59 protein-coding genes (1 of these 59 cut by a window edge) are annotated in these 54244 nt (G+C 65.4%); 26 read left to right on the top strand and 33 right to left on the bottom strand.

Features of this window, described 5'->3' with window-relative positions; genetic code table 11:
* From AC1DOX_RS13215 to AC1DOX_RS13185, 7 genes are all read left to right on the top strand, one after another.
* Nucleotides 1–953 carry the 3' portion of a methionine ABC transporter ATP-binding protein gene (locus AC1DOX_RS13215; RefSeq protein ID WP_441619860.1) on the top strand. Its footprint begins 82 nt before the window's first position, so 953 of the gene's 1035 nt are visible here — the last part of the coding sequence; its start codon lies beyond the left edge, outside the window; it ends in the stop codon at nt 951–953.
* Complete coding sequence (locus AC1DOX_RS13210; RefSeq protein ID WP_092136478.1) at nt 943–1596, top strand: methionine ABC transporter permease; 654 nt, start codon at nt 943–945, stop codon at nt 1594–1596. The genes AC1DOX_RS13215 and AC1DOX_RS13210 overlap by 11 nt, the downstream gene beginning before the upstream one ends.
* Before the next feature lie 45 nt (nt 1597–1641).
* Nucleotides 1642–2436: a MetQ/NlpA family ABC transporter substrate-binding protein gene (locus tag AC1DOX_RS13205; protein ID WP_441619741.1), complete on the top strand. Its 795-nt coding sequence runs from the start codon at nt 1642–1644 to the stop codon at nt 2434–2436.
* Between the two features lie 222 nt (nt 2437–2658).
* Nucleotides 2659–3408 (top strand): electron transfer flavoprotein subunit beta/FixA family protein, encoded by a 750-nt coding sequence (locus AC1DOX_RS13200; protein WP_092136482.1) that lies wholly within the window; start codon nt 2659–2661, stop codon nt 3406–3408.
* 17 nt (nt 3409–3425) lie between these two features.
* Entirely contained in the window at nt 3426–4361 is a 936-nt protein-coding gene (locus AC1DOX_RS13195) for an electron transfer flavoprotein subunit alpha/FixB family protein (protein WP_441619739.1), read from the top strand.
* A 102-nt stretch (nt 4362–4463) separates the two neighbouring features.
* Nucleotides 4464–6248, top strand: a complete 1785-nt coding sequence (locus tag AC1DOX_RS13190) for an acyl-CoA dehydrogenase (RefSeq protein ID WP_441619737.1) — start codon at nt 4464–4466, stop codon at nt 6246–6248.
* Nucleotides 6249–6590: 342 nt separating this feature from the next.
* A complete protein-coding gene (locus AC1DOX_RS13185) occupies nt 6591–7091 on the top strand; it encodes an Ohr family peroxiredoxin (protein WP_092136488.1) in 501 nt (166 codons plus the stop codon).
* Nucleotides 7092–7155: 64 nt separating this feature from the next.
* Here AC1DOX_RS13185 and AC1DOX_RS13180 read toward each other — a convergent pair whose 3' ends face one another.
* Both AC1DOX_RS13180 and AC1DOX_RS13175 read right to left on the bottom strand, forming a co-directional pair.
* Nucleotides 7156–7752 carry a J domain-containing protein gene (locus AC1DOX_RS13180; RefSeq protein ID WP_441619735.1) on the bottom strand — a complete coding sequence of 199 codons (597 nt, stop codon included), beginning with the start codon at nt 7750–7752 and terminating at the stop codon, nt 7156–7158.
* Nucleotides 7753–7938: 186 nt separating this feature from the next.
* Nucleotides 7939–8517, bottom strand: coding sequence for a TetR/AcrR family transcriptional regulator (locus tag AC1DOX_RS13175; RefSeq protein WP_441619733.1), 579 nt, complete (start codon nt 8515–8517; stop codon nt 7939–7941).
* Nucleotides 8518–8698: 181 nt separating this feature from the next.
* On the opposite strand from AC1DOX_RS13175, the gene AC1DOX_RS13170 reads away from it, so the two are divergent.
* Entirely contained in the window at nt 8699–9649 is a 951-nt protein-coding gene (locus tag AC1DOX_RS13170) for a sterol desaturase family protein (protein WP_441619731.1), read from the top strand.
* Between the two features lie 81 nt (nt 9650–9730).
* Here the strand turns inward: AC1DOX_RS13170 and AC1DOX_RS13165 are convergent, their stop codons facing one another.
* Nucleotides 9731–11035 carry a D-amino acid dehydrogenase gene (locus AC1DOX_RS13165; RefSeq protein ID WP_092136496.1) on the bottom strand — a complete coding sequence of 435 codons (1305 nt, stop codon included), beginning with the start codon at nt 11033–11035 and terminating at the stop codon, nt 9731–9733.
* 109 nt (nt 11036–11144) lie between these two features.
* Between AC1DOX_RS13165 and AC1DOX_RS13160 the strand changes: the two genes are divergently transcribed.
* Nucleotides 11145–11660 (top strand): Lrp/AsnC ligand binding domain-containing protein, encoded by a 516-nt coding sequence (locus AC1DOX_RS13160; protein ID WP_092136498.1) that lies wholly within the window; start codon nt 11145–11147, stop codon nt 11658–11660.
* A complete protein-coding gene (locus AC1DOX_RS13155) occupies nt 11657–12877 on the top strand; it encodes a PA0069 family radical SAM protein (RefSeq protein WP_441619728.1) in 1221 nt (406 codons plus the stop codon). The genes AC1DOX_RS13160 and AC1DOX_RS13155 overlap by 4 nt, the downstream gene beginning before the upstream one ends.
* Before the next feature lie 209 nt (nt 12878–13086).
* On the opposite strand, the gene AC1DOX_RS13150 is transcribed toward AC1DOX_RS13155, so the two are convergent.
* The 5 genes from AC1DOX_RS13150 to AC1DOX_RS13130 form a co-directional block, all read right to left on the bottom strand.
* The gene (locus tag AC1DOX_RS13150) at nt 13087–14025 is read right to left on the bottom strand and encodes a LysR family transcriptional regulator (protein ID WP_441619726.1); all 939 of its coding nucleotides are present in this window, start codon (nt 14023–14025) and stop codon (nt 13087–13089) included.
* A gap of 45 nt (nt 14026–14070) precedes the next feature.
* Nucleotides 14071–14562 (bottom strand): NINE protein, encoded by a 492-nt coding sequence (locus AC1DOX_RS13145; protein WP_441619858.1) that lies wholly within the window; start codon nt 14560–14562, stop codon nt 14071–14073.
* A 98-nt stretch (nt 14563–14660) separates the two neighbouring features.
* A complete protein-coding gene (locus AC1DOX_RS13140) occupies nt 14661–14810 on the bottom strand; it encodes a hypothetical protein (RefSeq protein WP_441619724.1) in 150 nt (49 codons plus the stop codon).
* Nucleotides 14811–15076: 266 nt separating this feature from the next.
* Nucleotides 15077–15484, bottom strand: a complete 408-nt coding sequence (locus tag AC1DOX_RS13135; protein ID WP_441619722.1) for a hypothetical protein — start codon at nt 15482–15484, stop codon at nt 15077–15079.
* Nucleotides 15485–15669: 185 nt separating this feature from the next.
* Nucleotides 15670–16800 carry a PQQ-dependent sugar dehydrogenase gene (locus tag AC1DOX_RS13130; protein WP_441619720.1) on the bottom strand — a complete coding sequence of 377 codons (1131 nt, stop codon included), beginning with the start codon at nt 16798–16800 and terminating at the stop codon, nt 15670–15672.
* 179 nt (nt 16801–16979) lie between these two features.
* Here AC1DOX_RS13130 and rpsP point away from each other — a divergent pair, with 179 nt between their 5' ends.
* The 5 genes from rpsP to AC1DOX_RS13105 all read left to right on the top strand — a co-directional run bounded on the left by rpsP (nt 16980) and on the right by AC1DOX_RS13105 (nt 20130).
* A complete protein-coding gene (rpsP, locus tag AC1DOX_RS13125) occupies nt 16980–17231 on the top strand; it encodes a 30S ribosomal protein S16 (RefSeq protein ID WP_092139088.1) in 252 nt (83 codons plus the stop codon).
* Between the two features lie 52 nt (nt 17232–17283).
* Nucleotides 17284–17952 (top strand): ribosome maturation factor RimM, encoded by a 669-nt coding sequence (gene rimM, locus AC1DOX_RS13120; protein ID WP_441619718.1) that lies wholly within the window; start codon nt 17284–17286, stop codon nt 17950–17952.
* A gap of 48 nt (nt 17953–18000) precedes the next feature.
* Nucleotides 18001–18783 carry a tRNA (guanosine(37)-N1)-methyltransferase TrmD gene (gene trmD / locus AC1DOX_RS13115; RefSeq protein WP_441619716.1) on the top strand — a complete coding sequence of 261 codons (783 nt, stop codon included), beginning with the start codon at nt 18001–18003 and terminating at the stop codon, nt 18781–18783.
* Between the two features lie 76 nt (nt 18784–18859).
* Entirely contained in the window at nt 18860–19249 is a 390-nt protein-coding gene (gene rplS / locus AC1DOX_RS13110) for a 50S ribosomal protein L19 (protein WP_092139082.1), read from the top strand.
* 200 nt (nt 19250–19449) lie between these two features.
* Nucleotides 19450–20130: a CoA pyrophosphatase gene (locus tag AC1DOX_RS13105; protein ID WP_441619714.1), complete on the top strand. Its 681-nt coding sequence runs from the start codon at nt 19450–19452 to the stop codon at nt 20128–20130.
* A gap of 86 nt (nt 20131–20216) precedes the next feature.
* On the opposite strand, the gene AC1DOX_RS13100 is transcribed toward AC1DOX_RS13105, so the two are convergent.
* Nucleotides 20217–21080 carry a sulfurtransferase gene (locus tag AC1DOX_RS13100; protein ID WP_441619712.1) on the bottom strand — a complete coding sequence of 288 codons (864 nt, stop codon included), beginning with the start codon at nt 21078–21080 and terminating at the stop codon, nt 20217–20219.
* A gap of 196 nt (nt 21081–21276) precedes the next feature.
* Between AC1DOX_RS13100 and dnaE the strand changes: the two genes are divergently transcribed.
* Both dnaE and AC1DOX_RS13090 read left to right on the top strand, forming a co-directional pair.
* Nucleotides 21277–24786, top strand: coding sequence for a DNA polymerase III subunit alpha (gene dnaE / locus AC1DOX_RS13095; RefSeq protein WP_441619710.1), 3510 nt, complete (start codon nt 21277–21279; stop codon nt 24784–24786).
* A gap of 4 nt (nt 24787–24790) precedes the next feature.
* On the top strand, nt 24791–26026 hold the full coding sequence (locus AC1DOX_RS13090) for a glycosyltransferase (protein ID WP_441619708.1): 1236 nt from the start codon (nt 24791–24793) through the stop codon (nt 26024–26026).
* On the opposite strand, the gene AC1DOX_RS13085 is transcribed toward AC1DOX_RS13090, so the two are convergent.
* Complete coding sequence (locus AC1DOX_RS13085; RefSeq protein ID WP_441619706.1) at nt 25959–26741, bottom strand: glycosyltransferase family 2 protein; 783 nt, start codon at nt 26739–26741, stop codon at nt 25959–25961. The genes AC1DOX_RS13090 and AC1DOX_RS13085 overlap by 68 nt on opposite strands.
* Before the next feature lie 13 nt (nt 26742–26754).
* Here AC1DOX_RS13085 and AC1DOX_RS13080 point away from each other — a divergent pair, with 13 nt between their 5' ends.
* The 3 genes from AC1DOX_RS13080 (at nt 26755) to AC1DOX_RS13070 (ending at nt 29654) form a co-directional block, all read left to right on the top strand.
* Nucleotides 26755–27096: a hypothetical protein gene (locus AC1DOX_RS13080; RefSeq protein ID WP_441619704.1), complete on the top strand. Its 342-nt coding sequence runs from the start codon at nt 26755–26757 to the stop codon at nt 27094–27096.
* On the top strand, nt 27093–28859 hold the full coding sequence (gene msbA / locus AC1DOX_RS13075; RefSeq protein ID WP_441619702.1) for a lipid A export permease/ATP-binding protein MsbA: 1767 nt from the start codon (nt 27093–27095) through the stop codon (nt 28857–28859). The genes AC1DOX_RS13080 and msbA overlap by 4 nt, the downstream gene beginning before the upstream one ends.
* Nucleotides 28860–29060: 201 nt before the next feature.
* On the top strand, nt 29061–29654 hold the full coding sequence (locus tag AC1DOX_RS13070) for a peroxidase-related enzyme (protein WP_441619700.1): 594 nt from the start codon (nt 29061–29063) through the stop codon (nt 29652–29654).
* 65 nt (nt 29655–29719) lie between these two features.
* Here the strand turns inward: AC1DOX_RS13070 and AC1DOX_RS13065 are convergent, their stop codons facing one another.
* The 9 genes from AC1DOX_RS13065 to phnG form a co-directional block, all read right to left on the bottom strand.
* Nucleotides 29720–30238, bottom strand: coding sequence for a hypothetical protein (locus AC1DOX_RS13065; protein WP_441619698.1), 519 nt, complete (start codon nt 30236–30238; stop codon nt 29720–29722).
* A gap of 152 nt (nt 30239–30390) precedes the next feature.
* Nucleotides 30391–30963: an MOSC domain-containing protein gene (locus AC1DOX_RS13060; RefSeq protein WP_441619696.1), complete on the bottom strand. Its 573-nt coding sequence runs from the start codon at nt 30961–30963 to the stop codon at nt 30391–30393.
* A 1-nt stretch (nt 30964) separates the two neighbouring features.
* A complete protein-coding gene (locus AC1DOX_RS13055; protein ID WP_441619694.1) occupies nt 30965–32179 on the bottom strand; it encodes an alpha-D-ribose 1-methylphosphonate 5-triphosphate diphosphatase in 1215 nt (404 codons plus the stop codon).
* A 33-nt stretch (nt 32180–32212) separates the two neighbouring features.
* Nucleotides 32213–32938, bottom strand: coding sequence for a phosphonate C-P lyase system protein PhnL (gene phnL / locus AC1DOX_RS13050; protein ID WP_441619692.1), 726 nt, complete (start codon nt 32936–32938; stop codon nt 32213–32215).
* A 5-nt stretch (nt 32939–32943) separates the two neighbouring features.
* Nucleotides 32944–33720 (bottom strand): phosphonate C-P lyase system protein PhnK, encoded by a 777-nt coding sequence (gene phnK / locus AC1DOX_RS13045; protein WP_441619690.1) that lies wholly within the window; start codon nt 33718–33720, stop codon nt 32944–32946.
* Entirely contained in the window at nt 33717–34616 is a 900-nt protein-coding gene (locus tag AC1DOX_RS13040) for an alpha-D-ribose 1-methylphosphonate 5-phosphate C-P-lyase PhnJ (RefSeq protein WP_441619688.1), read from the bottom strand. Before AC1DOX_RS13040 ends, phnK begins: the two co-directional genes overlap by 4 nt.
* On the bottom strand, nt 34613–35779 hold the full coding sequence (locus AC1DOX_RS13035; protein ID WP_441619686.1) for a carbon-phosphorus lyase complex subunit: 1167 nt from the start codon (nt 35777–35779) through the stop codon (nt 34613–34615). The genes AC1DOX_RS13040 and AC1DOX_RS13035 overlap by 4 nt, the downstream gene beginning before the upstream one ends.
* A gap of 1 nt (nt 35780) precedes the next feature.
* Nucleotides 35781–36425 carry a phosphonate C-P lyase system protein PhnH gene (phnH, locus tag AC1DOX_RS13030; protein ID WP_441619684.1) on the bottom strand — a complete coding sequence of 215 codons (645 nt, stop codon included), beginning with the start codon at nt 36423–36425 and terminating at the stop codon, nt 35781–35783.
* Between the two features lies 1 nt (nt 36426).
* A complete protein-coding gene (gene phnG, locus AC1DOX_RS13025) occupies nt 36427–36924 on the bottom strand; it encodes a phosphonate C-P lyase system protein PhnG (protein ID WP_441619682.1) in 498 nt (165 codons plus the stop codon).
* Nucleotides 36925–37115: 191 nt separating this feature from the next.
* On the opposite strand from phnG, the gene phnF reads away from it, so the two are divergent.
* The 4 genes from phnF to phnN all read left to right on the top strand — a co-directional run bounded on the left by phnF (nt 37116) and on the right by phnN (nt 40485).
* A complete protein-coding gene (gene phnF, locus AC1DOX_RS13020; protein WP_441619680.1) occupies nt 37116–37850 on the top strand; it encodes a phosphonate metabolism transcriptional regulator PhnF in 735 nt (244 codons plus the stop codon).
* 93 nt (nt 37851–37943) lie between these two features.
* Nucleotides 37944–39161, top strand: a complete 1218-nt coding sequence (locus AC1DOX_RS13015) for an alpha-D-ribose 1-methylphosphonate 5-triphosphate diphosphatase (protein WP_441619678.1) — start codon at nt 37944–37946, stop codon at nt 39159–39161.
* Nucleotides 39158–39889 carry a DUF1045 domain-containing protein gene (locus AC1DOX_RS13010; protein WP_477101399.1) on the top strand — a complete coding sequence of 244 codons (732 nt, stop codon included), beginning with the start codon at nt 39158–39160 and terminating at the stop codon, nt 39887–39889. The genes AC1DOX_RS13015 and AC1DOX_RS13010 overlap by 4 nt, the downstream gene beginning before the upstream one ends.
* Nucleotides 39886–40485, top strand: a complete 600-nt coding sequence (gene phnN, locus AC1DOX_RS13005) for a phosphonate metabolism protein/1,5-bisphosphokinase (PRPP-forming) PhnN (protein ID WP_441619674.1) — start codon at nt 39886–39888, stop codon at nt 40483–40485. Before AC1DOX_RS13010 ends, phnN begins: the two co-directional genes overlap by 4 nt.
* Before the next feature lie 146 nt (nt 40486–40631).
* Here the strand turns inward: phnN and AC1DOX_RS13000 are convergent, their stop codons facing one another.
* From AC1DOX_RS13000 to AC1DOX_RS12935, 14 genes are all read right to left on the bottom strand, one after another.
* Nucleotides 40632–41087, bottom strand: a complete 456-nt coding sequence (locus tag AC1DOX_RS13000) for a GNAT family N-acetyltransferase (RefSeq protein ID WP_441619672.1) — start codon at nt 41085–41087, stop codon at nt 40632–40634.
* Entirely contained in the window at nt 41087–41629 is a 543-nt protein-coding gene (locus AC1DOX_RS12995; protein ID WP_441619670.1) for a phosphonate degradation HD-domain oxygenase, read from the bottom strand. Before AC1DOX_RS12995 ends, AC1DOX_RS13000 begins: the two co-directional genes overlap by 1 nt.
* 27 nt (nt 41630–41656) lie before the next feature.
* On the bottom strand, nt 41657–42469 hold the full coding sequence (gene phnE / locus AC1DOX_RS12990) for a phosphonate ABC transporter, permease protein PhnE (protein WP_092139040.1): 813 nt from the start codon (nt 42467–42469) through the stop codon (nt 41657–41659).
* Nucleotides 42470–42547: 78 nt separating this feature from the next.
* The gene (gene phnD / locus AC1DOX_RS12985) at nt 42548–43528 is read right to left on the bottom strand and encodes a phosphonate ABC transporter substrate-binding protein (RefSeq protein ID WP_441619668.1); all 981 of its coding nucleotides are present in this window, start codon (nt 43526–43528) and stop codon (nt 42548–42550) included.
* 57 nt (nt 43529–43585) lie between these two features.
* Complete coding sequence (phnC, locus tag AC1DOX_RS12980) at nt 43586–44440, bottom strand: phosphonate ABC transporter ATP-binding protein (protein ID WP_477101398.1); 855 nt, start codon at nt 44438–44440, stop codon at nt 43586–43588.
* 210 nt (nt 44441–44650) lie between these two features.
* Nucleotides 44651–46114, bottom strand: a complete 1464-nt coding sequence (gene rng / locus AC1DOX_RS12975; RefSeq protein WP_477101397.1) for a ribonuclease G — start codon at nt 46112–46114, stop codon at nt 44651–44653.
* A 111-nt stretch (nt 46115–46225) separates the two neighbouring features.
* Nucleotides 46226–46867 carry a Maf family protein gene (locus AC1DOX_RS12970; RefSeq protein WP_441619662.1) on the bottom strand — a complete coding sequence of 214 codons (642 nt, stop codon included), beginning with the start codon at nt 46865–46867 and terminating at the stop codon, nt 46226–46228.
* A gap of 88 nt (nt 46868–46955) precedes the next feature.
* On the bottom strand, nt 46956–47435 hold the full coding sequence (gene rlmH, locus AC1DOX_RS12965) for a 23S rRNA (pseudouridine(1915)-N(3))-methyltransferase RlmH (RefSeq protein WP_441619660.1): 480 nt from the start codon (nt 47433–47435) through the stop codon (nt 46956–46958).
* 58 nt (nt 47436–47493) lie between these two features.
* On the bottom strand, nt 47494–48249 hold the full coding sequence (rsfS, locus tag AC1DOX_RS12960) for a ribosome silencing factor (protein ID WP_441619658.1): 756 nt from the start codon (nt 48247–48249) through the stop codon (nt 47494–47496).
* Nucleotides 48250–48295: 46 nt separating this feature from the next.
* Nucleotides 48296–49003: a nicotinate-nucleotide adenylyltransferase gene (locus AC1DOX_RS12955; RefSeq protein ID WP_441619656.1), complete on the bottom strand. Its 708-nt coding sequence runs from the start codon at nt 49001–49003 to the stop codon at nt 48296–48298.
* Between the two features lie 11 nt (nt 49004–49014).
* Nucleotides 49015–49926, bottom strand: coding sequence for an oxygen-dependent coproporphyrinogen oxidase (gene hemF / locus AC1DOX_RS12950; RefSeq protein WP_441619654.1), 912 nt, complete (start codon nt 49924–49926; stop codon nt 49015–49017).
* A gap of 123 nt (nt 49927–50049) precedes the next feature.
* Entirely contained in the window at nt 50050–51318 is a 1269-nt protein-coding gene (gene purD, locus AC1DOX_RS12945) for a phosphoribosylamine--glycine ligase (protein WP_092139021.1), read from the bottom strand.
* 81 nt (nt 51319–51399) lie between these two features.
* Nucleotides 51400–52125, bottom strand: coding sequence for a YebC/PmpR family DNA-binding transcriptional regulator (locus tag AC1DOX_RS12940; RefSeq protein ID WP_441619652.1), 726 nt, complete (start codon nt 52123–52125; stop codon nt 51400–51402).
* A gap of 214 nt (nt 52126–52339) precedes the next feature.
* Nucleotides 52340–52489 carry a hypothetical protein gene (locus AC1DOX_RS12935; RefSeq protein WP_441619650.1) on the bottom strand — a complete coding sequence of 50 codons (150 nt, stop codon included), beginning with the start codon at nt 52487–52489 and terminating at the stop codon, nt 52340–52342.
* On the opposite strand from AC1DOX_RS12935, the gene AC1DOX_RS12930 reads away from it, so the two are divergent.
* Nucleotides 52488–54050 carry a helicase HerA-like C-terminal domain-containing protein gene (locus AC1DOX_RS12930; protein WP_441619648.1) on the top strand — a complete coding sequence of 521 codons (1563 nt, stop codon included), beginning with the start codon at nt 52488–52490 and terminating at the stop codon, nt 54048–54050. The two genes, AC1DOX_RS12935 and AC1DOX_RS12930, sit on opposite strands and share 2 nt — an antisense overlap.
* Before the next feature lie 92 nt (nt 54051–54142).
* Nucleotides 54143–54244 (top strand): transposase (locus AC1DOX_RS12925; RefSeq protein ID WP_441619856.1); only part of this gene is annotated, 102 nt, incomplete at its 3' end.

Below are 54244 nucleotides of genomic sequence, written 5' to 3'. Positions count from 1 at the left end.
TCGCGCCTGGCGAGGTCTTCGGCATCATCGGCCGTAGCGGCGCCGGCAAGAGCACGCTGGTGCGTGCCATCAACCTGCTGAACAGGCCGACCAGCGGTCGTGTGATCGTCGACGGGCAGGACCTCACCACGCTCGACAACGGCGCGCTGCGCGAGGCTCGCCGCGAAATCGGCATGATCTTCCAGCACTTCAACCTGCTGTCGTCGCGTACCGTCTATGACAACGTGGCGCTGCCGCTGGAGCTTGCAGGCAAGTCGCGCGACGAGATCGCCGCGACGGTGCTGCCGCTGCTGGAACTGGTTGGCCTGTCGGCGCTGCGCGACCGCTATCCCGCGCAGATCAGCGGCGGCCAGAAGCAGCGCGTAGGCATCGCCCGCGCGCTGGCCAGCAAGCCGAAGGTGCTGCTTTCCGACGAAGCGACCTCGGCGCTGGATCCGGAAACCACGCGCGCGATCCTGGATCTGCTCAAGCAGATCAATCGCGAGCTGGGCCTGACCATCGTCATGATCACGCACCAGATGGAAGTGATCAAACAGGTCTGCGATCGCGTGGCCGTGCTGGAAGCCGGGCAGGTGGTGGAGAGCGGCCGAGTGATCGACGTTTTCCTGCGCCCGCAGCACGAGGTCACGCGCGCGATGATCGGCGACGTGATCGCGCAGGAACTGCCGGCGAGCGTGCTCAGGCGCGTGGAAAGCCGCCTCGGCAACGGTCGCGACCATGTCTATCGCCTGGCCTTCACGGGCGATAACGTGGACCAGCCGGTGCTGGCCCAGGCAATCCGCCAGCACGGGCTGGACTTCAACATCCTCCACGGCCACATCGACGAGATCCAGGGGCAGGCCTTTGGCTCGCTGGCGATCATGGCGACGGGCGAACCGGCCGCCGTGCGCGCGGCCATGGACTATCTGCAGGCGCAAGGCGTACTGGTGGAGGAGATCGAACATGTGGTCTGAAATGTTTGACCTGTTCCTGGCCTCGTTCGGCGAGACCCTGCTGATGGTGAGCATCTCCGGTGTGGTGGGCGCGCTGTTTGGCGTGCCGCTGGGCGTGCTGCTGCATTTGACCAACCGTGGCGGCGTGGTGTCGCATCCGCTGTTCAACCGCACGATCGGTGTGGTTGTGAATGCGGTGCGCTCGATTCCGTTCATCATCTTGCTGGTGGTGGTGATCCCGTTCACGCGCTTTATCGTCGGCTCGTCGATCGGCACGACCGCGGCCGTGGTGCCGCTGACGATCGCCGCGATTCCGTTCATCGCGCGCCTGGTGGAAGCCGCGCTGCGCGAAGTGGACAAGGGTCTGGTGGAAGCCGCGCAGTCGATGGGCGCCACCACCGGGCAGATTGTCTGGAAGGTGCTGCTGCCCGAGGCCATGCCCGGCATCGTGGCGGGCCTCACCATCACGTTCGTGAGCCTGGTTGGCTATTCGGCCATGGCCGGCGCCATCGGCGGCGGCGGGCTGGGCGACCTGGGCATCCGCTACGGCTACCAACGCTACATCACCGAGGTCATGGTCGCCGTGGTGGTGATCCTGATCGTCTTCGTGCAGGCCGTGCAGAGCTTTGGCGACTGGCTGGTCCGCCGCATCAGCCACCGCTGACTACGTCATTCCACATACATAACAGGGAACAAGGGGTACATCGAAATGCAACGTCGCAATTTGCTCAAGACCGCCATCGTGGCGCTGGGTGTGGTGGTGTCCGCTGGCGCCTTCGCGCAAGACAAGCCGATCAAGGTTGGCGTGACTGGCGGCCCGCACGCCCAGATCATGGAGCAGGTGAAGAAGGTGGCGGCCAAGGATGGCCTGAACATCCAGGTGGTGGAATTCAGCGACTACATCCAGCCGAACGCGGCGCTGGCCGCTGGTGACCTGGACGCCAACAGCTACCAGCACCTGCCGTACCTGGAAGCCCAGATCAAGGATCGCGGCTACAAGTTCACGCACATCGGCTTCACGGTGACGTTCCCGATGGGTGTCTACTCGAAGAAGGTGAAGTCGCTCGACCAACTGAAGCAGGGTGCGCGCGTGGGCGTGCCGAATGACCCGACCAACGGCGGCCGCGGCCTGCTGCTGCTGCAGGCGAAGGGCGTGATCAAGCTTCGCCCGGATGCCGGCCTGAAGGCCACGCCGCTCGACATCGTCGAGAACCCGAAGAAGATCAAGATCGTCGAACTGGATGCCGCGCAACTGCCGCGTTCGCTGGACGATCTGGACGCCGCCGCGATCAACGGCAACTACGCGGAATCGGCCGGCCTGTCGCCGACGCGTGACGCAATCGCCACGGAAGGTCCGAAGGGTCCCTATGCCAACCTGATCGCCATCCGCGAAGCCGACAAGAACAAGCCGTGGGTCGCGAAGCTCGTGAAGGCCTACCATTCGCCGGAAGTGAAGCAGTACATCGCGAACACCTACAAGGAATCCGTGATCACCGCATGGTGATTGCCGCCGGGCAGGTTTTCGAGGTTTTCATCCAAACTCTGTGCGCGCAGGGCATCCTGCGGCACAATGGGTGAACTTTTTATGGATTGCCGGGCTATGCCCGGCAATTCTTTGCCTATAAAATAGTACGATCGTTCGAAAAACAAAAGCGCCGCCACCCCGGTGGTTATAATGGCGAGCGATTCAAATCTTTGGACTATCAGCTATCAGTGGAGTGAGCGCATGAAAGTACTCGTCGCAGTCAAGCGGGTGGTGGACTACAACGTCAAGGTCCGCGTGAAGTCGGATGGCACGGGCGTCGACCTGGCCAATGTCAAGATGAGCATGAACCCGTTCGACGAAATCGCCGTGGAAGAGGCCGTGCGCCTGAAGGAAGCTGGCGTCGTCACCGAGGTTATCGCCGTGTCGTGCGGCGTGACGCAATGCCAGGAAACCCTGCGCACCGCGATGGCCATTGGCGCCGATCGCGGCATCCTGGTGGAGTCGAATGAAGACCTTCAGCCACTGGCCGTGGCCAAGCTGCTCAAGGCCCTGATCGACAAGGAGCAGCCGCAACTGGTGATCCTGGGCAAGCAGGCTATCGACGATGACTCGAACCAGACGGGCCAGATGGTGGCTGCGCTGGCAGGCCTGCCGCAAGCGACGTTCGCCTCGAAGGTGGTCGTGGCCGATGGCAAGGCATCGGTGACCCGTGAAGTCGATGGCGGTCTGGAGACGCTGTCGGTCAAGCTGCCGGCCGTGGTGACCACCGACCTGCGCCTGAACGAGCCCCGCTACGTGACGCTGCCGAACATCATGAAGGCCAAGAAGAAGCCGCTGGACATCGTGAAGCCGGAAGACCTTGGCGTTGACGTCAAGCCGCGCCTGGCCACCGTCAAGGTGGTGGAGCCTGCCAAGCGCAGCGCTGGCGTGATGGTGCCGGACGTAGCCACGCTGGTGCAAAAGCTGAAGTCTGAAGCCAAGGTTATCTGAGCGCGGGGAGAGAAAACATGACTGCACTCGTCATTGCTGAACACGACAATCAATCGATCAAGGCCGCCACGCTCAACACCGTGACGGCGGCTGCCCAATGCGGTGGCGATGTCCACGTGCTGGTGGCCGGCTCGAACGCCAAGGCTGCCGCCGATGCCGCCGCGAAGATCGCCGGCGTATCCAAGGTGCTGCTGGCCGACGCCGCCTACTTCGGCGACGGCCTCGCCGAGAACGTGGGCGAGCAGATCCTGGCCATCGCCAACGACTACTCGCACATCCTGGCCCCGGCGACCGCCTCGGGCAAGAACATCCTGCCGCGCGTGGCCGCCAAGCTGGACGTGGCCCAGCTGTCGGACATCACCAAGATCGATTCGCCCGACACGTTCGAGCGCCCGATCTACGCGGGCAACGCGATTGCCACCGTGAAGTCGTCGGACAAGATCAAGATCATCACCGTGCGTGGCACGGCGTTCGACCCGGCTGCCGCCGAAGGTGGCTCGGCTGCCGTCGAAGCGCTGCCGGCCGTGGCCGATGCAGGCCTCTCGCAATTCGTGTCGCGCGAAGTGACCAAGAGCGACCGTCCGGAACTGACCGCTGCCAAGATCATCGTGTCCGGTGGCCGTGGCGTGGGTTCGGGCGAGAACTACACCAAGGTACTGACCCCGCTGGCCGACAAGCTGGGCGCCGCCCTGGGCGCGTCGCGCGCGGCCGTGGACGCTGGATTCGTGCCGAACGACTACCAGGTCGGCCAGACCGGCAAGATCGTGGCCCCGCAGCTGTACATCGCCGTGGGTATCTCGGGCGCGATCCAGCATCTGGCCGGCATGAAGGACTCCAAGGTGATCGTCGCGATCAACAAGGACGCGGAAGCCCCGATCTTCTCGGTGGCAGACTACGGCCTGGTGGGTGACCTGAACACCGTGGTGCCGGAGCTGGTGGCCGCACTGGGCTGATGCCCGACCGGCCGGGGCAGACCCGGCCGGCAAGAACAAGAGAAATTGAGCCGTTCCGGGCGCGTCCCGCGAGCGGCTTTTTTACAAACTCTGGAGACATCGATGACCTACCGTGCACCGCTCAAGGACATGCTGTTCGTCATGAACGAACTGGCGAGCCTGGAAACCATCAGTCAGTTGCCTGGCTATGAGGACGCCACGCCGGACACGGCGCAGGCTGTGCTGGAAGAAGCCGCCAAGTTCAACGAACAAGTGTTGGCGCCGCTGAACCGCATCGGCGACACCGACCCGAGCAGCTGGAAAGCCGGCGTCGTGACCACCACGCCGGGCTTCCGCGACGCATTCCGCCAGTTTGGTGAAGGCGGCTGGCAGGGCGTGCTGCACCCGGTCGAGTTTGGTGGCCAGGGTCTGCCCAAGCTGGTGGCCACGCCGTGCAACGAGATGCTGAACACCGCGAACCTGTCTTTCGCACTGTGCCCGTTGCTGACCGATGGCGCGATCGAAGCGCTGCTGACCGCCGGCACCGAAGCGCAACGGACAACGTTCCTGCCGAAGCTGATCTCGGGCGAGTGGACGGGTACGATGAATCTGACCGAGCCCCAGGCCGGCTCGGACCTTGCCGCGGTGCGCACCCGCGCCGAACCGCAAGGCGATGGCACGTACAAGGTCTTCGGCACCAAGATTTTCATCACCTATGGCGAGCACGACATGGCGGACAACATCGTCCACCTCGTACTGGCGCGCACGCCGAACGCGCCGGAAGGCGTGAAGGGTATTTCGCTGTTTATCGTGCCGAAGTTCCTCGTCAATGCGGACGGCAGCGTTGGCGAGCGTAACGACGTGCATTGCGTGTCGATCGAACACAAGCTCGGCATCAAGGCCAGTCCGACGGCCGTGCTGCAATTCGGCGATCACGGCGGCGCCATCGGCACGCTGGTGGGCGAGGAGAATCGCGGGCTGGAGTACATGTTCATCATGATGAACTCCGCGCGCTTCTCGGTAGGTATGCAGGGGATCGCGGTGTCCGAGCGTGCCTATCAGCAAGCGGTGGCCTTCGCGCGCGAGCGCGTGCAGAGCCGCCCGGTCGATGGGTCGGCGCGTGAAGCCGTGACGATCATTCACCATCCGGACGTCAAGCGCATGCTGATGACGATGCGGGCACTGATCGAGGGCGCGCGCTCGGTCGCCTACGTGGCGGCCGCCGCGTGCGACACCGCGCACCAGCATCCGGACGAGGCCGTGCGCAAGCAGAACCAGGCGTTCTACGAGTTCATGGTGCCAGTGGTGAAGGGCTGGAGCACGGAGCTGTCGATCGACGTGACCAGCCTGGGCGTGCAGGTGCATGGCGGCATGGGCTTTATCGAGGAAACCGGCGCTGCGCAGCACTATCGCGATGCCCGCATCCTGCCGATCTACGAAGGCACGACGGCGATCCAGGCCAACGACCTCGTCGGGCGCAAGACCGTGCGCGACGGTGGCGCCGTGGCGCGCGCGATCTGCGCGCAGATCGCCGAAACCGAAGCTGCGCTGGGCAAGCACGGCGGCGCGGCATTCACTGCGGTGCAGGGGCAACTGAAGAAGGGCCGCGAGGCGCTGGAAGCCGTCGTGCGGTTTGTTGTCGACAACGCCAAGGGGGACCCCAACGCCGTGTTCGCGGGCAGCGTGCCGTACCTGAAGCTGTGCGGCATCGTCTTCTCCGGCTGGCAGTTCGGCCGCGCGATGCTGGCAGCGGATGCCCGGCGCGGTGAAGATCCGGCGTTCTACGATGCCAAGATCGCCACGGCGCATTTCTTCGGCCAGCACATCCTGTCGCAGGCATCGGCATTGCGTGACGCCATCGTCGACGGCGCCACGCCGGTCAATGCGCTGACGGCGGATCAGTTCTGACGTAAAGCCGTTCTCGCTTCAAAAGAAAACGAGGCAGTCATCGCGACTGCCTCGTTTTGCATCTGGCGTTTGATCTCGGAGCGTGTGCCAGCGGAATTGGTGCCAAACCGGAAACACCGTGCATCCCTGGAAGGCCCTACCGTCACAACCGGAGGTAATCTAGGATTGACACGGGTTGTACCGTAGTCTTGCCAACATCGACGTGCGTCACGAAGATCGTCGTGACTTGGGGTACCGGCCCGATCGGCAGCAAAGGTCCAGGCGCAGCGCGCCTTGGCAAGTGAGGCTTCGACGAATGGATATCAGCGTCGGAGCGCTCGTCACTGAGCTCGAGAACGCAACATGGACAACGAGAAGCTGCAGCCTCCCCCGCTTTCCCTCCTCGACAGGTATCGGGGCCGGGATTTTGAGCCACTGTACACAACGACCGTCACCGTTTCCGGCGGCGAGACCGGACACGGTCGGGCATCTGGCGTGGCCCGTTCCGATGACGGGAATCTTGTCGTGGATCTGCGGTTGCCCGAGGAGCTCGGAGGGCCTGGCAATGGGACCAATCCCGAGCAGTTGTTTGCCGCGGGCTTTGCCGCTTGCTTTCACGGCGCGCTGAACTTGCTTTGCAAGCGTGTCAACATGGAGAGCAACGATACCTCTGTGGAGGTGCAGGTGTCGTTCGGCCGTGACCCCATGGATGGAGGCTACGCATTGCTCATCGATGTCCGAGTCCGGGTGCCGGGCGTTGAGCGCCACGTGGCGGAAGAGCTGGTTCGAAATGCCGAGCGCTTGTGCCCCTACGCAAAGATGGCCCGGCAAGGGACCGTCAATGTCGTGGCCGTTGTGGACTAAGAGGTGGCTTCAAACTGAAGCGAAGCGGTTCTGGTTCGGATATTCGGCATCGACATGCTCCCTGCTAGGAGCGGATGCCGAACAGGCCGTGCCAGAACGAATCGAAGGCGCCGGGGTGGCGCCTGGGTCGCGTCCCGTCGTCAGCGTTTGACGCCGCCGCGCCAGCGGGCGCCTTGGCCTCAGCCGCATCCGCAGCCAGCTCACTGGCCCGCCGCGACTCCTGCAAGGCCCATACGCTGTCCGCGATGCGTCCCGCCAGTTCCGCCTCGCAATCCCGGCCGAGCAGGACGCCGAAGAGGACGTCGCGATGGTGGCCCTCGCCGGCAAATCGCATCGCGATCGCCACCATCTTCTCGTAGTGTTCCTGTTCGATGCGCTGGGCTTCGCGTTGCGCCTCGCGTTCCTGTTCTTCCTGCGCCGCGTGTTCAGCCTCCCAGCGTCGCATCTCCTGCTCGAATACCTCGTCGTAGACGCGGCGCTGCTCGGCATCGGAAAGAATGGAGTAGGCATCGCGGATTTCCTGGAACGCAGCATGCGCTTCCGCCTCGCGGCCAAGGTTGCGGTCGGGGTGCCACTTCATGGCCGCGCGGCGGTAGGCGCGCTTGATCTCGTCCAGAGTGGCGTCCGCTTGCACGCCGAGGGTCGTGTATAGGGTAATCATGAGCCGATGAGGCGACTGCGGGGAGGGCGTTCATCCTAGCACGGGGTGACTTGGCGGCATGACCGCCGCAGCGTCGAGATGGTTCTGCACTGCAAAAAACGCACTGATGCGCACATCGAAGTTCGCCGCAAGTCTCTTCGCATTTGGCGCGTGCGCTTGGCGCCATGCAGATCGACGAAGCCGCTTTTATCTGGCCGGCCGGCTGCCTGCGAGATAGCCGACCACGAGCCGGACCAGTGCATCTTCAAACGCCGGCTGGTTCAGCATGGCGACATCCTGCCGTAGTGCCGCACGCAGAACGCCCATCACGGCGCGTCCAAGCACGAAGGCCTGCATGGCGTCGAGCGGTTCGGCGTGCGCGTCCAGCGGCGCACGCCAGCCCAGGAGCAGGCCCTGCGTCATGGCGTCGATCTGGGCATCGATCGCGCCTGCCTGCCCGCTGCGCGCCATGATCTCAAGCATCTGCTCACGGGCCCGCATGCGGCCGCCGAAGGCGCCGAGGATGGCGCGCACGGCCATCCGGGCGCCTTGATGAGGTGCCGCATCCGTTGCCCGCGCAGCATCCGCGCGAGCTTGCATTTCGGCGCGCAGCCGCTCGAAGGTCTGCTTCATTTCGCGTTTTGCCAACGCCAGGAGCAAGGCTTCCTTGTTTGGAAAGTACTGATACAGCGTGCCAATGCTGATGCCGGCCAGCTCGGCGACGCGGTTCGTCGTGAAGCCCTGCAAACCGTCCTGCTCCAGGATGCGGATCGCCGCCTCGAACATGAGTCCAATCTTGTCCAGGGCGCGCTGCTGACTGGGTTGGCGCCGCGCAGGACCTTGTTTAGCAACGTTTTTCTCTGGCATGAGGGTGGGCGGAGAAGGCGAGTACAAGAAACTGAGCTTTGTTCATATTATCGCCATACCGCTGCAATGCGCGACTCTTGTCGATCCGTCCCGAGACTTCATGGTTCCCTCGAAAATCTTGTTGTGGGCGCTGCCCGTCGTTTTCCTGCTCTCGCTGGCCGAGGCGATCGCGCTGACGCTCCGCGCGCGGTTCTCCGGCGTCGAGCCGTTTGACTGGCGGGCCATGGGCGTCAGCCTGTTCGATCAACTCGTGCGGCATTTCATCCTGGCCGTGCCCATCTCGCTGGCCGCGCCGGTATTCGCCCTTGCCTGGCAACATCGCGTCGCGACGATCACGCTGGGGCCGTGGTGGACCTTTGCGGTGCTCTTCGTCGGGCAGGAGTTCTGTTATTACTGGTTCCACCGCGCCGCGCACCGCGTGCGCTGGTTCTGGGCCACGCATGCGGTCCACCATTCGCCGAACCAGCTGAATCTGTCGGCCGCCTATCGGCTGGGCTGGACCGGTCGACTCACCGGCTCCACGGTGTTCTACACGCCGCTGGTCTGGCTGGGATTCGAGCCCCGGCTGGTGCTGACCATGCTGGCGCTGAATCTGCTGTACCAGTTCTGGATCCATGCCACCTGGATCCCGCGTCTGGGCTGGCTCGAGAAAATCCTCAATACGCCGTCCGCGCATCGCGTGCACCACGCGTCCAACCTGCATTACCTGGATGCCAACTATGGCGGTGTGCTGATTCTGTTCGACCGGCTATTCGGGACGTACATCCCGGAAGACAAGAACGAGCCGTGCATCTACGGCCTGGTCAAGCCGGTCACCAGCTATAATCCGCTGGTGGTGGAGCTGTCGCAATGGGTTGCGCTGGGCCGCGATTTGCTCGCGGCGCGATCGTTGCGGGAAGTCATCGGCCTGCTCTGCATGCCTCCGGGATGGCGTGCCAATGGCGAACACGAAACCACCGAAGCGTTGCGCGCCCGCGCCGGCCTCGCGGTCTCGACCCTGCCGGCGCCATCGCAGGCCGCGCTGGCGGAGGTGCAGCGGCTTCCGGGATAGCTCCTCCGCGATTGTTCGACGGGGGTGGAGAAAACAAAGGGCGACCCGCGGGTCGCCCTTTCTCGTTCCTGCTGTCGGCGCTCAGGCCGGCATCGGACGCGGCACGCCTTGCATGCGCGCCGGCTTGCGATAGCGGTCGACCGAAAGGTCGTCGGCGCGAATTGCCGGCCGCGTGCCGGAAACCAGGTCGGACAGCAGCTGGCCGGAGCCGCATGCCATCGTCCAGCCCAGCGTGCCGTGCCCCGTGTTCAACCACAGGCCGCGAATGCCGGCAGGGCCGACCACCGGCGTGCCATCGGGCGTCATCGGACGCAGGCCAGTCCAGAACGTGGCGCGGCTCACATCGCCCGCGCCCGGGAACAGGTCGGTCACCACATGTTCCAGGGTGCGGCGCTTGGCCGGATCCAGCGACCGGTCATAGCCGACGATCTGCGCCATGCCGCCCACGCGGATGCGGTCGTCGAAGCGCGTAATGGCGACCTTGTACGTTTCGTCGAGCACCGTCGACACCGGGCTGCGCGACGCATCGGTCATCGGCACGGTGATGGAAAAACCCTTGAGCGGATACACCGGCAGGTTCGACAGGCCCGGCAGCACATGCTTCACGAACGGCGTGGACCAGCTGCCCAGCGCCACCACGACGGCATCGGCGAACATCGGCTGGCCGGCCACCAGGGCGCCGGTCACGGCGTCGCCTTCGGTCAGCAGGCCGTCAATCGAACGGCCATAGAGGAACTGCACGCCGATGGATTCGGCCATGGCTGCCAGCCGCTGGGTAAACAGCTGGCAATCCCCGGTTTCATCATTCGGCAGGCGCAAACCACCGGCCAGCTTATGGCCGACGGCGGCAAGCGCCGGTTCGCTCGCGGCGAGTTCCTCGCGCGAGAGCAACTCGTAGGGCACGCCTGCGTCCTTCAGCACGGCGATATCCTTAGCCGCGCCTTCCATCTGCTCGGCGGTGCGGAACACCTGGAGCGTGCCTTGCTGGCGGCCTTCGTAGGAAATACCGGTCTCGGCACGCAGCGCGCGAATGCAGTCGCGGCTGTATTCGGCCAGGCGAACCATGCGTTCCTTGTTGACCGCGTAGCGGTCGGCCGTGCAGTTCTGCAGCATTTGCCACATCCACTGCAACTGGAACAGCGTGCCGTCAGGTTTGATGGAGAGAGGAGCGTGCTCCTGGAACATCCACTTGATGGCCTTGAGCGGGACCCCAGGGGCCGCCCACGGCGACGCGTAGCCCGGCGAGATCTGGCCGGCATTGGCAAAGCTGGTGCCGAGCGCGGGCGCTGCCTCGCGATCGACCACGATCACTTCGTGACCGGCTCGGGCCAGATACCACGCACTGGTGACGCCGATGACGCCACTGCCAAGAACGAGAACGCGCATTTTCGGGGGCTCCCAACTGCAATGTCAGGGTAATAAAGGATTCGTATCTATACTATTGACTTCCAAGCAGTCATAGTTATCGAATTTATCTCGAAAACAGGAAAAAATCATGAGAACGAGTCGTCAGCCAGTACGGACCCTGGATCGGCTGGATCGGAAGATCCTGACGGTGCTGCAGGCGGACGGACGGGTGTCGATGAAAGATCTGGCGGAGACCGTGGGACTGACCATTACGCCGTGTATCGAGCGCGTGAAGCGGCTGGAGCGCGACGGTGTCATCATGGGCTACTACGCACGACTGAATCCGGCGTTGCTGGGCAGCGCGTTACTGGTGTTCGTCGAGATTTCGCTGGGCAACAAATCAGGCAACATGTTCGAGCAGTTCCGGCGCGAGGTACTGCGCATTCCGGAGGTGCTCGAGTGTCATCTGGTATCGGGTGATTTCGACTACCTGATCAAGGCGCGCATCCGCGAGATCGGCGAGTACCGCCGGCTGCTCGGCGATATCCTGCTGCAGCTGCCGGGCGCCGCGCAGTCGAAAAGCTATGTGGTGATGGAAGAGATCAAGGAGACACTGGCCATCTCGGTCGAAGAGAAAGAGCGGGGCCAGCAAGGCTTGGCATGAGCGAACAGCGGCGCGACCAGACACGCGAAGAGAGGGATCGGAACGACCGCGACGACGACGGCCAGGGCCAGCGTCGACCAACGGCGGCCCGCAAGGGGCGAGGCGCGGTCAGCAACCTGCAGGGGCGCTTCGAACGCGATCAGCGCGAGGCGTTTGACGATGGCTGGGCGTCGGCCGACGAAGATGTCGTGCACACGGATGAGGATGCTGCGGCAGCGGATGCGATCGAGTCGCCGCCGGCCCGCCTGATCACGCAGGTGACCACGGAGCAGGCGCGCTCGATTCTTACGCACAATGCATCGCCGGACATTCCGTTCGATGTTTCACTGAATCCCTACCGAGGGTGCGAGCACGGCTGTATCTACTGCTTCGCGCGGCCGACGCACGCGTATCTCGACCTGTCGCCAGGTCTGGATTTCGAGACGAAGCTGTATGCCAAGACCAATGCAGCCGAGCGACTGCGCGAGACCCTGGCGCGGCCCTCCTATCGGTGCGAGACCATCGCGCTGGGCGTCAACACCGACGCCTACCAGCCCATCGAACGTGAGCAGCGCATCACGCGCGGCATTCTCGAAGTCCTGCACGAGACCAACCACCCGGTTGCCCTGATCACCAAGTCATCACTGATCGAGCGCGATATCGATTTGCTGGCGCCGATGGCGGCCCAGCGCCTGGCCGTGGCCGCAGTCACGATCACCACGCTCGATGCCAGCATCGCCCGCACGCTGGAACCGCGCGCCGCCACGCCCGCACGCCGGCTGCGCACGATCCGTACGCTGACGGACGCTGGCATCCCGGTTGGGGTCAGCGTGGCGCCGGTCATTCCTTTCATTACGGAACCCGACATTGAGCGGGTGCTGGAAGCCGCACGCGAAGCCGGTGCGGTGTATGCGAACTACATCGTGCTGCGCCTGCCGTGGGAAGTGCGTCCGCTGTTTCAGGAATGGCTGCAGACGCATTTCCCCGACCGTGCCGAGCGGGTGATGAACCGCGTGCGCGAGATGCGGGGCGGCAAGGACTATGACGCCGACTACGCCTCGCGCATGCGCGGCACGGGTATCTGGGCGGATCTGATGCGGCAGCGCTTCTACAAGCTGGCGGACCGGCTCGGCTATCGCTATAACCGGTTCGAACTCGACACGTCGCGCTTCAAACCGCCCCCAAGGCCCACCGGGCGGCCGAAGTTGGCCGACGATGCGCAAGGCTCCTTGTTCTGAGTGCCACTATCGGCCTGTTGGTCGCCGATCATGCGGCATGCGAGTTCCAGTGCCGCCTTTGCACTGGCCACCGGCAGGCCTGACGACATGGCCAGCCTGACGGCGATTGCCGCCAGACGTCCTTCCTCATAGCTCGGCCGTTCCATCTGCAGCTCCTTTGCATCGTCCTGTCACGACAGGGCAATGCCACGTGACCATCGGGCTCGGACCTAAGCAGTATGGGCGATTTGCACGGCGGGAGGAGGGTCCCCCCGATCCCAATAGGGTGGCGATCCGAAATAAGCGGCAAAGAAGTCCACGAAGGCGCGCGTCTTGGTAGGCACCAGGTGGCGGCTGGGATACACCGCCCAGATCGAGACGACTGGCAGCACCGGATACTCGTCAAGCACGGTGACGAGTTCGCCGCGACGCAACTGGCCGGCGACGTCCCACGTGGATTTGAGCGCGATGCCCATGCCCGCCAGGATGGCGTCGCGGATGACCTCGCCGTTGTCGACGCGGAGGTTGCCGCGCACGGCAACGGAGGTCTCGCCGACCGGGGTATCGAAGCGCCAGGTGGCCTGGTCGCCAAGCACCAGGCAGTTGTGATGGCGCAGGTCTTCCGGGTGGCGTGGCGTGCCGTGGCGGGCGAGATAGGCGGGTGAAGCGTAGATCGCGCGGTGACTGGGCGCGAGCGGGCGCGCAACAAGCGTGGAATCTGGCAGGGCACCCATCCGCAGCGCCACGTCGATGCCGGCATCGACCAGCCCCACGACCTGATCGGTCAGGCGAAGATCGAGTGTGATGCCGGGGTACTTGGCCAGGAATGCAGGAATCGCCGGCGAGACATGCTGCCGGCCAAACGATGCCGGGACGGTGACGCGCAACTGGCCGTACGGGGCGTCCGCTCCTCGGCCAACGGATTGGGCGGCCAGGTCGGCGGTTGCCAGCAGTTGTTCGGCGTGCTCGAGGAAGCGCTCGCCGTCACCCGTGAGCGAAAGCCGGCGCGTGGTCCGGTGCAGCAGGCGGGTGCCGAGCTGTGCTTCGAGCCTGCCCAGACGCGCGCTGGCGGTGGACGTCGAGAGTGCCAGGTCGCGTGCGGCGGCGGAGAGATTGCCCAGGGCGGCCGCGCGCACGAAGACCGCGATATCGAGCAGGTCGAAGTGCATCGGCGATGCGTTCGCGGACGTGAGCGGGGCTGAGTGACTGCGAGGTTACTGTGAAAGGGCCTTGGCGGCCTCGACCTGCGATTCGAAGAAGGTCTGGAAGCTGATGGCCAGGCCGGCCATCAGCAGGCCGGTGCCAATCAGCAGCGACAGGATGACCAGGATCACGACTGGCCAGCCCGAGCGCGTGGGTTTGCCGTGCGGGTTATAACGCGCGTCCCATCTGTCATCAGGCCGCAGGCCGAAGACGATCGCGGTGAGGAACGCGCTGATCAGCGAGGTACCGCCGACGACCGCGAAGGTCCAGTTCAGCGCCGTGCTGCCGGCGCCGGTGACGAGCGAGGCAATGCCGATCGCACCGGCCAATGTCCCCAGCAGATGGGCCCAGCCAAACTTGTCGCCCAGGCCTTTCAGGTAAAAACGATGCACACCGAGGCTGCCGAACAGAAAGGCGAGCGCGACGGTGATCAGCTTCGATTTGCCGCCGGCAGGGCGGGCGGATTCTTCGGTAAGGGCGGGGGCTTGGCTGGCGGCTGGCATCGTGGGCTGGCGATCGACAGGATAGATCGGAGGGAACCGGTGGATGCCGACGGCATCGGCGCACATTGTACGCCGCCCCGCGCAGGGTCCGGAGACCGTCAGGACGGCCAGATACTGGCCAGCAGGCCGGAGAGGGCGGTGGCGATACGGGTTTCGCCGTAGAGCACCAGCGTGAGCAACAACATGAAGATGACAGACAGCGACAACTGTCCCGAGTGCCGGGCCAGGTCGGTCAGGAGGGGTGACATGATGAACCTCGACAAGTCTTTGTTCTTGTGGAGGCCGCGCCCGACAGTGGAGTCGGAGCAGTGGGTACCGGGCAGAGGCAGGTCAGGTCGATTGCCGTCTGCGCAACGACGGCACGCTGTTGGACCCCGGACAGCGCCGGGCGGCAGCCTGTGCGACGCCGCAAGGCGGCACGCACAACCTGAGAGACAAGCAAAAACGGCCGGAGTTCCGGCCGTGATCATGTCGTGTGACGCGTAGAGAATGAAGGTGGCTGGCGGGGCGGATTTCAGCGGCCGCCGTCACGGCCACGTGCCTGCCAGCCGGGGCCGGCATTGGTCGGTCGCATGTCACTGCTGCGCAATGTGGCATCGGTCTGGCCGCCGCGATCCTGCGGCTGACGCACCGTGCGATCATCGTCACGGACCGGGGCGCCGGCAGGCCGTCCACTCAGCCGGTCATCGTTTCGCGCACGAGCTTCCATCCTCTCGATCTGCGCGCGCACATGGTCCCGGCTTTCCGCGCGCACACTCGCCATTTCCCAGCCGCCGGCTGCACGACTCATGCGCACCGAGGCATCGGAGCGAGCGTGTTGCCAGAAAGCGACTTGTGCATGGCCGGTGGCAATGCTGCCAATCAGGCCGGATGCGGCCAGAATACCAGCCACCAGAAGGCGCAGGTGGGGGCGGGTAAGCATGCGAGATCCCAAGATCCTGGAAGGGGGAAAGAGTCAGGAATGGGTTCATGGTACGCAGGGGCTTTGTGATCGCCTATGCGAATCCCGTTACCGGTGTAACGGATTGTTTCGCCTTTTTTGCCATGCTTCCGGCGTTCCCTGAATCGCCATGCGCTGCACGGATTGGCACGGTTTTGAGGCGCTGTTCAAGGGGCGTAGCGGATCCGGTAAATGACGCCGACCATGTCGTCGCTGACCAACAGCGAGCCGTCGGGCGCGACCTGGACATCGGCGGGCCGCCCCCATGGCTTGCCGCCTTGCAGCCAGCCTTCGGCAAAGACGTCCTGGCGCACGGCGCGGCCATTCTCGTCCAGCACCACGCGCACTATCCGGTAGCCGCTGCGCTCGGTTCGATTCCAGCTCCCATGCTCTGCGATGAAGACGTTGTTTGTCCGGTATTCAGCGGGAAACTGCTTGCCGGTGTAGAAGCGCATGCCAAGCGCCGCCACGTGCGCCCCGAGCTTCGCCACTGGCGCGACGAATGCAGAGCAAGGGTGTTGCTTGCCGAACTCGGGGTCGGCGATGGTGCCGGCGTGGCAGTAGGGGTAGCCGAAGTGTTCGCCGGTGCGGGTGGCGCGGTTGAGCTCGTCGTCGGGCTGGTCATCGCCCAGCCAGTCGCGGCCGTTGTCGGTGAACCAGAGTTCATGCGTCGCAGGATGCCAGTCGAAGCCCACGGTGTTGCGTACGCCGCGCGCCACCACCTGAAGGTCGGAGCCATCGGGCTTCATCTTCATGATGTTGGCGTAGCGATTCTCGTCGGGCGCGCAGATGTTGCAGGGCGCGCCGACCGGTATATAGAGATAGCCGTCCGGGCCGAAGGCGATGAATTTCCAGCCGTGGTGGGTTTCCGTCGGAAAGCGGTCGGTGACCGTCACCGGCTTGGGGGGCTTGTCCAGTTGGGCGTCGATGTTGTCGAGGCGGACGATGCGCGAGGTCGACGACGCGTAGAGCGCGCCGTCGCGAAAGGCGACGCCCACCGGCATTGTCAGGCCCGATGCAATGACACGTACTTTCGGGTTTGGCGCCAGCGGCGAAGGCAGTGCGTACACTTTGCCCTCGCTGCGGCTGCCCACGAACAGCGTGCCGGCGGGCGAGAATGTCATGCCGCGCGCGCCGGGCACATCGTCGCTCAGGACTTCGATGCGGAAGCCCGCGGGCAGGCGGATCTGGTCGAGCGGCAAGGCCGCCCGCGCGGGCGGCGCCGACAGCATTGACCAGGCAAGGCCAAGTGCCGCGACGGCACGGACGGCGTTTCCGGGGTGCAGATTGGGGCGCATGACAACCTCGCTCGTCGGGGTTTTTGCCACGATGCCCCGCCCCGCGTGTTGCGTCAACAGCGCACAGGCTGGAGGACGCGTCGCGGGAAGGGCCTAAGTGTTTGTTGGGGCTCGGGAATTGGGCTATACTCTTGCGTTTCGTGTTCGCACACCCCCCCGTTTTTTCGAGGAATAACCCCATGGTCGTAATCCGTCTGGCTCGCGGCGGCAGCAAGAAGCGCCCGTTCTTCAATATCGTTGCTACCGATTCGCGCAACCGTCGCGATGGCCGTTTCATCGAACGTATTGGCTTCTACAACCCGCTGGCTTCCGGCAAGGAAGAAGGTCTGCGCGTTGTGCAGGACCGCCTGACCTACTGGCAAGGCGTTGGCGCTCAACTGTCGCCGACCGTTGCCCGCCTGGTCAAGCAAGCCTCCAAGGCCGCTGCCTGATTGTTGCGATGACGCGCTGTCATTGATGGCGCGCGACTGACGCACCGTCCACGTGACTGGCAATACAACCGGCCGCAAGCCGCTGAACCGGCCGCAAGCCGCCACGCAAGGCGGGGCGCCTGGCCAGCCGGCCAAATTGCCTGCCACGCTGCTGTCCACCGACAGCCTGCCTGACGATCTCGTCGAGGTAGGTTATGTGGGTGCGGCCTACGGTATCCGGGGCTGGATCAAGGTCCTGCCGCATGCCGACGACGCCTCCGCATTGCTCCACGCCCGCCGCTGGTGGCTGCTTCGTGCGCCACAGGCCGGTGTGGTATCGGCGCCGGCCCAGCAGGCCGAGGCGGTCAGCGTCAAGATTGCCCAGTCGCGGGAACATAGCGGTACCGTGGTGGCGCAAGCCACCGGCGTGTCTGACCGTAATGTGGCCGAAGCCCTCAAGGGGCGTCGCGTCTGGGTCCGGCGTGCGGATTTTCCCGCGCCGGAAGAAGATGAGTTTTACTGGGTCGACCTGATCGGTTGTGCCGTGGTCAACGAGCAGGGCGAAACGCTCGGCGAAGTGTCCGGCCTTATCGATAACGGCGCTCACCAGCTCCTTCAGGTGGCGTATACGCTGCCGGACGGTAAGGCCGCCGAGCGGCTGGTTCCGTTTGTCGACGCGTTCCTGCGTACGGTGGACATCGCCGGGAAGCGGATCGTGGTGGACTGGGGGCTCGACTACTGAAGTTGTCCGCCGGGCAGATCGCCTGACGGGCCACCATGGGAGGCGCGGATGCAGTTCGATGTAATCACGCTGTTTCCCGAGATGTTTCGCGCGCTGACCGACTGGGGCATTACCAGCCGGGCGGCCAAGCAGCAGCGCTATGCGCTGCGGGCCTGGAATCCACGCGATTTTACCGTCGACAATTACCGCACGATCGACGATCGCCCCTACGGCGGTGGTCCTGGCATGGTGATGCTGGCCAAGCCGCTGGACGATGCGATTGATGCCGCCGCAGCGGCGCAGTCGCAGGCGGGTGTCGACAAGCCGCACGTGGTGCTGATGTCGCCGCAGGGCGCCACGCTCACGCACGAGAAGGTGATGTCGCTGTCGCAGCGGCCAGGTCTGGTGTTGTTGTGCGGGCGGTATGAGGCAATCGACCAGCGACTGATCGACCGTCGCGTGGACGAGGAAATCAGCCTCGGTGATTTTGTGCTGTCCGGAGGCGAACTGCCCGCGATGGCGCTAATCGATGCGGTGGTACGGCATCTGCCCGGTGTATTGGGCGATGCGCAATCGGCGGTGCAGGACAGTTTCGTGAACGGCCTGCTTGATTGTCCGCACTACACGCGGCCGGAAGAATACGAAGGTGTGCGGGTTCCCGATATTCTGCTCGGGGGCCATCACGCCGAGATTGAGAAATGGCGGCGTCAGCAGGCGCTGGCCAATACCGCGAGCAAGCGGCCCGACCTGATCGTGGCTGCGCGCAAGCAAGGTTTGTTGTCCAAGGCCGACGAGAAGTTCTTGTCGGACTGGACGGCGAAAGCAGGGCGGGAGTTCGCTCCCGCCAAGTGAAAATCCCATCCTCTGCCGGGGCCCAGGCATGTCCTGGGGCATACAACGCTGGCACGATGGTCAAGGAGAAAAAACGATGAACATCATCGAGCAGATCGAGAAGGAAGAGATCGCGCGTCTCACCGCGAACAAGACCATCCCCGCATTCGCACCTGGCGACACCGTGATCGTCAACGTGAACGTGGTGGAAGGTACCCGCAAGCGCGTGCAGGCCTACGAAGGCGTGGTGATCGCCAAGCGTAACCGCGGCCTGAACTCGTCCTTCATCGTGCGCAAGATCTCGTCGGGTGAAGGCGTGGAACGTACGTTCCAGCTGTACTCGCCGCTGATCGCCGGCATCGAAGTGAAGCGTCGCGGCGACGTGCGTCGTGCGAAGCTGTACTACCTGCGCGAGCGCTCGGGCAAGTCCGCACGTATCAAGGAAAAGCTGGTCTCGAAGGCACCGAAGGCTGCTGCCGCCGAGTAAGGCAACTCCTGCCGTGTCGGGCAACCGGCATGGCATGGTTTCGGAAAGGACACCCTCGGGTGTCCTTTTTGCATTCGGGCGCACGAAGTGTGCGGCGTTGCACGGCCGCATCAGATCCGCGTATCACGGCCATCGCAGGCATCGCACGCTGCTCGTGCTGCACTGCCACATCTTGCGCATCTGTCATACTTGTTGACGTTATGCGCCCCATATTCGATCCAGAAACGCTGCCCGTCATTGAGACGGATGACAGTCGTGCACCGCTTTCCGCGCCCCGGATGCGCCCGGACTTCATCCGGCACCGGCTGCTATCTCCGCCCGCGTGGGAACCAGAACTGACCGATGAATCCCGCGTCTACGACAAGACGCGCGGCCTGCGCGAGGCCGCCGTGCTGGTGCCGTTGGTCGAGCACAAGGACGGCCTGACCGTTCTGCTGACCCAGCGTAATGCCAATCTGAATGCCCATGCGGGCCAGATCAGTTTTCCCGGTGGACGCCAGGAAACCTACGATGCGGATCGCATTGCCACGGCCTTGCGTGAGACGGAGGAAGAGATCGGGCTCGGGCGCGACTATGTCGAGGTGCTGGGATCGTTGCCGGACTACATTACCGGCACGGGCTTCCACGTCAGCCCGATTGTCGGGCTGGTGCGCACCGGCTTCACGCTGCAACCCGACGCGGGCGAAGTGGCCGATGTCTTCGAAGTGCCCCTGGCGTTCCTGATGGACCCGTCACGCCACGAGCGGCGACTGCTGCGCTGGGTGGACGGCGAACGGCAGTTCTACGCGATGCCGTATCCGCGCGAAGGCGGCGGCCATCGCTTTATCTGGGGCGCGACGGCCGGCATGATCCGCAACCTTTACCACCTGCTTGCGGCCTGAGATCACGGCAACGTGGGGCGCTGCGAGGCGGATGTGACGCGTGAGTGCGACGTAGATTTGGGGCGCGCCGCGTGCCTTGTCCGCGATCAGGCCGCGGCGACCTGAGCGGCATTCGCCGCGGCGGTCGGCCCACAATGGGGGCATTGCTTACCCACCACGTAGTGAGGGTGCTGCTGCTCTTCCGGCGTGACAACGGCCCGGCAGGCAAAGCACTGTACCGGACCCGCCGGTTCCAGCTCGGGATTCAGAGCCGTCCGATAGTCGAAGACAAAGCAGTCACCCTTGTAGTGGCTGCCGCCGACTTCCTCGAAATACTTCAGGATGCCGCCTTCGAGCTGGTAGACGTGGTCGATGCCCACTTCCTGCATATGGATCGCCGCTTTCTCGCAGCGGATGCCACCGGTGCAGAACGACACGACGGTCTTGCCCTCGAGCGCCGCCTTGTGGGCGGCCACGGCCGGCGGGAAATCGCTGAATTTCGCGATGTCGTATTCCACCGCGTTCTCAAACGTGCCGACCGCAACCTCGAACGCATTGCGCGTATCGAGCATCACCACCGGGCGGCCGTTATCGTCATGGCCCCGGTCGAGCCAGCGCTTGAGATCCGCCGGTCGCACGGACGGTGCGCGACCCGACTCTGGGCGGATCAGCGGCATTTTCATCGTGATGATTTCTTTCTTCTCGCGCACCAGCATCCGCTTGAACGGCTGGTTTTCGGACAGGCTTTCCTTCGGCGCGATATCGGCAAACCGGGCATCCGCGTGCAGCCAGGCCATGAAACCGTCGATGGCTTCGCGCGAGCCTGCCAGGAACATGTTGATGCCTTCCGGGGCGAGCAGGATCGTGCCCTTGAGGCCGGCGGCCTCGCAGCGCGCGCGCATTTCCGGACGCAGGGTCTCGATGTCGTCGAGCGTGACAAATTTGTAAGCGGAAATGTTGACGATCTGCATAGGACGACGGTGCCCGGCCTGCGCGGAGGGTCGCGCAGTAACTGCCTGATTGGAAAGGCGAAATTATAGCCTGTCAGGGCGGCCGCGGGCGGGTAATCCCAACTTGGCCGATCGGCCATGCGTGGCGCGTGAAGCCACATGACTTTACGAAAAGTCTCGGTCGCCGGGGCGGGGGGAGCCGGTACAATGGCGCCCTATGTCCGCACCCCGCTTCGTACACCTCCGCCTGCACTCCGAATACTCCATCGTGGACGGCATCGTTCGCCTGGAGGATGCCGTCAAGGCCGCCGCCAAGGATGGCATGGGCGCCCTTGCGCTGACCGACCTCGCCAACGCCTTCGGCCTCATCCGTTTCTATAAGGAAGCGCGTGGTAGCGGCGTCAAGCCGGTAGTGGGCGCTGACGTCTGGCTGACCAATGCCGATGACCGCGACAAGCCCGCCCGCATGCTGTTGCTCGTGCAGGACCGCCTCGGCTACCTGAATTTGTGCACACTGCTGTCGCGCGCATGGCTCGGCAACCAGCATCGCGGTCGCGCCGAATTGGAGCCGGGCTGGTTCGAGGAGCCAGGCGAAGAGGGGCTGCCGCTTGCAACTGGCCTGATCGCGCTATCCGGTGCCATGGGCGGTGACGTGGGCCAGGCGCTGGCCAACGGCAATGAGGACGGCGCACGCCGGGCCGCGCAGCATTGGGCGACCATTTTCCCGCAACGTTTCTACATCGAACTGCAGCGCGCCGGCCTGCCCGGTACCGATGCTTATGTGCAGCAGGCGGTGCAACTGGCGGCAGCGCTGCAGTTGCCCGTGGTGGCCACGCATCCTGTGCAGTTCATGACGCCGGATGACTTCACGGCGCACGAAGCCCGCGTCTGCATCGCCGAGGGCGAACTGCTGGCCAACCCGCGTCGTACCCGCAAGTTCACGACGGACCAGTACTTCAAGACGCAGGACGAGATGTGCGCGCTGTTCGCGGACATTCCCTCCGCGCTGCAGAACGCGGTGGAAATCGCAAAGCGCTGCAACCTGACGCTGGAACTCGGCAAGCCGCGCCTGCCCCTGTTCCCGACGCCGGATGGCATGTCGCTGGACGACTACCTCGTCCTCATGGCGCGCGAGGGCTTGGAAAAGCGACTCACGGTCCTGTTCCCCAATGAGGCCGAGCGCGAGGCCAAACGTCCGGAGTACTACGCCCGCCTGGAGTTCGAGACCGGCACCATCATCAAGATGGGTTTCCCGGGCTACTTCCTGATCGTGGCGGACTTCATCAACTGGGCCAAGAACAACGGCGTGCCGGTGGGGCCGGGCCGTGGTTCGGGCGCCGGTTCGCTCGTTGCGTACGCTCTGGGCATTACCGACCTGGATCCGCTCAAGTACGCGCTGCTGTTCGAGCGTTTCCTGAACCCGGAACGGGTATCGATGCCCGACTTCGACATCGACTTCTGCCAGCACGGCCGCGATCGCGTGATCACGTACGTGAAGGAAAAATACGGCAAGGATGCCGTGTCCCAGATCGCCACGTTCGGCACCATGGCCGCCAAGGCCGCCGTGCGCGACGTGGGCCGCGTGCTCGACCTCGGCTATGGCTTTGTCGATGGCGTGGCCAAGCTGATCCCGTTCAAGCCGGGCAAGCTGGTCACCATCGAGGAAGCCAAGAAGGAAGAGCCGGTCCTGGCCGAGCGCGAGAACAACGAGGAAGAAGTCCGCCAGTTGCTGGAGCTGGCGCAGCGCGTGGAAGGCATGACGCGTAACGTCGGCATGCATGCCGGCGGCGTGTTGATCGCGCCTGGCCGCCTGACCGATTTTTGCCCGCTCTACACGCAGGGCGGCCAGAACGACGGCATGAGCGGTGTGGTCAGCCAGTACGACAAGGACGACGTGGAAGCGGCCGGCCTGGTCAAGTTCGACTTCCTGGGCCTGACCACGCTGACGATCCTCGACTGGGCCGAGCGCTATATCCGCCGGCTCGATCCGTCGAAGGCCGACTGGAACTGCAGCCATATTCCGCTCGACGATGGTCCTGCGTTCGACATCCTGAAGACCGCCAACACGGTGGCCGTGTTCCAGCTGGAAAGTCGCGGCATGCAGGGCATGCTGAAGGATGCCAAGCCTGACCGCTTCGAGGACATCATTGCGCTGGTGGCGTTGTACCGCCCCGGCCCGATGGACCTGATTCCGAGCTTCTGCGCGCGCAAGCATGGCCGCGAGAAGGTGGAGTACCCCGATCCGCGCGTTGAGCCGGTGCTCAAGGAGACCTACGGCATCATGGTCTACCAGGAGCAGGTGATGCAGATGGCGCAGATCATCGGCGGCTACTCGCTGGGCGGCGCCGACCTCTTGCGCCGCGCCATGGGCAAGAAGAAGGCCGAGGAAATGGCCAAGCATCGCGAGCTGTTCCGCGAGGGCGCCGACAAGAACGGGCTGTCGTCGCAGCAGGCCGACGATATCTTCGACCTGATGGAAAAGTTCGCGGGCTACGGCTTCAACAAGTCGCACGCGGCAGCCTATGCACTGCTGGCGTACTACACCGCCTGGCTCAAGGCCCATCATCCGGCCGAATTCATGGCAGCCAACATGTCGCTGGCCATGGACGATACGGACAAGGTCAAGATCCTCTACGAAGACTGCCGGCTGAACGGGATCAAGGTGTTGCCGCCGGACGTCAACGCCAGCGAGTACCGCTTTGCGCCGACCGACGGCAAGACCATTCGCTATGGCCTGGGCGGTATCAAGGGGTCCGGGCAGGGCGCCATCGAAGACATCCTGCGCGCACGCGAGGAGAAGCCGTTCGGCGACCTGTTCGATTTTTGCGAGCGCGTGGACCGTCGTCAGGTCAATCGCCGCACGATCGAGGCACTGATTCGCGCCGGCGCGTTTGACAGCCTCAACGACAACCGCGGCCAGCTTCTGGCGTCGGTGTCGATCGCGATGGAAGCGGCCGACCAGAAGGCCGAGTCTGCCAACCAGGTGTCGCTGTTCGACCTGATGGGCGATGCCGGCGAGGCGCACCGTCCGGAGCTGATGGACGAGCCGCGATGGACGCCCAAGCGTACGCTGCAGGAAGAAAAGCAGGCGCTCGGCTACTACTTCTCGGGCCATCTGTTCGATGCCTGGCGCGATGAGGTGCGCCGCTTCGTCAAGGGCACGCTGGGCGCCCTTGAGAAGGAAGTGCAGGGCAACGGCGGCGGGTATGGCCGCGACGTGCGCGGCAAGGTGGTGGCCGGTGTGATCACTGGCATCCGCACGCAGATGACCCAGCGGGGCAAGATGCTGATCGTGCAACTCGACGACGGCACCGGCCAGATCGAGATGACGGTTTTCAACGAACTGTTCGACGCCAACCGCCATATGTTCCGTGAGGACGAGCTGCTGATCGCGCAGGGCAACGCGCGTCACGACACGTTCACCGGCGGGGTGCGCTTTACCGCCGAATCGGTCATGGACCTGGTGGCCGCGCGGGCGAAGTATGCCGATGCTGTCTGCCTGGGCTTCAACGGCAATGCATCGACGGAGCGGCTGCGCGAACTGCTGACACCGTACCTGGCCAATACGGCCCGCGCGCCGGGCTTGCCAGTGCGCATCCGCTATGTGAGCAAGACCGCGCAGTGCGAAGCCATGCTGAGCGATCAGTGGCAGATCACGCCGTCCGATGACGCGCTGGCCAGTTTCCGTATTGCGCTGGGCGACAGCGTGCGCATGATCTATGGCTGATGGCATGACGCATTCCATTTCCGACGTGCGCAAGCAGAGAATCCTGTTTCACCTGACACATTTCCTGCATGGCGGCATCGAGACGTCGCTCGTTTCGCTGCTGTCCTCGCTGGATCGCAGCCGGTTCGAGATCGGCCTGACGCTGACCTATCCGACCGACGCGCTGGAATCGCATTTCCGGGAGCTTTTGCCTGCCGATGTGAAGGTGCATGTATTGGCCCCCGAGCCCTGGCTGTCGCGCTGCCGCCAGCTCAAGAAGGCACGCAAGCTCGGACCGCTCGGCAAGATCTACGAGGAATTGCTGCTGCCGCCCGTGCGCAAGCCGCTGCTGAACCGGCGCTTCCGCCGCATCGTGGGCGACTATGACATCGTGGTGGACTACGACATGTCGCTGTCGCGCCTGACGGGGCGGCTGCCGGTGCCGATGATCGGCTACCAGCATTTCAGCGTGGCGCACCTGGCGCGCGGTCACCGACGCAAGCTGCGCAAGCTACGGCGGCAGTGCCGGGAGCACTATGACGCCGTTGTGACGTTGAACGACAGCATGCTGCGGGATGCGCGCGCGCTGATCCCGGAGGCCGCCGACAAGTTCGTGCGGCTGTACAACGCGATTGACCTCGACAGCATTCGCACCCGGGCGCTGGCGTCCGTGAATGCGCCGACGCAGCCGTTTATCGTCTCCGTTGGTCGCCTGGAGGAGAGCCAGAAGGACTTCACGACGCTGCTGCGCGCCTATGCGCAACTGGCGAAGGACGGCATCGACGAGCGACTCGTGCTGGTCGGCGATGGCGCATCGCGCGCGCAGCTGGAGGCGCTGGCGGCCTCGCTGGGCATTGCGGATCGCGTGACATTTTCCGGTTTCCAGCCCAACCCGTATGCATGGATTCGCAGGGCCCGGCTGATGGCGTTCAGCTCGAAGATGGAAGGGCTGCCCAACGTGCTGCTGGAGGCCCTGGCCGTGGGGCAGGTCGTGGTGAGCACCGACTGTCCCACCGGGCCGCGCGAGATCCTCGATGAGGGCCGTGCGGGGCTACTGGTGCCAGTAGGCGACGTGCAGGGGCTGGCTGGCGCGATCCGTCGCGGCTTGCAGGACGCCCCGCTGCGCGAGGCATTGCTTGCGCACGCGGCGCGCCATATCGAACAGATGGGTTTTGGTCCGACCGCGCTGGAGTTCAGCGTGGTTGTGGATCGCCTGATTGCGGCTGCTGCCTTGCCTGCTGCTGCAGCAGCCACAGTTTGACGTATTTGTAGTAGCTGGCCTGTCCGTTCATCAGCGCGACCCCCAGCCCCTGTGGGCCGTCGAGGAAACCGCGCCGGAACAGGTATGTGCGCAGGAACGCCCAGCTACCGTGCAGCATGGCGCCCGCCGGCGATGCGGTCTTGCCGCGCTGGAATGCCTGATGGGCGCCCAGCGTCGAATACTGGTCGATCTTGCGCAGGACCTGCGAAAAATCGTCGTAGGTGTAGTGCAGCAGCGGCGTACGCAGATGCCCGACCGCGGAGTCCGTGACGACGTTTTCGTGGACCAGATCGTCCGTGAAGCGGGCCTTGCCACGGCGGAACAGGCGCGTGATGCGGTCCGGATACCAGCCGCCGTGGCGGATGAAGCGGCCGCAGAAGCGGGAGAGCCGGGGCATGTCATAGGCATCGGCCTGCCCGGCGTCGATGGCGGCCAGGATTTCGTCGCGCAGTTCAGGCGTGACGCGTTCGTCGGCATCGATGGAGAGTACCCATTCGCTCTGGGCCTTCGACAGGGCGAGGTTCTTCTGGGGGCCGAAGCCTGGCCATGTCGTGGTCTCCCAGACCTCGGCGCCCATGGCGCGGGCGGCCTCCACGGTGCCATCCGTGCTGCCGGAGTCCACTATAATCGCGCGGTCGCACCAGGACACGCTTTCGAGGCACTCCCGGATATTGTGCGCCTCGTTTTTTGTTATCAGTACGACAGAGATTTTCATAGAGATGCTTGCAATGGGGTACCGTCAACCGGCGCTGGCGCCACTGGCCAACGTCATCGTTCTTTCGTTTCCCGTCCTGTTGCTGTGCGTACCGCGCGGTGCCGGGGTATTCATCGGGCTCGTGCTGCCTGGCGCGCTGCTGGCCAACCGTCGGCTGGCCGGGGCATGGCGCACCTGCCGCGCGGAATTGCGCCCCCTTGGGCTCGCCATTCTAGCGGTACTCACCGCAATACTGGTTTCTCCCGCGGTAGTCCACGGTAACTGGAACATGCTGGACAACTCCTCGCGCCTGTCGCTGGCGACCGCCGTCGAGGCAAGAAATACTCCCCGCACCGCCGGGGCGGAGTCATCGTGAACGAAAACAATAAATCAACGACCCAGGAAACCGATACCCTCAAACGCGTCTGGGCCTACCTGAAGCCCGAGATGCGGGTCTTCCTGCTGGCGATCCTGGCCATGGGCGTCGTCGCCGCCTGCGAAGGGATCATCCCGAAGGTCGTCAACGACCTGCTCGACAAGGGCTTTGGTGGCGCCTATGCGGGCAAGCTCTGGCATGTGCCGGCATTGCTGACCGGCGTGGCGCTGGTGCGCGGCGTGTCGCAATTCGCCTCCGGCTTCCTGCTCGCACAGATTTCCAACCGCGTGCTGCTGAGGATGCGGATGCAGATGTTCAGCCGCATGCTGCAAGCGCCCGCGCTCTTCTATCATCGCAATACGGCCGCATCCCTGATCAACGCGGTGATCTTCGAGGTCAATCAGGTGCTGCAGATCCTGACCGGCGTGCTGATCACGCTGGTACGCGATTCGCTGACCGTGGTGGCGTTGCTGATCTACCTGTTCTATACCAATTGGCGTCTGACACTGGTGGTGGCGGTGCTGTTGCCGGTGATCGGCTTCATCATGTCGAGGGTGAATCGCCGGCTGCGGCGGCTCAACCGCGATCATCAGGCGCTGACCAACACGGCCGCCTACGTGGTCGAGGAAGCCGCGGGTGGCTACAAGGTCGTCAAGCTGCATGGTGGCGAGACCTATGAGCTATCCCGCTTCGAGGCCATGGCAGAACGCCTGCGCGGCTATTCGATGCGCATGGCGGTGGCTGGCGGGCTGAACCAGCCGGTGACGGCATTCCTGGCGGCGCTGGCGCTGTCCGTGATCCTGACCATCGCCATGGTCCAGGCGCAGGGCAACCAGACCACTGTGGGTGGCTTCACCGGTTTCGTGATGGCGATGCTGCTGCTGATCTCGCCGCTGAAGCACCTGACCGACCTGAATCAGCCTCTCCAGCGCGGCCTGACCGCCGCCGAGATGATCTTCGGGCTGATCGACGAACCGATCGAGCCGCAGACCGGCGGCCTGCCGCTGGACCGTGCTCAGGGCGACCTCGTCTTCAACGATGTCGGTTTTCGCTATGGCGATGCCGGACGTCCCGCGCTGAACCACGTCAGCTTCCGCGCCGCGCCCGGCGAGGTGGTGGCACTGGTTGGCCCGTCCGGCAGCGGCAAGACCACGCTGGTCAACCTGGTGCCGCGCTTCTTCGATCCGACCGAAGGGCGGATCCTCCTGGATGGCCAGTCGATCGACAAGATCGCACTGGTCGACCTGCGCCGTCAGATCGCCTTCGTGAGCCAGGATGTGGTGCTGTTCAACGACACCGTCGCGGCGAACGTGGCGTATGGCGTGCATTCGCACGAGCAGATCGATATGGCGCGCGTCGAGCGGGCGCTGGCGGCGGCGTACCTGACCGAAGTGGTCAAGGGGCTGCCGGAAGGCCTGGAGACCAATATCGGTGACAACGGCATGAAGCTCTCGGGCGGCCAGCGGCAGCGTCTGGCCATCGCGCGCGCGATCTACAAGGACGCGCCGATCCTGATCCTCGATGAAGCCACGTCGGCGCTCGATTCCGAATCCGAACGCCAGGTGCAGGCGGCGCTGGAATCGCTGATGGTGGGCCGGACCACACTGGTCATCGCCCACCGCTTGTCGACGATCGAGAACGCCGACCGGATCGTTGTGCTGGAGCATGGCCGCGTGGCAGAGCAGGGCACGCACGCCGAACTGCTGGCGGCTAGCGGTCTCTACGCTGGCCTGCACCGCATCCAGTTCGCGACGCAGGACTAGGCGCTTCCTGTCAGGTTTCAAAGCTTGTTTCAAAATGAAGCGAAGCGGTCCTGGCTAGGCGTGCGGCCGCAGACAGTACAAGTGGTACGGCAAGGCCGCGCAACGACGCCAGGATCGTTTTGAAACGAGCGCTTAGCGGCCGCGGCGCGCCTGCCGCGGCCGGGCATGTACCAACAGGGGGATACACCCCGAGGAGACAGCATGACCCACGCCCATCCCCCGATCAGCCGCTACCCGGTTCCCGCCATCAAGGATCTGCCGGACGACATCCGCCAGCGCATTCTCGACGTCCAGGGGAAGGCCGGCTTTGTCCCCAACGTTTTCCTTGCCCTGTCCCATCGGCCGGACGAGTGCCGTGCGTTCTTTGCCTATCACGACGCGCTGATGCTCAAGGAGACGGGCTCGCTGACCAAGGGCGACCGCGAAATGATCGTAGTCACCACGTCCGGCGCCAACCAGTGCCTCTACTGCGTGGTGGCCCATGGCGCGATCCTGCGGATCTACGAGAAGAAGCCGCTCGTTGCGGATCAGGTTGCCGTCAACTATCGCAAGGCGGATATTTCACCGCGCCAGCGCGCGATGCTCGATTTCGCGATGAAGGTCTGCCAGTCGTCCCACGAGATCAGCGAAGCCGACTTTGACGCGCTGCGCACGCACGGCTTCGACGACGAGGATGCCTGGGATATTGCCGCCATTACCGCGTTCTTCGGCCTGTCGAATCGGATGGCCAACACCATCGGCATGCGGCCGAACGACGAGTTCTTCCTGATGGGGCGCGTGCCCAAGGCAAAGTAGCCAGCCACGGCCGAAAGCCGGCGACGGCCGGTKACTGGCGAAGTCCTCAGCCGCCGGCGCCGGCGTCAGCGTATTTCCGCGCAGGCGCCGCTCTTCGGATCGAACAGGACTGGCCACGCCTGCTCATAGATGCCAGGCGTGCAATGCTTCTCGCAGCTGGCGTGGGCCAGCGTGATGCGCCGTGGGTCTTGCCAGACCATCAGCTTGCAACCGCTGCCGTCCACGGCGTGCAGCTCGATGTGTGGCGTCTGCTGTACCTGCTTGAATTCATCGAGATCGAAGTGGCAGGAACCCCGCCGGGATACCCAGAGTTTCCAGGTCAGCGTCTGCACGGCATTGTGCGATACGCGCACCATCGCTTCCTCGCGGAAGCCGTCTTCCTCGGTGCGCTTGCAAGCGGCGGAAATATGGATCTCGTGCGGCACGATAGGCGTGGCACGGGCCACTGGCGGTGGCGGTGGATACGATTTGGACGAGGCAGGTGGTTCCTGCACCGGCGGGGGACGATTGACCAGCATGGGCGGCACGCACGCCGCGCACAAAAAAATAGCCAGCATGGCTGGCAGGGTTGGCGTGAACGGCATGCTGGCTCCTCGATACGACACGGGCGTCATGGCATGTAGACGGACCGTCCCTTCAGTGTAGGGGATGGGTATCCGAAGGCGAGCCGCATGTGATTGGGACAAGTCCTAAGTACGTGCCGGCTGGCGATGACTATATTCAGAGAATGTGGTCGCTACACGCGTTCCAGCGCGCGATGCGGGAGCGCTGGCAGCACCGTTTCGATCACATCGCCAGGGCGCACCATGCCGCCCGCCAGCACCACTCCCATCACGCCCGCCTTGCGTACGAGTGCCCCCAACGCATCCCGATACACCAACTGCCCGCGCAGCCCCTTTCGGAACTGGTCGATCTGCGCGCACGGATTGCGCAGGCCAGTGATTTCGATCTCGGCGGTGCCGATGTGCAGGCGTGTGCCCGTGGGCAGACGCAGCAGATCGATTCCTTGCGTGGTGATGTTCTCGCCCAGTTCCCCATAACCGACGTCGAAGCCCGCCTCCGCCAGCGCGGCGTGCAGTTCCGCGTGGATAAGGTGGACCTGGCGCAGGTTCGGCTGGGTCGGATCGACGGCCACGCGTGAGCGATGCTGCACGGTGACGCCCGCGTGGGCATCGCCTTCCACCCCAAGTCCGGCGAGGAGCCGGATGGCATCCTCGCGCGGTTTGCTGAACCCGTGGGCCGGGCTGCGGCTGACGGCAACAACACGTACCCCGGCACCCACCGGCGCATCCACGGGCCCCGTCGCCATCTCAGGCCACCTCGCGCACGGCTTCACGCGGCGCCGCGTGTGCGGCCGCATGCCGCACCGCCGGGTAGCCTGCTGCAAAGACCAGCCGGCCGGCCGACCACGTATGCGTGACCAGCGGCTGGCCCGCCACGCTGGCCACGGCGATCACGTCGGCGCGGGCGCCTGGCACCAGTCGCCCGCGATCCGTCAGCAGGCAGGCGTCGGCCGGGTTGGCGGTGACCAGCGCCAGTGCCTCGTTGAGCGGCAACCCGGCCAGGCGCGCAGCGGCAAAGGTCGCGGCAATCAGCGTCGACGGCTGGTAGTCCGAGCAGAGGATGTTGCCCACGCCGGCATGGATCGCATCGATCGCACGCATCGACCCGCTTTGGCTCTTGCCGCGCAGTACGTTGGGCGCGCCGAGGATCGTCGGCAGCGCATGCGTCGAAGCGGCCTGCGCGGTCTCGACGTTGATCGGGAACTCGCTCATACGCACGCCCAGTGCGTGCATGGCGGCGATGCGCTGCGGGGAGTCGTCGTCGTGGCTCGCAGTGGGAATGCCCAGCGCGTGTGCCTTTGCCACCAGCCGGCTCACGCGTTCATGCGCGCCGTCGAGCTCGGCGGTCTTCTTTGCCGCGGCATCGGCGGCTTCCTGGCGGCTCATGCCGTGGTTGCCCATCATGTACGACAGATAGGCATCCAGTGTCTTGAACTGGCCCTGGCCCGGCGAGTGATCCATCACGGACAGCAGGTCGACCACGCCTTCTTCCATCAGCATCTCCAGCACCGGCACGGCGGCGGCGTCGGTGACTTCATAGCGGCAGTGGATGCGATTGTCGACGAGGCTGTGTTCGCGATACGCGGACACGGTGCGCACCAGCGTGGCCGCAGTGTCGTTGTTGCGCACGCCAAACTGATTGCTGGCGAACGACAGCGCGTGGTACGGCGTGGTGATGCCGGCCGCGGCGTTGCGGCGGTCCACCTGGGCCACGGCGAAGTCCAGAGGGAACAGCACGTTGGCGCGCGGCTCGGCTTCCTTTTCGATTGCGTCGCAATGCACGTCGATCAGGCCCGGCATCACGGCATGGCCGCGAAGGTCGATCACAGTGGCTTGGGCGGGCACCGCGGATGGCGCGGGTTCGATGGCGGCGATGCGGCCGTCGTCGATCAGCAATGCGCTGTCTTGCAGCACGCGGTCGGGCAGCACCAGGGTGGCGTGCGTCAGATAGGTAGCAGACATGTCCGATTCCGTTTCAGGTCTGGTCAGTTCGGGTCAGGCGAGGGCGGTGACCGGCTGCAGCGGCAGCAGGCGCGTGGCCACCGCATCACGGACGGCGTCGTCGTGGAAAATCCCGATCAGGGCGCGGCCTTCGGCCAGCGCTTCCCGGATCAGTTCGATCACCACGGCGCGGTTGTCGGCATCGAGCGAGGCGGTCGGCTCGTCGAGCAGCAGGATCGGATGGTCGCCGATCAGCCCGCGAGCGATGTTCACGCGCTGCTGCTCGCCACCCGAGAACGTGGCAGGAGGCAGATCCCACAGGCGACGCGGCAGGTTCAGGCGCTCCAGCAGCACGGCGGCCCGGGCCCGGGCTTCCTCGTGGCTGGCGCCGCGCTGCTGCAGGGGGTCGGCCACCACGTCCAGCGCTGACACGCGCGGAATCGCACGCAGGAACTGGCTGACGTAGCCGATCACGTCGCGGCGCAGTTTTAGCACGCGTTGCTCCGGGGCATTGGTCAGCTCGACCCACGGCTCGCCTTCGGTGCTGGTGTCGCGCAGGCGGATGGTGCCTTCGGTGGCCAGGTAGTTGCCGTACAGGCAGCGCAGCAGCGTGCTCTTGCCGGTGCCGGAGCGGCCCGACAGGACCAGGCATTCGCCGCGGGCGGCGTCGAAATCGATCGCACGCAGCACGGGCAGGCGGATGCCGCCCTGGTTGTGCAACGTGAACATCTTGCCGAGGCCACGGACCTCAATCAGCTTCTGTGCATTCTCAGCTTGCATCGTCGTCAGCCCTGCAGGATGGAGGAAACCAGCAGTTGCGTGTAAGGGTGCTGGGGGTCGTCGAGGATCTGGTCGGTCAGGCCCTGCTCCACCACGCGCCCGCCCTGCATGACCAGCGTGCGATGTGCCAGCAGGCGCGCCACGGCCAGGTCGTGCGTGACGAGGATGGCGGCGAGGCCAAGGTCGGTCACCAGGCGGCGCAACAGGTCCAGCAGGCGGGCCTGCACGGAGACGTCCAGCGACGCCGTCGGCTCGTCCATGAACACCAGGCGCGGATGCGTGACCAGGTTGCGGGCGATCTGCAGGCGTTGCTGCATGCCACCCGAGAAGGTGCTGGGCACATCGTCCAGGCGGGCCAGGTCGATCTCCATCTTCTCGAGCCAGGCGCCGGCGATTTCGCGCAGGTCGCCATAGTGACGCTCGCCCACGGCCATCAGGCGCTCGGCGATGTTGGCGCCGGCGCTGACCTGCATGCGCAGCCCGTCGCGAGCGTGCTGGCGCACGAAGCCCCAGTCGGTGCGGGCCAGCAGGCGCATGCGTGCGCTGGACAGCGCGGCCAGGTCGGTCAGACCGGACTCGCGCATGTCGTAGCTGACGCTGCCGCGCTGCGGCGGTGCCTGCATCGACAAGGCCTGCAACAGCGTGCTCTTGCCGGAGCCCGATTCACCTACCACGCAGAGCACCTCGCCCGGGTAGAGATCGAAATTGACGTCATGGCAGCCATGCACGCCATCCCAGGTACGCGTGAGGTTGCGTACCGACAGCAGCGGAGTCGCGCTCATTGCGCACCTCCCGCCGCCGCTTTCACGGCCTGCGTGGCCTGACGGTCGGCGCAGTACTCGGTATCCGAGCACACGAACAGGCGTGTGCCGGCATCGTCGGTGATGATTTCGTCGAGGTAGCTGTCCGTGGCTCCGCACTGCGCGCAGCAGCTCGACCACTTTTCCACGGTGAACGGATGATCGACGAAGTCCAGGCTCCTGACCGAAGTGTACGGCGGCACGGCATAGACGCGCTTCTCGCGTCCGGCGCCGAACAACATTAGCGCGGGGCTGCGGTCGAGCTTGGGATTGTCGAACTTGGGAATCGGCGACGGCCGCATCATGTAGCGCTGGTTGACGATCACGGGATAGTCGTAGGTGGTGGCGATGTGCCCGTGATGGGCGATGTCCTCGTAGAGCTTGACGTGCATCGCGCCGTATTCGGCTAGCGAGTGCATGGTGCGGGTTTCGGTCTCGCTCGGCTCCAGCCAGCGCAGCGGCTCGGGGATGGGCACCTGGTACACCATCGTCTGGCCTGCGCGCAGCGGCGTTTCCGGAATGCGGTGACGCGTCTGGATGATGCTTGCCTCCGCGGTACGCTCGGTGGTCTGCACGCCGGTCACGCGGCCGAAGAAGCGGCGAATGTTGATGGCGTTGGTGGTGTCGTCCGAACCCTGGTCGATCACCTTGAGCACATCCTGCTTGCCGATGATCGCGGCGGTGACCTGGATGCCGCCGGTGCCCCACCCGTAGGGCAGCGGCATTTCGCGGCTGCCGAACGGGACCTGGTAGCCGGGGATGGCCACGGCCTTGAGCAGCGCGCGGCGCAGCATGCGCTTGGTCGATTCGTCGAGGTAGCCGAAGTTGTAGTGATCGTCGCGGGCGACAGCGCCCGGGGTGGCGTTGACCTGACTCATGCCAGCGTCTCCTCTTGCGATTGCGGCCGGGATTGTGGCTCGGTGGGTGGCTGAACCTGCGGCACGGGTTGCGGTGCGGTGGAGGCCAGGTTGGCGGCATCCGCCTCCGCGCGCAGGCGGCGCAGCAGTTCCAGGTTGGCCTGGAAGTCCACGTAGTGGGGCAGCTTCAGATGCTGCACGAAGCCGGAGGCCTCGACGTTATCGCTGTGGTACAGCATGAACTCGATGTCGTTGGCCGGGGCGTCGGCGGCTTCGCCAAGTTCTCCGGCGCGCATCGCGCGGTCGGCCAGCGCCATCGACATCGCCTTGCGTTCGTTGTAGCCGAACACCAGGCCGTAGCCGCGCGTGAAGCGCGGGGCTTCCTCGGCGTTGCCGGCAAACTGGCTGACCATCTGGCATTCGGTCAGCTCGACTTCGCCGATCGTCACGGCGAACCCAAGCTCTTCGACAAATAGTTCGACTTCGGCCGTGCCGTAGCGGATCTCCGCCGCGAACGGATGCGAGTTGCCGTAGCCGCGTTGCGTCGAGTAACCCATCGACAGCAGGAAGCCTTCGTCGGCGCGCGCCAGGTTCTGCAGCCGCGCGGCGCGGCTGGCAGGGAACGTCAGCGGCTCGCGCGTCAGGTCCGGCGGCGTGGGGTCGCCGGCGGGAACCTCGTCGGCTTCCACCAGTTCTTCTGCTTCCAGCAGGCCCGTCACGCGCGGCATGCTCGCGGCGAGCGGTTCCGCCGATGGCGGCAGCGGTGCCGGTTCGCGGCCCGCTTCGAGCGAGAAATCCAGCAGGCGCTGCGTGTAGTCGTAGGTCGGGCCCAGCACCTGGCCGCCCGGCACGTCCTTGAACGTCGACGAGATCCGGCGTTGCAGGCGCATCGTGCCGGTGTCCACCGGCTGGGTATAGCCAAAGCGCGCGAGCGTGGTGCGATACGCGCGCAGCAGGAAGATGGCCTCGATCTGGTCGCCGGCCGCCTGCTTCAATGCCAGCGCGGCCAGGTGCGGGTCGTACAGCGAACCCTCGGCCATCACGCGCGACACCGCCAGCGGCATCTGTTCGCGGATCTGCGCGAGCGCGAGTTCTGGCACCGACGTATCGCCGCGACGATACGTGTCGAGCATCTGGTAGGAATTCAGGATGGCGCGTTCGCCCCCTTTGACGGCAACGTACATGTCAGTCCTCCACTTGCGTGGTGCGCGTCAGTGCGCTGAATTGGTGGGCGCTGGCCAGCAGCAGGTCCACGCCGAGCGGAAAGCCCGCGTTGTTGGCGCGCCAGCGGGCGCGGAAGTCGGCGGGCAGGCCGGCGACGCGCAGCGCCTGCGTGGCCTCGATACCGGGACCGCGCAGCGTCAGCGTGTCGCCTTCGGTCAGCGAGGCGACTTCCATCATCAGCGTGGCCGAGCGATCCGGATAGGCCGGTACGCCTTGCGCACAGTCGGCCAGGTTCGGCATGGCATGTCCAGCGGGCACGCAGACGAAGGTCGCGGCGCCGAGGTCGTCCACCAGCGGGCAGCCGCAATGGAAGCGCAGGAACGCGCGTGCCGCGGCGGGTACGTCTGCAGGCAGCCAGACCGGCGTGTCGGGATCGGCCAGCGTCAGCAGCAGCGCGGCCAGCGCGGGCGACAGGCCATCGGGCAGGCCGCTGGTAACGGGCAGGGTCTCCACGCGACCCGGATGGGCAAATGCTTCCAGCGTGGCGCGAAACACTTGCTGCGCGTCGTCGACCGGGTTGTCGAAGCCGGGCAGCAGCGAGGTGGCCGGGGTGGCAGGCATAGCGGTGGTGGTCGGGATCGGTGGGATCGATGGGATGGTCGGCATGTCAGTCCTCTCCGCGGACCATGGTGAAGAACTCGACGCGCGTCTGGGCGGCGGTGGCCGCCTCGTGCGCCGCGTGCTCGGCAAGGGTCTGAGCCAGCGGCGCCAGCACGATGTCCTGCACGCGCTGATGCCAGGCTGGACGCTGCAGCAGGGCATCCAGTACGGCCGCCTGCTCCGCATGGCGCACGCCGCGCCCCTGCACGTAGGCCACGCCTGCCGTGCCATCGACGCTGCCCGCATCGCCGTCTTCCAGGACGACCGCGCAGCGCGTGACCGTGACTTCGCCCAGGTTGAACTGGGCACCGGTGCCGCCTGCGCGGGCCCGCACCATCGCCATGCCGGATTCCGGCTTGCGCAGCAGGCGGTAGCCGGGCAGGGCACCCGACTCGCCGAGCCGCGCGTAGGCCGCATCGAGCGCGTCCGTTTGCGCCAGCGCCAGGATCCGCAGCCATGCGGCGCGGGCCGCGTTGGCCTGATTGGCGGTTTCGCTTTGCATCATCACCCCTATACGTCTATACGTTTAGATGTAAACTACCACAACACGGCGCTACTAGACCACAGCCAGATGAACGTTTCATGACGGGTCCGGCGATTGCTCGGACACTTGCCGAGACGCGGGACGGGCGCCCCGGGGCTGAGGCACAATCGCATGGTATTGATGAATGCTTGATGACAAGAGGGCAGGGCAAGATGTCTGATCGAGAAGTCGAACGCGGCTCCGGCGTGGCCGTGTGGCGCCAGATTGGCGAGGCGCTGGCGGACGACATCCGCAACAAGCTGTATGGCCCCGGCGAGCAGCTGCCGCCTGAGCCGGAGCTGGCCACGCGGTTCGCCGTGAACCGCCACACCATCCGGCGCGCCATGGGCGAGCTGGAGCTGAGCGGGCTGGTGCGGATCGAGCAAGGCCGCGGCACCTTCGTGCAGGAACACGCCATCGACTACGCGATCGGGCGCCGCACGCGGTTTTCGCAGAACCTGGCCGCGCAGGGCATGCGCGGGCACATGGAGATTCTCGATAGCCAGGTCGTGCGCGCACCGGAAGTGGCCAAGCACCTGGGCCTGCCGCGCACGGCCGAAGTCCTGCACGTGCAGATGGTCGGCAAGGCCGAGGACCGCACCATCGACGTCGCCGAGCACTATTTCGATCTCAAGCGGTTCCCGGCCATGGACGCGCAACTGCGTGAGATGCAATCGATCTCGCGCGCACTGGCGCATTTCGGCATCGCGGACTACACGCGCAAGTGGTCGCGCATCACGGCCGCCATGCCAAGCGCGCCGGTGGCGCGGCTGCTGAACCAGCCGAAGACGCGTCCCGTGCTGCAGGTGGAAGCGCTGAACGTCGATATCGATGGCGCACCTGTGCAGTACAGCATGGTGAGGTTTGCCGGCGACTGGGTTCAGCTCACCGTGTCCGACAACGACTGAGCACAAGGGTTGCGACGTTGCCGTACAGTGAGACGGCCTCGCCGCATTGGTCTAGACATCCGTCTGTCATCTGTCAGCGCTAACGTGTTGCCTATGCATACGACAAATCAAACGCAATCGCCCCCACTCGTGGGGATCACGGGCCGCCGGGTACTGGGTGCCGGTGGCATCGGCCCGGCGACGCTGGGCTTTCTGGATGGCAACGTGGCGCAGCAAGTGCCAGCATCCGGCCCCTGTATCGATGCTGGCGACCTGCTGGTGTTGCCTGGCATCGTCGACATTCACGGCGACGCATTCGAGCGCGCGGTGATGCCGCGTCCCGGTGTCAGCTTCCCGTATGCGGGGGCGCTGATCGATGTGGACCGGCAATTGCTGGCGCACGGCATCACCACCGAATTCCACGGCGTGACGCTGTCCTGGGAAGGCGGCCTGCGCGGCGAAGCGTACGCGCTACGCATGTTCGAGGCGCTCGCGCAGTTGCAACCAGTGCTGGGTGCCGCGCACAAGGTTCATCTGCGCTTCGAAGCCTATCACCTCGCTGGCGTGGAGACCGCGCTGTCGTGGATGGCCGATGGCCGCGTGGGGCTGCTGTCGATCAACGATCACCTGCCGACCATGGCGCGCCGCATGGCCGACGACCGCAAGATGCTGCAGTACGCCGAGCGTGCCGAATGCGACGCCGAGACATTCCGCAGCCGCCTGCGCGTGGCCAGCCGCAATGCGCAGGAGGTGCCAGCCGCCATGTCGCGCCTGATCGCCGCCGCGCGCGCGGCAGGCTTGCCGGTGGCCTCGCACGATGATCCGGACGTGGCCACGCGACAGCACTATCACCGCCAGGGCTGTGGCATTGCCGAATTCCCGCTGACGATCGAAGCCGCCACGCTGGCTCGCCAGCTTGGCGATGAAACCGTGTTCGGCGCGCCGAACGTCGTGCGCGGCACCAGTCATACCGGCGCACCCAACGCGACGGAGATGGTCGCGGCGGGCCTGTGCACGGTGCTGGCGTCCGACTACTACTATCCCGCCCCGCTGCAGGCCGCGTTCAAGCTGGCGCAACTGGGGGTGGTGGACCTGGCCAGCGCCTGGCATTTGGTGTCGCGCAATCCGGCCCGCGCCGCTGGCCTGCGCGATCGTGGCACGCTGCTGCCGGGCCTGCGCGCCGACGCCATCCTGGTCGATGATCGCCAGCCTGGCCTGCCGCGTGTCTGCGGCACCATCGTCCATGGCGAGCTGAAACAGGCGACGACGGCGTTGCCGCTGATCGACATCGCCGATGCCGACTATGCCGATGCGGGCAGCCTGGCCGCGTGACCATGCAAGCGCACCGTTACGCGATCTACCTCGCGCCGGCCGAGCCGTTCCGATCGTTCGGCAGTCAATGGCTCGGCCGCAATGCCGATACGGGCGCAGCGCTGTGCATGCCGAAAGGCATGGAGCCGCGCCCCGCTGACTGGGTCAAGGCCCCGGCGCACTACGGCCTGCATGCCACGCTGAAGCCACCGTTCCGGCTTGCGGCGGGCACCGATGCGCCGATGCTCGATGCCGCCGTGCGGGACTTCGTGCGTGGCCGGGAAGGATTCGATGCCCCGCTGACACTGCGCGCGTTGCGCGGCTTTGTCGCGTGGTGCCTGGACGATGGCGCCGAGGGCCCGCGCCAGATGCATGCGCTTGCGGATGCCTGCGTGCGCACGTTCGAGCGTTTCCGTGCACCGGCCACCGCTGATGAGCTCGCCAAGCGCAGGCCGGAGCGGCTGACGGCGGAGGAGCGCCGCATGCTGGACGCCTGGGGCTACCCCTACGTCTTCGAGACCTTCACGTTCCACATCACGCTGACCGGCATGCTCGACGCCGCCAACGCGGCCGCCGCGCTCGCGCGACTATCCGCCGCGGGCATCGGGTTGCTTGAGACGCCACTCCACGTCGATGGCATCAGCGTGTTCGTGCAGCCGAAGCCGGGCGCCGACTTCATCGCCGCGCGGCACTACGGTTTCAACGGCAGTACCCTCGATGGCGCCGGCGCGGCGTACCTGGACGCATGAGCGCCCCTACGACCCATACCACTGCCGACGGTGACGGCCTGTTCTACGTCATGGGGCCGTCCGGCAGCGGCAAGGATTCGCTGCTGCGCGCGCTTCGTGAGCGCCTGGGGCCCGACGACCGCATCGTGGTTGCGCATCGCTACATCACGCGCGATGCCGACGCCAACGAGGCGTCGGTGGCGCTTTCCGCCGACGAGTTCCACCGCCGCAAGGCCCTCGGCTGCATGGCGCTGGACTGGCACAGCCACGGACTGCACTACGGCATCGGCGTGGAGATCGAGCACTGGCTGGATAAAGGGCTGAAGGTCATCGTCAACGGTTCGCGCGAGTATCTGCCGGAAGCCGTCGCACGCTACCCGAAGCTGTGCGCCGTGCACGTGCGCGTGAAGCCGGAGGTGCTGGCGGCACGATTGCGCCAGCGCGGCCGCGAATCGGAAGAGGCGATCGAGAAGCGCCTGGCGCGCGCGGGGCGAGCCTTCGATGTGCCGGCAGGCTGCCAGCTCGTGGAGATCGACAACAGCGGCGCACTGGAGGCGTCCGCGGCGACGTTTGCACAGTTGGTGGGCGTCACGTCAGTGCCAGCATCGCAAGTCTGAGATTCGGGCCGGAGCCTCGAGTCGGAAATCCCCGGCCGAGGTTCCAGGCTTCAGTACAAAACCGACATCCGCGCTCGAATGGCTGGCCTGAATCGTTAGTCAGAATTGCTGGCTTGAAGCGCAGTTCGGCGAACTAGGCCTTCATGTCAGAGATCGGTGCTGAAGCTGATGCCGTGCTCGGTAAACCCGAGCTGGCGATAGAACTGATGCGCCTGCAGGCGGCGCGCGTTCGATGACAGCGCCAGCTTGGCGGCGCCGGCCTCGCGGGCCAGGCGCATCGCCTCCCGCATCATCGCCTTGCCGATTCCCATGCCGCGCGCCGACGGCGCGACCACCACAGCCTCGACAATCGCCTCTGGGCGACCGTCGTGGACCATCACGGGAAACACCAGCAGGCTGAAGGTGCCGAGCGGCACTTCGCTTTCGTCCACCATCAGATAGCAGCGATAGTCCGGATAGCGGCGCATCGTGGCATAGCGCTCGCGCATCGTGGCCAACGGCAGCGGTGGCTCGTCATCCATCGCGGCAAGCAACGCGGAGAGGTGCAGCAGCTCGGCATCGGAACCGCGCACCTCGCGCAGGGTCAGGACCATCTCGCTCATCACGGCAACGCAGCAGGACGCGCGCAGCGCGCGGCCATGTCGAGGTAGTGCCCCATCGGCGGCGTGGCCAGGTCGACGACCTTCGCCAGGTCGTCGTAGCGGCGCAGACGCACCGCCGCATCGGCGTGGCGGTTGGCGGCGAAGGTGTCGGCCTGCGCGGCGTCGTACGGGCCGCCCTGCAGCGCCAGGCTGTGCACCGAGGCGGGCGACAGCGTGTCGAAGTAGGCCGCATCGGTGGCGCACAGGTAGCGCTTGGCAGCCACGTGCAGGCGCACTGGTTCGGTGACGTCATCGCCGAACAGGGCAGCCAGCGCATTGGCGGCAGCTTCCTGGTGGCGCATGTCGGTGGTGCTGCTTTCCGCCAGCATCAGGTGGCCGACGTCATGAAGCAAGGCGGCCACGATCAGTGGCTCGGGCTCGCCGGCGTGCTCCGCCAGCTGCGCGCACTGGAGCGCGTGCGCAGTCTGGCTGATGACCTCGCCGCCGTAGTAGGCGGTGCCGTGATTGGCAAACAGGGTTTCGATGCGGGTCAGGGTCAGCATGGTTTGACTATAGTCGCTGCGCAGGTCTCAGACGAGGACCTTGCGGATTTGCGCCGAGATGATGTCGATGGCCGTGACAAACAGGATGATGATGATCATCACGGCACAGGTCTGCGCGTACTGGAAGCTGCGGATGATTTCCCACAGCACGGTGCCGATGCCGCCGGCGCCGACGATGCCGACCACCGACGCCGAACGCACATTCGACTCGAAGCGATACAGCGCGAACGACAGCCAGAGCGGCAGGACCTGCGGAATCACGCCGTAGACGATCTCCTCGATCGGGCCGGCGCCGGTGGCGCGCACGCCTTCCACGGGGCGCGGATCGATGGCTTCCACCGCTTCGGCAAACAGCTTGGCCAGCACGCCGGTGGTGTGGATCCAGATCGCCAGCACGCCGGCGAATGGCCCGAGGCCGACTGCCACGATGAACAGCATGGCGAAGACCATCTCGTTGATGGCGCGGCAGGCATCCATGATGCGGCGCGCCGGCTGATACACCCAGGCCGGCACGATGTTGGCCGAACACAGCAGGCCCAGCGGTACGGCCATCACCACGGCGATGGCGGTGCCCCACAGCGCGATCTGGACCGTGACGAGCATCTCGTCGAGGTAGTTTTGCCAGTCGCGGAAGTTGGGCGGGAAGAAATCGGCGGCGAACTTCGCCATGTTGCCGGAATCGCGCAACAGGTCCAGCGGACGCATGTCGGCGCCCTCCCAGGACATGGCGAGCATGGCCAGCACGATCGCCCAGATCAGCATCACGGAGAGGGAGGTGCGCGGCGGCCGGACGTTACTTTGGGGCGAGGGAGGCAGGCCGGGCCTGGCGGTGGCAGTCATGGGGCAATCCGGTAGGAGGCAGGTAACAACGGCGCGGGGCCGACGCCGCGTGGCGCCATCGGCCCCGGCGGGTGGGGCTTATTGCGTGCTGATGGCCTTGTCCAGCTCGGCCAGGCGGCGGGTCACTTCGGCAAGTTGCTTTTCCTTGTCGGCGGCGGCCAGCGTGCTGTCCGATTCGATCTTGGATTTTTCCTTGGCCAGCTCGATCTGGCGGATCGGCACCAACTGCGCGTCGGACGAGGGACGGAAGCCCTGGTAGGTCAGCGTGGCCAGCACCTGCTTTTCGCGCGCGGCGTCGGCGCCCTTGCCGTAGTTCACGAAGAAGGTCTGGATCTTCTTCTTCAGATCGGGCGACAGGTCCTTGCGGTAGACCATCGGGTCGGCCGGGATCAGCGGGGACTTCCACAGCACGCGCACCTGGTCATAGGCGTTCTTGCCCGTGTTGATGCGATACCGCTCGAAGTTCTCGGTATTGTTCACCGCCACGTCCACCTGCTTGTTCAGCACGGACAGCAGGTTGGTTTCGTGGTTGCTGATGCGCACGGCCTTGAACAGGGTCTTCGGTTCCACCTTGTTGGCCGCCCACAGGTAGTAGCCGGGCACGGCGGTGCCCGACGTGGAGTTCGGATCGCCGGCGCCGTAGCTCAGGTCCTTGCCGCGCTTGATCACGTCTTCGACGCTCTTCAGGTCGCTGTCCTTGCTGACGATCAGCAGCGACCAGTAGCCCGGGTTGCCGTCCTTGTCGATCACGGAAGCAAACACTTCGCCGCTGGCGCGGTCCACGGCTTCCATGGCGGACTTGTTGCCGAACCAGGCGATCTGCACCTTGTTGAAGCGCATGCCTTCGATGATGCCGGCGTAATCGGAAGCGAAGAAGGGTTTGACCTGCACGCCCAGCGTCTTGCTGAGGTCATCGATCAGCGGTTGCCAGGCGGATTTCAGGTTCGACGACGATTCCGTCGAGATGAAGCCGATGTTCAGGGTCTTGGCGTCCTGCGCGAATGCGGGCAGGGCGACGACACCCGAGGCCACCACGGCGAGAAAGGTTCTGCGAAGCATGGATAACTCCGGTTTGGATACGCTTGGGGGTAAGAACTGGGATGCGCGAGCGGCCGTTCAGGCTGCCGCGAGATTCATCGTGACCATCGCGGGCACAGGCATGCCCTCGGTGGACGCGTTTGCTTCGGGCACGGAGTCGTGCAGCAACTCGTCGGCCTCCGTGCCATAGAGATCGCGCAGCATGCTGGGCGTGAGCGCGGCGGACGGGCCGTCGTAGACGACCTTGCCCTGACGCAGTGCCACGACGCGCGGGCAGTAGCGCATCGCTACGTCTACCTGATGCAGCGACACCACCACGGCCACTTTGCGCGTGCGATTGATCTGCGAGAGCAGCGTCATCACACGGCGCGACGATTCCGGATCGAGCGAGGCAATCGGCTCGTCGGCCAGGATCACGCGCGCGTTCTGCACCAGCGTGCGGGCGATGGCCGCGCGTTGCTGCTGCCCGCCGGAGAGCGTCGAGGCGCGCTGAAACGCATAGTCGTCTATACCAACTTGCGCGAGGGCATCGAGCCCGGCCTGGACTTCGCCAGCCCTGAAGATACGCAGCAGGCTGCGCCACTTGGGGATGCGGGTCAGCATGCCGACCAGTACGTTCGTGATCACCGGCAGGCGGCCCACGAGGTTGAACTGCTGGAACACAAAGCCGATTTCGGCGCGCACCTTGCGCACGTTGCCGGCCAGACGACCATTACGCTGCACGGTGCGACCGTTGACGAGGATCTCACCCGCGCCGGCATCGCCCGTGATGAATCCGGCCACGTGGCGCAGCAGCGTGGACTTGCCCGAACCCGAAGCGCCCAGCAGGGCGACCATTTCGCCCGGCGCGACGTGCAGCGTGACATCGTCAAGCGCCTTGCGGTCCGCGCGGAACGATTTGCTCAGTCCGCGGACTTCAATTGCATGCGTCATGTCGACTCCCTTGCTTGAATGACTTGCGCATTCTGGCGGGGGCCGATGACAGAACGATGACGTGAGACGGAGGTTTTCCGATGGATGTATCGGGGGTGAGGCATTCGGCGGCCATGCAGCGCGATGAAATCGATTTCACCGCACCGGCGGCTCCCGGTCGGGCGACCGGTCACACAGGCGATCAGCCGGGCGCCATCGCCCGGCTACCTATTACATCAGGATGATGTCGTACTGTTCCTGGTGGAACGTCGATTCCACCTGCAGCGAGATCGGCTTGCCGATGAAGTCGCCGAGCATCGCCAGATGCTGGCTCTCTTCTTCGAGGAACAGGTCGATGACGTCCTGCGAGGCCAGGATGCGGAACTCGCGCGGATTGAACTGGCGCGACTCGCGCATGATCTCGCGGAAGATGTCGTAGCACACCGTGCGCGGCGTCTTGACCTGGCCCTTGCCCGAGCACACCGGGCACTGCTCGCACAGCACGTGCGCGAGCGATTCGCGCGTGCGCTTGCGCGTCATCTCCACCAGCCCCAACTGCGAGAAGCTGTTCACCGTGATGCGCGTGCGGTCTCGCGACAGCGCACGCTTGAGTTCGGAGAGCACCGCATCGCGATGCTCGACGTTCTCCATGTCGATGAAGTCGATGATGATAATGCCGCCCAGGTTGCGCAGGCGCAGCTGGCGCGCGATGGTGTGGGCGGCCTCGAGATTGGTCTTGAAGATCGTGTCGTCGAAGTTGCGCGCGCCCACGTAGCCGCCGGTGTTGACGTCGATCGTCGTCATCGCCTCGGTCTGGTCGATCATCAGATAGCCGCCGGACTTCAGGTCCACGCGGCGCGACAGCGCCTTTTCGATCTCGGCGTCGATGTTGAACAGGTCGAAGATCGGCCGTTCGCCCGTGTAGTGCGACAGGCGCGCCAGCACGGCCGGGGTGTACTCCTGCGCGAACTCCACGAGTTTCTGGTAGTTCTCGCGCGAATCGATCTGAATCACGCCGGTGGCGTCATTGATGAAGTCGCGCAGCACGCGCTGCGCCAGGTTCAGGTCCTGGTAGAGCAGGCTCGGCGCCGGCTGCGTGGTGGCATTGAGCCGGATCGCCGCCCAGATCTTGCGCAGGTAGGCGATGTCGTTGCCCAGTTCCTCGTCGGTGGCTTCCTCCGCGATCGTGCGGACGATAAAGCCGCCGCGCTCGTCGGTCGGCACCAGGCCCTGCACGCGCGCGCGCAGCGCTTCGCGATCCACCTCGCCCTCGATGCGTTGCGAGATGCCGATATGCGGATCCTGCGGCAGGTACACCAGCGTGCGGCCGGCGATGCTGACCTGCGTGGAAAGCCGCGCGCCCTTGGTGCCGATCGGGTCCTTGATGACCTGCACCATCAGCGCCTGGCCTTCGTACAACGTCTTCTCGATGGCCAGCGGGGCGGCGCCGTTCTTGTCCGGGTCGCGCGGGTGCCAGATGTCGGCAACGTGCAGGAACGCGGCCCGCTCGAGACCTACGTCGATGAAAGCGGATTGCATGCCCGGCAGCACACGCACGACCTTGCCCAGGTAGATGTTGCCGACCAGCCCGCGTGTGAGCGTGCGTTCGACATGCAGTTCCTGGACGGCAGCCTGCTGCACGATGGCAACGCGCGTTTCTTGCGGCGTGATGTTGACGAGGATGTCTTCAGTCATAGCGGTGGATGCGCGTCGCCGGTATGCCGGCGCTTGTTGTTGTCGTCCGGCGGCTGACCGGACTTCTGACCCCTGCCTGCCGTGTCAGACGCAGCCGGGAGGGTGTCGCGCTCAGAAGCGCAGGCCAGCCTCGCGTAGCAGTGCCGCGGTCTCGAACAAAGGCAAGCCCATGATACCCGAATAGCTCCCGTCGATCCGCTCGACAAACTCGGCCGCACGGCCCTGAATGCCGTATGCGCCGGCCTTTCCGAGGGGCTCGCCGCTGGCCACGTAGCGGTCGATCTCGGCGCTTGCCATCGCGCGGAAAGTGACGTGGGAGATCGACAGCGCGTGACGCAGGCCCAGCGAGGAAATCACGGTCACGGCGGTTAGTACGCGATGGGTGGTGCCGGACAGTGCGGCGAGCATGGCCGCGGCGTCGGCGGCGTCCGCGGGCTTGCCGAGGATGTCGCCGCCCCGGCAAACCGTGGTATCCGAGGTGAGGATCGGGGCATCGGGCAGGCCGCGGCGTTCGCGGCGGCGCAGGGCGGCTTCGGCCTTGAGCGCGCAGACGCGCTGGACGTACGCGTCGGGGGTCTCGCCGGGCAGCACGGCCTCCAGTGCCTCGGCGTCTTCGCCGTCATCGGCCAGCAGGAGTTCGTACGGCACGCCCAACTGCGTCAGGAGTTCGCGGCGTCGGGGGCTTTGGGAGGCGAGGTAGAGGATGTCGGCGGTCACGGCAGGCTTGGAAATGACGCGGCCGCGCGGCGGCATGCCGGGCGGCCCGTGGTGTGCCGATTGTACCCGCCGGGGATATGCGCGGATGCCGCGCGCGGACGTACCCGGTTGAGCCCAGGCGAGCTCAGACGCGGTGGTAGGGGTGGTTCTGGGTGACCGACCAGGCGCGATAGAGCTGCTCGGCCAGTAGCACGCGCACCATGCCGTGCGGCAGGGTCAGGCTGGAAAGACGAATCAGCGTCTGGGCCCGGGCCTTGAGGGCCGGGTCGAGGCCATCGGCGCCGCCGATCAGGAAGGCGACGTCGCCGCCATCGCGTTGCCAGCCGGTCAGTTGTTCGGCCAGCTGGACCGTGGTGAAGTCGCGCCCGCGCTCATCGAGCGCAACGATGCGGCATTGCCTGGACAGCGAGCCTAGGATCGACTCGATGCGCGCGGCCTCGCGCTGCATCACGGTGGCGGCGTTGTTGCTGGAGGAACGGGCTTCCGGCTTGACCTCGCGCAGCTCGATGCGCAGTTCGGGCGGCATGCGCTTGGCATACTCCGCAAAGCCGGTTTCGATCCAGCCGGGCATCTTGTGGCCAACGGCCACGATGACGAGTTGCATATGCGATGCCCGGTGGATGCAGGGTCAGGCGATCAGCCGATCGGGCCAAACGTGTGGATCAGGCCGAGCGCGTGGCGCGCTTGCGCGGCGCGGCCGTCTTGGTTGCGGGCTTGGCCGTCGTCTTCGTTGCCGTCCTGCCCGACGTCTTGGCGGGGGCCTTCGCAGCAGCCTTCTTCACGGGGGCCTTGGCGGCGGTCGTCTTGCGTGCCGTCGTGCCGCTGGCGGTCTTGCGTGCCGTCGTGGTCTTGACGGCCGTGCCGGTGCTCGTCTTGCGCACCGGCTTGCGGATCGTGGCAATCGCGTCCGGGTCGGTGTCCTCGTGGCCCATCGGCGGCGAAGGTTCCTTCATGCCTTCCGGCAGGCGGGCCAGCGCCGGGCGCAGGTTCGATGCGCGGCGCACGCGCGGTGCGGCCGCCTCGTCTTCGTCTTCGCCATCCATCGGCTCGCTGGCCTTGACCAGGCCGCGCTTGGCGGCGAGCTTCAGGCGCACCGGCTTGTCGCCCCAGATTTCTTCCAGGTTGTAGTACAGGCGCAGTTGCGGTTGCAGGATGTGCACCACGGCATCGCCGCAGTCCACCAGCACCCATTCGCCGGTCTCCAGCCCTTCCACGGCCACGATATGGCCGCCGGCATCCTTCACCGTATCCCGCACGGACGCCGCGAGCGCCTTGGTCTGGCGGTTCGAATTGCCGCTGGCGATCACCACCCGGTCGAACAATTCGGTCAGGTGAGTGGTGTCGAACACCTTGATGTCCTGCGCTTTGACATCCTCGAGCCCGTCGACGATGGCGCGTTGCAGTTTACGAATATCCATGGTGTCTTTCTTGTTCAGCTTCATTCGGGTAGGGGTGCGAGCCGGCTCAGGAGTTGCGGTACAACCCGTGACTCGCGATGTAGTGTGCCACGCCGGCAGGCAGTTGGTCATCCGCCGGCTGGCCGTCGGCCAGGCGCTGGCGCAGGCCGGTGGAGGACAGGTCGACGGCAAGCGTCTGGTCGATCCACATCCGGCCGGAGGGCGTGCATTGTATCAGGTGCGTGTCCGCCAGCCGGTCGTTCATGGCGGCGAGCACCGGGCCGTCCAGCGCGGCCAGGTCGAAGCCGGGGCGGGTGGCGATGCAAAGGTGCACCTGCTCGAACAGGGCTTCCCAGCCGTGCCATGTGTGCAGGCGCAACAACTGGTCGGCCCCCATCAGCCAGGACATGGAGGTATTCGGGCCGTACGCATCACGCAGGTGGCGGACGGTGTCGACCGTATAGCTGGGGCCATCGCGGTCCACTTCCATGCGGCTGACGCGGATCGTGGCATTGCCGCCGTCGATTGTCGCCGCGGCCAGCTCGGTCATGGCCAGCCGGTCGGACGAAGGCGTCACGTGGCCACCCTTTTGCCAGGAGTGACCGGTGGGAATCCAGACCAGTTCGTCCAGCGCCAGGTGGTCGATGCACAACTGCGCCAGCGCGACATGGCCGCGGTGCGGCGGGTCGAAAGTGCCGCCTAGGATGCCCAGGCGGTACGGTCGGTCGGTGTCGGCGGGGGTGCGGGGGGAGGGAGAGGAGGCAGGAACAGTCATCACACTCGCCGTCAGGCCCACTCGCGTGCCGGCAGGAAGTCGGTGTACAGCGCGGCTTCGGCGCTGCCCGGCTCGGGTTGCCAGTCGTAGCGCCAGGTCACCTGCGGCGGCATCGACATCAGGATGGATTCGGCGCGACCGCCCGATTGCAGGCCAAACAGCGTGCCACGGTCGAAGACCAGGTTGAATTCCACGTAGCGGCCGCGGCGATAGGCCTGGAAGTCGCGTTCGCGCGCACCGTAGGGCGTGTCCTTGCGGGCGTCGAGGATCGGCAGGTAGGCATCGAGGAAGGCATCGCCCACGGACTGCATCATCGCAAAGCTGCGGTCGAAGCCCAGTGCCGAGAAATCGTCGAAGAACACGCCACCGATGCCGCGGGCTTCTCCGCGGTGCCGCAGGAAGAAGTACTCATCGCACCACTGCTTGAAGCGCGGATACAGGTCATCGCCAAACGGGGCCAGCGACGCCTGGCAAGTGCGGTGGAAGTGTGCGCAGTCGTCCGCGTTGCCGTAGTAGGGCGTCAGGTCCATGCCGCCGCCGAACCACCAGACCGGGTCGGCATCGGGTTTCACCGCCAGGAAGCAGCGCACGTTCATGTGAACCGTGGGGACGTACGGATTGCGGGGGTGGAACACCAGCGAGACGCCCATTGCCTCGAAGCTGCGTCCGGCGAGTTCCGGCCGGTTGGCACTGGCCGACGGAGGGAGCGTATCGCCGCGAACATGCGAGAAGCCCACGCCGGCGCGTTCCATCACGGCACCGCCTTCCAGGATGCGAGTGCGGCCACTGCCGCGCAGGCGCTCGGTGGGCGGTTTCTCCCAGCTGTCGGTCAGGAACGCCTGCCCGTCCACGGCGGCAATGGCGTCGGTGATGCGGTCTTGCAGGCCGAGCAGGTAGGCTCGGACTGCCTGGGAATCGATCATGATGAGCGGGTCTGGATGGGCCGGTGGCAGGGCGGCCGGGCGCAGGCGCCGGCCGTCATCGCGGTGTCACGATTGTACCGGCTGGATTCGCCCCGCGGGGCGTGGGGCGAATCCCGGCGCAACTCAGCGCTTGATGGCGCGGTAGCCAATGTCGGTGCGGTATTGCATGCCGTCGAAGCGGATCTGCTCCACCGCGGCATAGGCATTGCGCTGGGCGGCCTTGACGGTGTCGGCCAGGCCCACCACGCACAGCACGCGGCCGCCCGAGGTCAGCAGCGTGCCGTCCTTGAGCGTGGTGCCGGCGTGGAACGTCACGGCTTCGTCGGTTTCGGCCGGGATGCCGGTGATGGCATCGCCGCGGCGCGGATCTTCCGGGTAGTTGTACGCGGCGATTACCACGCCCAGTGCCGTGCGGCGGTCCCAGTCGAGCTCGATCTGGTCCAGCTTGCCGTCCACGGCGGCTTCCATGACGTCGACGAGGTCGGTCTTCAGGCGCGCCATGATCGGCTGGGTTTCCGGATCGCCCATGCGGCAGTTGAATTCCAGCGTCTTCGGGTTGCCGTCCTTGTCGATCATCAGGCCGGCGTACAGGAAGCCGGTGTACGGGATGCCGTCCTTTTCCATGCCGCGCACGGTCGGCATGATGATCTCGCGCAGTGCGCGGGCATGCAGGGCCGGGGTGACCACCGGTGCGGGCGAATATGCGCCCATGCCGCCGGTGTTGGGGCCCGCGTCCGCGTCCAGCAGGCGCTTGTGGTCCTGGCTGGTGGCCAGGGCCAGCACGTTCTTGCCGTCCACCAGCACGATGAAGCTGGCTTCCTCGCCGTCCAGGAATTCCTCGATGACCACGCGTGCGCCGGCGTCGCCGAGCTTGTTGTCGGCCAGCATCATGTCGACGGCCGTGTGCGCTTCTTCCAGCGTCATCGCCACGACCACGCCCTTGCCCGCGGCCAGGCCATCGGCCTTGATCACGATCGGCGCGCCCTGCGCGTCGATGTAGGCGTGCGCGCCGGCGGCGTCCGCGAACGTCTGGTAGGCGGCCGTCGGAATGTTGTGGCGGTGCATGAAGGCCTTGGCGAAGTCCTTCGAGGATTCCAGCTGCGCGGCGGCCTGCGTGGGCCCGAAGATGCGCAGGCCACGGGCGCGGAACACGTCGACGATACCGGCGGCCAGCGGTGCCTCGGGGCCGACCACGGTGAAAGCCACGCCTTCGCGCTCGACAAATGCGGCCAGCACTTCCGGATCGGTCAGCGGCACGTTCTGCAGGCGCTTGTCGAGTGCCGTGCCGCCGTTGCCCGGCGCGACGTACACCACTTGCATCTTGGGGGACTGGGCCAATTTCCAGGCCAGTGCGTGCTCACGCCCACCGGAGCCGACAACCAATACTTTCATGATCACTGCCAGAAAAGAAACGCATGCGAAAAGCGGCAGCTGGCCGGAGCCGGGCTGCCGCCGTGGGGCGGGGCGGAGGACTTACTCCTCGATCACCGCGTTGGTGAAGACTTCCTGCACGTCGTCCAGGTTTTCCAGGGCGTCCAGCAGCTTCTGCATCTTCACGGCGTCGTCGCCGGTAAAGCTCACTTCGTTTTGCGGCTTCATCACCACGTCCGCCACTTCGGCCTTGAAGCCGGCGCCTTCCAGCGCGGTCTTGACCACGGGGAAGTCGTTGGGCGGGCAGGTGACTTCGATGGAGCCGTCGTCGTTGGTCACCACGTCGTCCGCACCGGCTTCCAGCGCGGCGTCCATCAGCTTGTCCTCGGGAGTGCCGGGGGCGAACAGGAACTGGCCGCAGTGCGTGAACATGAAGGCCACGGAGCCTTCCGTGCCCATGTTGCCGTTGTGCTTGGAGAACGCGTGGCGGACTTCGGCCACGGTGCGGGTGCGGTTGTCGGTCAGGCAATCCACGATGATCGCGGCGCCGGCCAGGCCGTAGCCTTCGTACCGGATTTCCTCGTAGTTGGCGCCTTCCAGGCCGCCCACGCCGCGCTGGATGGCGCGCTGGATGTTGTCCTTGGGCATGTTCGCGTCCATGGCCTTGTCGATCGACAGGCGCAGGCGCGGGTTGGAATCGGCATCACCACCGCCCAGCTTGGCGGCCACGGTGATTTCCTTGATCAGGCGCGTCCAGATCTTGCCCCGCTTGGCGTCAGCAGCGGCTTTCTTGTGTTTGATATTGGCCCATTTGGAATGACCGGCCATGATTCTCTCCGAGGCGGAAAACGTGTCGTGTAGCGTGTTGTCAGGCGGTGCTGCGCGGGTTTGCCGGCGCGCAAGGGCGTCGTGACGACGATTGCAGGGATTGCCGGCGTGCCGCCGCTGGCTCGGGATCAGGGTTCCGTGACAGGCTCTGTGACAGTTTCTGACGATCCGGCGACCACGCCATGTGATTGATGTGCCAATCTGCTGGCTATAATCAGCGCAGGATTTTATCACGCGCCCCTGCCGCGCCGAAGCGCCTTGCGCCTGACTTCGTAGCGCCGCTCTTATCATCCTTCGCATCGCCGATCGCCTTGGCACCGGCGTTGTTTTTCGCCACCGTCCCTCTGACCGCCGAGACCATCATGGCCGACCCCATCCTCATCGCCAAGAACGCCGACCACGACCTGGTGCTGCTGCCCGAAATGGGCAACCGCCACGGCCTGATCACCGGCGCCACTGGCACCGGCAAGACCGTCACGCTGCAAACGCTGGCGCAGGGTTTTTCCCGGCTGGGCGTGCCCGTGTTCATGGCGGACGTCAAAGGTGATCTGACAGGCATTTCCCAGCTCGGCCAGGCGTCCGACAAGCTCAAGGCCCGCATGGCCGAGCACGGCCTGCCCGAGCCTGCCTGGGGCGCCTGCCCGACCACGCTGTGGGATGTCTTCGGCGAAAAGGGCCATCCCGTCCGGGCGACGGTGTCGCACATGGGGCCGCTGCTGCTGTCCCGCATGCTGGAGCTCAACGACACCCAGCAGGGCGTGCTGAACCTCGTGTTCCGCATTGCCGATGCCAACGGTCTGCTGCTGCTCGACGCCAAGGATCTGCGCGCGATGCTGCAGTACGTGGGGGACAACGCCAGCCAGTTCACGACCGAGTACGGCAATATTTCCTCGGCGTCGATCGGCGCGATCCAGCGCGGGCTGGTGGCGCTGGATTCGCAGGGCGCGGACAAGTTCTTCGGCGAGCCGATGCTCAACCTCGAGGACTTCATCCAGACCGAGCGCGGACAGGGCGTCATCAACATCCTGTCGGCGGACAAGCTGATGAATGCGCCGCGGCTGTATGCGACGTTCCTGCTGTGGATGCTGTCCGAGCTGTTCGAGAAGCTGCCCGAGGCGGGCGATCTCGACAAGCCCAAGCTGGTCTTCTTCTTCGACGAGGCCCACCTGCTGTTCAACGATGCGCCCAAGGGCCTGCTGGACAAGATCGAACAGGTGGTTCGACTGGTGCGTTCCAAGGGCGTGGGCGTGTACTTCGTGACGCAGAATCCGGTCGATATTCCCGATACCGTGCTGGGGCAGCTGGGCAATCGCGTACAGCACGCGCTGCGCGCATTCACGCCGCGCGACCAGAAAGCGGTCAAGGTGGCGGCCACGACGATGCGCGCCAATCCGAAGCTCGATGTGGAGCAGGTGATCGGCGAACTGGGCGTGGGCGAGGCGCTGGTGTCGTGCCTCGATGCCAAGGGCACGCCGACGGTGACCGAGCGCGCGTGGGTCCTGGCGCCGGGCAGCCGTATCGGCCCGGTAACGGACGACGAGCGTCGCGCGCTGATTGCGAACTCGCTGGTGGCAGGCGCCTATGAGAAGACGATCGATCGCGAATCGGCGTACGAGAAGCTGCGCGGTGGCGTGGCTGCTGCGGGAAATGGTGCGCAGGCGGGCGCGCAGACCGGCGCAAAAGCGGGCGGTGCCGCAACGACCGCCGGCGGGACGCCGCAGGAAGGGGAGGGCGGCGGATGGCTGGGGCAGGCCGGCGAGATTTTCGGCTCGCTGACCAAGGGCACGGGCAAGACTGGCCGTGGGGACTCGATTCTCGAATCGATGGCGAAGTCGGCGGCGCGGACGGTTGGGTCGCAGGTCGGGCGCGAGCTGATTCGCGGTGTGTTGGGGAGCCTGCTGGGCGGTGGTGGCAGGAAGAAGTAAAGCTGGCCGGCGATGGCGCCGGACCCTAAGAAAACGCCTGCAACATTGAACTGCACCCCAAAAGTTGGACACCAACTTTTGGGGTGTTTTTTATGTATCGGTACTCGGAGCAGTTCAGGCTGACAGTGATCCAGGACTATCTGGACGGTCAGTCAAGCTTTGATGAGATCGCCAACCGCCATGGCGTAGACAGC

The sequence above is a fragment of the Cupriavidus sp. 01L415 genome (assembly GCF_056400065.1).
This window is presented reverse-complemented; position numbering and strand designations above follow the sequence as displayed.

Coding starts and splice junctions, on each gene's coding strand:
- AC1DOX_RS13210 (WP_092136478.1), top strand. CDS start 943: ATGTGGTCTGAAATGTTTGACCTGTTCCTGGCCTCGTTCGGCGAGACC.
- AC1DOX_RS13205 (WP_441619741.1), top strand. CDS start 1,642: ATGCAACGTCGCAATTTGCTCAAGACCGCCATCGTGGCGCTGGGTGTG.
- AC1DOX_RS13200 (WP_092136482.1), top strand. CDS start 2,659: ATGAAAGTACTCGTCGCAGTCAAGCGGGTGGTGGACTACAACGTCAAG.
- AC1DOX_RS13195 (WP_441619739.1), top strand. CDS start 3,426: ATGACTGCACTCGTCATTGCTGAACACGACAATCAATCGATCAAGGCC.
- AC1DOX_RS13190 (WP_441619737.1), top strand. CDS start 4,464: ATGACCTACCGTGCACCGCTCAAGGACATGCTGTTCGTCATGAACGAA.
- AC1DOX_RS13185 (WP_092136488.1), top strand. CDS start 6,591: ATGGACAACGAGAAGCTGCAGCCTCCCCCGCTTTCCCTCCTCGACAGG.
- AC1DOX_RS13180 (WP_441619735.1), bottom strand. CDS start 7,752: ATGATTACCCTATACACGACCCTCGGCGTGCAAGCGGACGCCACTCTG.
- AC1DOX_RS13175 (WP_441619733.1), bottom strand. CDS start 8,517: ATGTTCGAGGCGGCGATCCGCATCCTGGAGCAGGACGGTTTGCAGGGC.
- AC1DOX_RS13170 (WP_441619731.1), top strand. CDS start 8,699: ATGGTTCCCTCGAAAATCTTGTTGTGGGCGCTGCCCGTCGTTTTCCTG.
- AC1DOX_RS13165 (WP_092136496.1), bottom strand. CDS start 11,035: ATGCGCGTTCTCGTTCTTGGCAGTGGCGTCATCGGCGTCACCAGTGCG.
- AC1DOX_RS13160 (WP_092136498.1), top strand. CDS start 11,145: ATGAGAACGAGTCGTCAGCCAGTACGGACCCTGGATCGGCTGGATCGG.
- AC1DOX_RS13155 (WP_441619728.1), top strand. CDS start 11,657: ATGAGCGAACAGCGGCGCGACCAGACACGCGAAGAGAGGGATCGGAAC.
- AC1DOX_RS13150 (WP_441619726.1), bottom strand. CDS start 14,025: ATGCACTTCGACCTGCTCGATATCGCGGTCTTCGTGCGCGCGGCCGCC.
- AC1DOX_RS13145 (WP_441619858.1), bottom strand. CDS start 14,562: ATGCCAGCCGCCAGCCAAGCCCCCGCCCTTACCGAAGAATCCGCCCGC.
- AC1DOX_RS13140 (WP_441619724.1), bottom strand. CDS start 14,810: ATGTCACCCCTCCTGACCGACCTGGCCCGGCACTCGGGACAGTTGTCG.
- AC1DOX_RS13135 (WP_441619722.1), bottom strand. CDS start 15,484: ATGCTTACCCGCCCCCACCTGCGCCTTCTGGTGGCTGGTATTCTGGCC.
- AC1DOX_RS13130 (WP_441619720.1), bottom strand. CDS start 16,800: ATGCGCCCCAATCTGCACCCCGGAAACGCCGTCCGTGCCGTCGCGGCA.
- rpsP (WP_092139088.1), top strand. CDS start 16,980: ATGGTCGTAATCCGTCTGGCTCGCGGCGGCAGCAAGAAGCGCCCGTTC.
- trmD (WP_441619716.1), top strand. CDS start 18,001: ATGCAGTTCGATGTAATCACGCTGTTTCCCGAGATGTTTCGCGCGCTG.
- rplS (WP_092139082.1), top strand. CDS start 18,860: ATGAACATCATCGAGCAGATCGAGAAGGAAGAGATCGCGCGTCTCACC.
- AC1DOX_RS13105 (WP_441619714.1), top strand. CDS start 19,450: ATGCGCCCCATATTCGATCCAGAAACGCTGCCCGTCATTGAGACGGAT.
- AC1DOX_RS13100 (WP_441619712.1), bottom strand. CDS start 21,080: ATGCAGATCGTCAACATTTCCGCTTACAAATTTGTCACGCTCGACGAC.
- dnaE (WP_441619710.1), top strand. CDS start 21,277: ATGTCCGCACCCCGCTTCGTACACCTCCGCCTGCACTCCGAATACTCC.
- AC1DOX_RS13090 (WP_441619708.1), top strand. CDS start 24,791: ATGACGCATTCCATTTCCGACGTGCGCAAGCAGAGAATCCTGTTTCAC.
- AC1DOX_RS13085 (WP_441619706.1), bottom strand. CDS start 26,741: ATGAAAATCTCTGTCGTACTGATAACAAAAAACGAGGCGCACAATATC.
- AC1DOX_RS13080 (WP_441619704.1), top strand. CDS start 26,755: ATGGGGTACCGTCAACCGGCGCTGGCGCCACTGGCCAACGTCATCGTT.
- AC1DOX_RS13070 (WP_441619700.1), top strand. CDS start 29,061: ATGACCCACGCCCATCCCCCGATCAGCCGCTACCCGGTTCCCGCCATC.
- AC1DOX_RS13065 (WP_441619698.1), bottom strand. CDS start 30,238: ATGCCGTTCACGCCAACCCTGCCAGCCATGCTGGCTATTTTTTTGTGC.
- AC1DOX_RS13060 (WP_441619696.1), bottom strand. CDS start 30,963: ATGGCGACGGGGCCCGTGGATGCGCCGGTGGGTGCCGGGGTACGTGTT.
- AC1DOX_RS13055 (WP_441619694.1), bottom strand. CDS start 32,179: ATGTCTGCTACCTATCTGACGCACGCCACCCTGGTGCTGCCCGACCGC.
- phnL (WP_441619692.1), bottom strand. CDS start 32,938: ATGCAAGCTGAGAATGCACAGAAGCTGATTGAGGTCCGTGGCCTCGGC.
- phnK (WP_441619690.1), bottom strand. CDS start 33,720: ATGAGCGCGACTCCGCTGCTGTCGGTACGCAACCTCACGCGTACCTGG.
- AC1DOX_RS13040 (WP_441619688.1), bottom strand. CDS start 34,616: ATGAGTCAGGTCAACGCCACCCCGGGCGCTGTCGCCCGCGACGATCAC.
- AC1DOX_RS13035 (WP_441619686.1), bottom strand. CDS start 35,779: ATGTACGTTGCCGTCAAAGGGGGCGAACGCGCCATCCTGAATTCCTAC.
- phnH (WP_441619684.1), bottom strand. CDS start 36,425: ATGCCGACCATCCCATCGATCCCACCGATCCCGACCACCACCGCTATG.
- phnG (WP_441619682.1), bottom strand. CDS start 36,924: ATGATGCAAAGCGAAACCGCCAATCAGGCCAACGCGGCCCGCGCCGCA.
- phnF (WP_441619680.1), top strand. CDS start 37,116: ATGTCTGATCGAGAAGTCGAACGCGGCTCCGGCGTGGCCGTGTGGCGC.
- AC1DOX_RS13015 (WP_441619678.1), top strand. CDS start 37,944: ATGCATACGACAAATCAAACGCAATCGCCCCCACTCGTGGGGATCACG.
- phnN (WP_441619674.1), top strand. CDS start 39,886: ATGAGCGCCCCTACGACCCATACCACTGCCGACGGTGACGGCCTGTTC.
- AC1DOX_RS13000 (WP_441619672.1), bottom strand. CDS start 41,087: ATGAGCGAGATGGTCCTGACCCTGCGCGAGGTGCGCGGTTCCGATGCC.
- AC1DOX_RS12995 (WP_441619670.1), bottom strand. CDS start 41,629: ATGCTGACCCTGACCCGCATCGAAACCCTGTTTGCCAATCACGGCACC.
- phnE (WP_092139040.1), bottom strand. CDS start 42,469: ATGACTGCCACCGCCAGGCCCGGCCTGCCTCCCTCGCCCCAAAGTAAC.
- phnD (WP_441619668.1), bottom strand. CDS start 43,528: ATGCTTCGCAGAACCTTTCTCGCCGTGGTGGCCTCGGGTGTCGTCGCC.
- phnC (WP_477101398.1), bottom strand. CDS start 44,440: ATGACGCATGCAATTGAAGTCCGCGGACTGAGCAAATCGTTCCGCGCG.
- rng (WP_477101397.1), bottom strand. CDS start 46,114: ATGACTGAAGACATCCTCGTCAACATCACGCCGCAAGAAACGCGCGTT.
- AC1DOX_RS12970 (WP_441619662.1), bottom strand. CDS start 46,867: ATGCCGCCGCGCGGCCGCGTCATTTCCAAGCCTGCCGTGACCGCCGAC.
- rlmH (WP_441619660.1), bottom strand. CDS start 47,435: ATGCAACTCGTCATCGTGGCCGTTGGCCACAAGATGCCCGGCTGGATC.
- rsfS (WP_441619658.1), bottom strand. CDS start 48,249: ATGGATATTCGTAAACTGCAACGCGCCATCGTCGACGGGCTCGAGGAT.
- AC1DOX_RS12955 (WP_441619656.1), bottom strand. CDS start 49,003: ATGACTGTTCCTGCCTCCTCTCCCTCCCCCCGCACCCCCGCCGACACC.
- hemF (WP_441619654.1), bottom strand. CDS start 49,926: ATGATCGATTCCCAGGCAGTCCGAGCCTACCTGCTCGGCCTGCAAGAC.
- purD (WP_092139021.1), bottom strand. CDS start 51,318: ATGAAAGTATTGGTTGTCGGCTCCGGTGGGCGTGAGCACGCACTGGCC.
- AC1DOX_RS12940 (WP_441619652.1), bottom strand. CDS start 52,125: ATGGCCGGTCATTCCAAATGGGCCAATATCAAACACAAGAAAGCCGCT.
- AC1DOX_RS12930 (WP_441619648.1), top strand. CDS start 52,488: ATGGCCGACCCCATCCTCATCGCCAAGAACGCCGACCACGACCTGGTG.
- AC1DOX_RS12935 (WP_441619650.1), bottom strand. CDS start 52,489: ATGATGGTCTCGGCGGTCAGAGGGACGGTGGCGAAAAACAACGCCGGT.